General features: G+C 40.6%; 35 protein-coding genes. 25 read left to right on the top strand and 10 right to left on the bottom strand.

The features are described from left to right. Positions 1-247: 247 nt before the first annotated feature. From ACW6NC_RS15300 to ACW6NC_RS15320, 5 genes are all read right to left on the bottom strand, one after another. Positions 248-2,161, bottom strand: a complete 1,914-nt coding sequence (locus ACW6NC_RS15300; RefSeq protein ID WP_457867351.1) for a putative porin — start codon at positions 2,159-2,161, stop codon at positions 248-250. 214 nt (positions 2,162-2,375) lie between these two features. Next, complete coding sequence (locus ACW6NC_RS15305; RefSeq protein ID WP_457867353.1) at positions 2,376-3,740, bottom strand: RagB/SusD family nutrient uptake outer membrane protein; 1,365 nt, start codon at positions 3,738-3,740, stop codon at positions 2,376-2,378. 5 nt (positions 3,741-3,745) lie between these two features. After that, on the bottom strand, positions 3,746-6,817 hold the full coding sequence (locus ACW6NC_RS15310; protein WP_457867355.1) for a SusC/RagA family TonB-linked outer membrane protein: 3,072 nt from the start codon (positions 6,815-6,817) through the stop codon (positions 3,746-3,748). 213 nt (positions 6,818-7,030) lie between these two features. After that, on the bottom strand, positions 7,031-8,464 hold the full coding sequence (locus ACW6NC_RS15315; protein WP_457867357.1) for a hypothetical protein: 1,434 nt from the start codon (positions 8,462-8,464) through the stop codon (positions 7,031-7,033). Between the two features lie 11 nt (positions 8,465-8,475). Then, positions 8,476-11,604 (bottom strand): SusC/RagA family TonB-linked outer membrane protein, encoded by a 3,129-nt coding sequence (locus ACW6NC_RS15320; RefSeq protein WP_457867359.1) that lies wholly within the window; start codon positions 11,602-11,604, stop codon positions 8,476-8,478. 269 nt (positions 11,605-11,873) lie between these two features. Here ACW6NC_RS15320 and ACW6NC_RS15325 point away from each other — a divergent pair, with 269 nt between their 5' ends. Further along, complete coding sequence (locus tag ACW6NC_RS15325) at positions 11,874-12,479, top strand: ribonuclease HII (protein ID WP_457867361.1); 606 nt, start codon at positions 11,874-11,876, stop codon at positions 12,477-12,479. 124 nt (positions 12,480-12,603) lie between these two features. On the opposite strand, the gene ACW6NC_RS15330 is transcribed toward ACW6NC_RS15325, so the two are convergent. Next, positions 12,604-13,854, bottom strand: a complete 1,251-nt coding sequence (locus ACW6NC_RS15330) for an LVIVD repeat-containing protein (RefSeq protein WP_457867363.1) — start codon at positions 13,852-13,854, stop codon at positions 12,604-12,606. Between the two features lie 145 nt (positions 13,855-13,999). Between ACW6NC_RS15330 and miaB the strand changes: the two genes are divergently transcribed. From miaB to groL, 7 genes are all read left to right on the top strand, one after another. Continuing rightward, complete coding sequence (miaB, locus tag ACW6NC_RS15335) at positions 14,000-15,445, top strand: tRNA (N6-isopentenyl adenosine(37)-C2)-methylthiotransferase MiaB (protein WP_457867364.1); 1,446 nt, start codon at positions 14,000-14,002, stop codon at positions 15,443-15,445. Positions 15,446-15,533: 88 nt separating this feature from the next. Beyond that, complete coding sequence (locus ACW6NC_RS15340) at positions 15,534-16,805, top strand: sigma-54 interaction domain-containing protein (RefSeq protein WP_457867365.1); 1,272 nt, start codon at positions 15,534-15,536, stop codon at positions 16,803-16,805. Between the two features lie 14 nt (positions 16,806-16,819). Then, positions 16,820-17,323: an LptE family protein gene (locus tag ACW6NC_RS15345; protein ID WP_457867399.1), complete on the top strand. Its 504-nt coding sequence runs from the start codon at positions 16,820-16,822 to the stop codon at positions 17,321-17,323. Beyond that, positions 17,323-18,177: a hypothetical protein gene (locus ACW6NC_RS15350; protein WP_457867367.1), complete on the top strand. Its 855-nt coding sequence runs from the start codon at positions 17,323-17,325 to the stop codon at positions 18,175-18,177. The genes ACW6NC_RS15345 and ACW6NC_RS15350 overlap by 1 nt, the downstream gene beginning before the upstream one ends. Positions 18,178-18,179: 2 nt before the next feature. Then, positions 18,180-18,518, top strand: a complete 339-nt coding sequence (secG, locus tag ACW6NC_RS15355; protein WP_457867368.1) for a preprotein translocase subunit SecG — start codon at positions 18,180-18,182, stop codon at positions 18,516-18,518. Positions 18,519-18,673: 155 nt separating this feature from the next. Next, on the top strand, positions 18,674-18,949 hold the full coding sequence (locus tag ACW6NC_RS15360; RefSeq protein WP_457867370.1) for a co-chaperone GroES: 276 nt from the start codon (positions 18,674-18,676) through the stop codon (positions 18,947-18,949). Positions 18,950-19,040: 91 nt separating this feature from the next. Then, positions 19,041-20,681 carry a chaperonin GroEL gene (groL, locus tag ACW6NC_RS15365; RefSeq protein ID WP_457867372.1) on the top strand — a complete coding sequence of 547 codons (1,641 nt, stop codon included), beginning with the start codon at positions 19,041-19,043 and terminating at the stop codon, positions 20,679-20,681. Positions 20,682-20,822: 141 nt separating this feature from the next. Here the strand turns inward: groL and ACW6NC_RS15370 are convergent, their stop codons facing one another. Genes ACW6NC_RS15370 through ACW6NC_RS15380 form a run of 3 tightly spaced genes read right to left on the bottom strand, consistent with a single transcriptional unit; the run spans position 20,823 to position 25,147 of the window. Next, complete coding sequence (locus ACW6NC_RS15370; RefSeq protein ID WP_457867373.1) at positions 20,823-21,197, bottom strand: hypothetical protein; 375 nt, start codon at positions 21,195-21,197, stop codon at positions 20,823-20,825. A gap of 48 nt (positions 21,198-21,245) precedes the next feature. Next, on the bottom strand, positions 21,246-24,776 hold the full coding sequence (gene nifJ, locus ACW6NC_RS15375) for a pyruvate:ferredoxin (flavodoxin) oxidoreductase (RefSeq protein ID WP_457867375.1): 3,531 nt from the start codon (positions 24,774-24,776) through the stop codon (positions 21,246-21,248). A gap of 20 nt (positions 24,777-24,796) precedes the next feature. Beyond that, on the bottom strand, positions 24,797-25,147 hold the full coding sequence (locus tag ACW6NC_RS15380; protein ID WP_457867376.1) for a 4Fe-4S binding protein: 351 nt from the start codon (positions 25,145-25,147) through the stop codon (positions 24,797-24,799). A gap of 211 nt (positions 25,148-25,358) precedes the next feature. Between ACW6NC_RS15380 and ACW6NC_RS15385 the strand changes: the two genes are divergently transcribed. The 15 genes from ACW6NC_RS15385 to ACW6NC_RS15455 all read left to right on the top strand — a co-directional run bounded on the left by ACW6NC_RS15385 (position 25,359) and on the right by ACW6NC_RS15455 (position 39,459). Then, positions 25,359-27,218, top strand: a complete 1,860-nt coding sequence (locus ACW6NC_RS15385) for a 2-oxoacid:acceptor oxidoreductase subunit alpha (protein WP_457867377.1) — start codon at positions 25,359-25,361, stop codon at positions 27,216-27,218. Between the two features lie 2 nt (positions 27,219-27,220). Further along, a complete protein-coding gene (locus tag ACW6NC_RS15390; protein WP_457867379.1) occupies positions 27,221-28,231 on the top strand; it encodes a thiamine pyrophosphate-dependent enzyme in 1,011 nt (336 codons plus the stop codon). A 73-nt stretch (positions 28,232-28,304) separates the two neighbouring features. Next, positions 28,305-28,655 (top strand): NADH-quinone oxidoreductase subunit A, encoded by a 351-nt coding sequence (locus tag ACW6NC_RS15395; RefSeq protein WP_457867380.1) that lies wholly within the window; start codon positions 28,305-28,307, stop codon positions 28,653-28,655. Then, positions 28,646-29,203 (top strand): NADH-quinone oxidoreductase subunit B, encoded by a 558-nt coding sequence (locus ACW6NC_RS15400; RefSeq protein ID WP_457867382.1) that lies wholly within the window; start codon positions 28,646-28,648, stop codon positions 29,201-29,203. The genes ACW6NC_RS15395 and ACW6NC_RS15400 overlap by 10 nt, the downstream gene beginning before the upstream one ends. Before the next feature lie 11 nt (positions 29,204-29,214). Then, positions 29,215-29,691, top strand: coding sequence for an NADH-quinone oxidoreductase subunit C (locus tag ACW6NC_RS15405; RefSeq protein WP_457867384.1), 477 nt, complete (start codon positions 29,215-29,217; stop codon positions 29,689-29,691). A gap of 6 nt (positions 29,692-29,697) precedes the next feature. Beyond that, positions 29,698-30,819 (top strand): NADH-quinone oxidoreductase subunit D, encoded by a 1,122-nt coding sequence (locus ACW6NC_RS15410; protein WP_457867385.1) that lies wholly within the window; start codon positions 29,698-29,700, stop codon positions 30,817-30,819. Between the two features lie 10 nt (positions 30,820-30,829). Beyond that, positions 30,830-31,894, top strand: a complete 1,065-nt coding sequence (gene nuoH / locus ACW6NC_RS15415; protein WP_457867386.1) for an NADH-quinone oxidoreductase subunit NuoH — start codon at positions 30,830-30,832, stop codon at positions 31,892-31,894. Positions 31,895-31,899: 5 nt separating this feature from the next. Next, on the top strand, positions 31,900-32,376 hold the full coding sequence (locus ACW6NC_RS15420) for a 4Fe-4S dicluster domain-containing protein (protein WP_457867387.1): 477 nt from the start codon (positions 31,900-31,902) through the stop codon (positions 32,374-32,376). 4 nt (positions 32,377-32,380) lie between these two features. Next, positions 32,381-32,971, top strand: a complete 591-nt coding sequence (locus ACW6NC_RS15425; RefSeq protein ID WP_457867388.1) for an NADH-quinone oxidoreductase subunit J family protein — start codon at positions 32,381-32,383, stop codon at positions 32,969-32,971. Between the two features lie 21 nt (positions 32,972-32,992). Then, positions 32,993-33,310 (top strand): NADH-quinone oxidoreductase subunit NuoK, encoded by a 318-nt coding sequence (gene nuoK, locus ACW6NC_RS15430; protein WP_457867389.1) that lies wholly within the window; start codon positions 32,993-32,995, stop codon positions 33,308-33,310. A 12-nt stretch (positions 33,311-33,322) separates the two neighbouring features. Then, positions 33,323-35,242 carry an NADH-quinone oxidoreductase subunit L gene (nuoL, locus tag ACW6NC_RS15435; protein WP_457867390.1) on the top strand — a complete coding sequence of 640 codons (1,920 nt, stop codon included), beginning with the start codon at positions 33,323-33,325 and terminating at the stop codon, positions 35,240-35,242. A gap of 9 nt (positions 35,243-35,251) precedes the next feature. Next, positions 35,252-36,739: a complex I subunit 4 family protein gene (locus ACW6NC_RS15440; RefSeq protein ID WP_457867391.1), complete on the top strand. Its 1,488-nt coding sequence runs from the start codon at positions 35,252-35,254 to the stop codon at positions 36,737-36,739. Positions 36,740-36,756: 17 nt separating this feature from the next. Continuing rightward, positions 36,757-38,187 (top strand): NADH-quinone oxidoreductase subunit N, encoded by a 1,431-nt coding sequence (locus tag ACW6NC_RS15445; RefSeq protein WP_457867393.1) that lies wholly within the window; start codon positions 36,757-36,759, stop codon positions 38,185-38,187. A 3-nt stretch (positions 38,188-38,190) separates the two neighbouring features. After that, positions 38,191-38,508 carry a hypothetical protein gene (locus ACW6NC_RS15450; RefSeq protein WP_457867394.1) on the top strand — a complete coding sequence of 106 codons (318 nt, stop codon included), beginning with the start codon at positions 38,191-38,193 and terminating at the stop codon, positions 38,506-38,508. A 51-nt stretch (positions 38,509-38,559) separates the two neighbouring features. Beyond that, on the top strand, positions 38,560-39,459 hold the full coding sequence (locus tag ACW6NC_RS15455) for a hypothetical protein (protein WP_457867396.1): 900 nt from the start codon (positions 38,560-38,562) through the stop codon (positions 39,457-39,459). Between the two features lie 183 nt (positions 39,460-39,642). Here the strand turns inward: ACW6NC_RS15455 and ACW6NC_RS15460 are convergent, their stop codons facing one another. Beyond that, positions 39,643-40,035 carry a hypothetical protein gene (locus ACW6NC_RS15460; RefSeq protein ID WP_457867400.1) on the bottom strand — a complete coding sequence of 131 codons (393 nt, stop codon included), beginning with the start codon at positions 40,033-40,035 and terminating at the stop codon, positions 39,643-39,645. Between the two features lie 9 nt (positions 40,036-40,044). Between ACW6NC_RS15460 and ACW6NC_RS15465 the strand changes: the two genes are divergently transcribed. Together ACW6NC_RS15465 and ACW6NC_RS15470 are read left to right on the top strand one after the other, a co-directional pair. Then, a complete protein-coding gene (locus tag ACW6NC_RS15465) occupies positions 40,045-40,239 on the top strand; it encodes a transposase (protein ID WP_457867397.1) in 195 nt (64 codons plus the stop codon). Continuing rightward, positions 40,194-40,640, top strand: a complete 447-nt coding sequence (locus tag ACW6NC_RS15470; protein ID WP_457867402.1) for an ISL3 family transposase — start codon at positions 40,194-40,196, stop codon at positions 40,638-40,640. Before ACW6NC_RS15465 ends, ACW6NC_RS15470 begins: the two co-directional genes overlap by 46 nt. Positions 40,641-40,745 lie beyond the last annotated feature (105 nt).

Below are 40,745 nucleotides of genomic sequence, written 5' to 3' on the forward strand. Positions count from 1 at the left end.
CTTAATCCACGCTGTTAAAGAACTTCCGCCTACCTTTATAACTCCTGTTATCCCTGTAAGCGGCTGCAAATATACAGCTGTTTTTTCATTACACAAGGGTTTTTACAAATCCCTCTATTTTTTACGAGATTCTTAGCTTGCATTCAGCTTCAATATTAAAATCCACAACAAAAAGAAGTCTTTACAGACCAAATCGGCGAAAATTTTAGATAAATCCACTCTAAAAAAAAAGAAAACCAATTAATAATTACATGAAAAAGTTCCAGACAAGACCAAATCTTATAAGGAAATCGGTGTAGGGATAACCCGGGGCCACGAAATTATTATTGCCATTAAGCAGGGAATTCACATTCTCAAGCTTAAAAAAGATACGGGTCTGGTCTACTTTCCCGTTAAAAAAGAAATCCACAACAGGATAATTCCCGATTTCCATTTCATTTTGAACATAAAATTCTGCAAGAACCGGGTCGTATGAATTGGCTTCATATCGAGTAAAATATTTAAAAGTAAGGCCAGTTTGCAAAAAAAGCGCCCTTTGAAACCAATAATCCTGATAATAGGCCGTATTCCGGGTTACAAAAGACGGAACTTTTAAAACCGATGCCCCGTCAAGAACATTTTGATACATTACAGTATTATCAAAACCAAAAACACCTAGGTCGAAACCGCGGTAAGCCTTTAATTTAAAATAACGCAACTGGTCATCGAATTGAAAAGGTCTGACCATTCCCGCTTCATTCAAACCAAAAAAAGCAAAATTCTGGATTTGTGTGATTTCACCATCAATTTCCGCAAGTTTTTCCGAATCCAGCCTAAAGAAAATTTGTTGGGTATTCACATTATCGAAATTGGTTTGCCAGTTATAGTTAAGGTAATTACTTTGATAAAGCATAAAGTTATAATCGGGTAACCTACTGTTTTGGTTAAACCCAAATTCAATTCTGTTTTCCGGGTTAAAGGCATAGGCTGCCGAAGCAGTCAGATAATTTGCATTGAAATCACCGCCAAAACTCAGCATGGCATCGGCTTCAATGCTAAAACCGCCAAAGTTATTTTCATACTGACCACCAGCAGAATAATTGGTTCCTTTCAAGCGATTATCAATTCTTCCTTCGGAAGTATAATACACAGTATTGTATCCGTAATTGTAGTTTACAATAGAAGCTTTTGCCCTTAAATCCCCTAGGACATCATTAGTAAACCGGGCGTAGGCCTCGTTGGTAAGTTCTTCAAGACGAACCACATCATTAAGGTTAGCGCTATCGAAAGACTCCCCAAAGATATCGTTGATCGCTTGGGTCTGTTCAAACTGAAATTTCTTGTAATCAAAATGAAAAACATGCCCAAAAGAAAGCGCACTGGTATTATCGGACCGTGGCTCGGCCAGATGGTATAAATGGTCAAGATAAAATCGCTTCCCAAAAAGTGTGCTTTGGGCATTTTCAAAATTCATCTCCAAAAGTGAGCGATCTTCAAATTCTTCCTCCTCGTTGGTATATTGGTCCATCGCCTGGGGGCTTAGTCCACCGTTTTCCTGATTCAATAGCTTGTGGGAAACGAAATGAGACTTAAGCTGATATTTTCTATTCAGGGTCTGATAATTAAGTGTTGTTCGGAATATTCCTGTACTGGTTAACTGATGCTGGTATTTACCCAAAGCCCGAACTCCTTTATAGGCTATAGAAAAATTTAACCTATCAGAGGTATTGATTGTAAAGAAGGCATCAAGCTGCTGTCCTTGTTCAGGTACGGTTTTAAAATATAATTCAGTTAAAGGTGTAGGTACATGATAATAATCAATATCCTCAACGTCCATAAAGCCAAAGTGTCTTGCTCCGGCAACAAAACCTGGCATTAGCTTATCTGTTTCATATCGCAGGCTCAAGGAATTATAGGTTTGACCGGTATTGGGAAAGCTTAGCAGCTCAAAATTATCTTTTCGCAGGTAATTAAATTTATACTCTTTGTGAATATTAAGACTAGTATCCACATAGGTGGTATCACTGTCAATGGAAATTATTTTGTAATCTTCCACAGGGGCCTTCGGCAATGTATCGGACTGGGACTGCTCCTGCCCACCCCTTTGATCAGGTGCAGCAAGTCTGTTTTGTGAAATAACCCAAGAAGGCATTAATATCAGCAAAAGAAACAAGTTCTTCATTCAAGAGAATTTGCAACAAAGTTATATTATTTAAAAAAACAAAGGCTGTTTTGTATAAAGTTTTAGTTTATGGTATATCAACCCTTAATAACAGCCATTGAGGTTTGGTCGAAATGATTTTATCTATTCCCCGGCCAAAATAGAAGATGAATATCCATAAAAACGAACCGCCCGGAAAATTCCGGGCGGTTTTAAAATAGTAACTTAAAAAAGTTTAGTATCCAGGATTCTGCTCCATATTAGAGTTTGCATCCAGTTCAATTAATGGAATAGGATAAGCAAGTCTAAAATCACCATAAGGAATAGTCTCCGTAATGTTTTGCTGAGCATCGATCTTCTCGATATCCATGCCATTTCTCAATAAATCCCAGTAGTAAAGACCTTCAAAAATGAATTCTTTTCTTCTCTCCTCAAGAATATTAGCAAGATTAATTTCAGTATATGGAGTAGCATTTCTATGTGCCGGGATCTTGTTAAGCTGAACAAGTGCCTCGGCATCATCTGGTGTAGATGATCGATGTAAAGCTTCTGCATAGTTAAGAATCACTTCTTCATAACGGATCACTGGAATATTAGCTTCGCGATCCGGATATTTAGCCATATTTCTGATCATCTCTCCATCCATTCCAAGTACATCTTCACGCACATCTGAATCCTCATAAAGGTTCAGTACGTTCGGAGCAGCTTCTATATCTCCATAAGATTCACCACGGTAAATATATTCCATAGAATCACTTCCCTGGTTATCAGTTCCGCTAAGCGCGATTTCAAAAAGAGAATTAACTGCACCATCTACTGCAAAAGAAGATACAAAATTATCTGCTTCCACGATGTCATATTTCCCGGAGTTGATCACTTCTTCAGCAGCTGCAATTGCTTCAGGCCACATTTCGAAGTAAACAGCAGCCCTGGATTCAAGAGCTGGAGCAGTATATTTAGACATGAATTCCTTTGAAGGATCGAAAAAGTCTTCACTCATCAATTCAAATGCAGTCTGAAAATCACTCATTATCATACTGCGATTATCTTCAATAGTAGGTCTTGAAGGAATATTATCTTCTCCCTTGAACTCGGTCATATAAGGAACTCCAAGAGTACCTCCGGTATGTTCCTGGCCAAAAGTTTTCAAAAGATCAAAATGCGCAAGGGCTCGAATGGCATAGGCCTGACCCTGGATATGCTTGGCATATTCCTGATCACCTTCCAGAGTAGAAAGATCTGCACCGATAAGGATGTTTGCAATTGCAATAACACCGTAAGCTTCATCCCAGAAGAAGGTTCCGCTAGGTAAATAAGCAAACTGCGCCTGAGTTACAAACCGTCCTGAATTACCATTGGAAAAGGCATTCGGAGTTCTAACTTCGTTGGTAACAAAGTAATCTCTTCCATAATAAGCTGCACTGGACATTCTGTTATAAGCACCTTTAATAAGGCCCTCCATATCTCCAACAGTTGCCAGCGCCTCACTTCCCTCTTTAGATTGCTCTAAAGAAGGATTAAGATCATCTGTTGAACACGCACCTACTACCGTTAGAGCGGCAATTAAGACTGCGTATATAAATTTATTTGTCTTTTTCATAGTTCTTAAATATTTAAGTTAATTCCTAACACCACGGACTTAAGTGGGGGAGTAAATATACTGGTAAAACCTAATTGTTCAACCTCAGGATCGTGCTGAAGGTTGTCATCTTTAACCCAGGTGTAAAGGTTTGTACCTCTAACAAAAATTCGTCCTGAATTTAATCCGATAGCATCGTTTATAGCAGGGGAAAAGTCATATCCTACAGTTACATTTCTAAGTCTGAAGAAGTCTCCTTCATGCAAGAATTTAGAATTATACTGCCATGGCTGACCACCATAGATCATTTTTGTAACCCTGGTTTGATCACCCGGTTGCTGCCATCTGTCCATCAGGCTTGCATAACCATTGTAAATCCCCGCTGAATATAGGTTCGGCTGGTTAAGGTATAAGTGCCAAGATTCATAGGTGGAATGCCCACCAGCATAGTACCCGCTAGCATCAAGGAAAAAGCCTTTGTAATCCACATGAAAGTTAAGTCCCGCTGTTAAGGTAGGCAAAGCGCTACTCCCCTGAAATGCTCTTTCAGCAGCATTATAATTCGTAGTAGTTGCTCCATCAACACCATTCTCATACCAGGTATCCACTCCAGTTTGAGGATCAACTCCCGCCCAGGTTGGCATATACCATTCGTTAACCATAGAACCAGTTTCTGAACGCTGAGTACCACTTGGAGCATCAGGATTAATAACTGGAATTTCTATTCCGTTTGCATCTGTAGCAAGTTCAAGAATTTCGTTTTCAACAGTAGCCACATTTCCTCCTATACTTAGGTTAAAGTCATTAGATCTAACTATAGCAAGATCAAGTTCAGCTTCAAAACCGCTGTTCTCCATTCTTCCAATATTTCTTCTTTGAGTATCAAAGCCGGAAGTTAAAGAAAGAGGTACGTTAAGTAACATATCCTCGGTTTCCTTAGTATAATATGCAAGAGAACCGGTAATTCTATTTTCGATTAAACCAAACTCAAGACCTACATCAAGGGTGTAACTGGTTTCCCAGGTAAGATCTTCATTACCAAAGGTATCAGGATAAGAAGCACCTGTCCCTGCATAGTCGGCATCATAATTAAACAATACCTGATAGCTGTTAATATCTATATTAGCATTACCAGTCTTCCCATAAGACCCTCTAAGTTTAAGGGTATTAATCATGTCATTATTGGCAAGGAAAGCTTCTCTGTGCAGATTCCAGGCAGCACCAACGGCCCAGAAATCTCCCCAACGGTTATCTGAACTAAATCTTGAGTTCCCTTCCCTTCTGTATGTAAGATCTACAACATATCGATTGTTAAAGTTATAAGAAGCATTACCAAGGTAAGAAGCTACAGACCAATCTGTAAATTCTGAATAAGCTCCAATTGGGTTACCAGCAGAAGCAAGGTTTGTCAACCCATCAGCAACGAACTGATCTCCTTGAGCACTTAGATAACTTCTTCTGTACTTCTGATATTCCTGAAGCACTTTAAAATCAAAATTATGATCTCCTGTATTCCAAAAATAATCCAGTGAGTTTTGGAAAACGTAAGTAGCTGTATTTCTATTTACAGCCCATCCATATCCATTGGTAGCATCTCCATCACCTCTTACACGGTTACGGTATCTCTTGTAATTGTATACCTGGTAATCTACAGAGAATCTAGAAGTAGCTGAAAGATTCTCAATAGGAGTTTGCCAGTTCAAGGAATTGTTGGAAAGAATCCTGGTAAGCTTAGACTGGTCAATATCGTTTTCAGCAATATACAATGGGTTAGGAAGACCTGTACCAATGTTTATGGAACCATCTTCATTGTAAGGCTGATCGATAGGAGACATAAAATATTTAGCGGTATGCGGAGAAGAGAAATAAGCACTTCCCTCAAGAATACCATCCTGGAACGTATGCGAAGCATTATTTGCAGTGGTGAATTCAAGCTTGTCATTAAATTGCTTGCTAAAATTCAAGGCTCCTGAAATTCTGTCGAACTCCGCACCAATTACAGTAGCTTCCTGATCGTAATATCCTAGTGAAGCATAGAAATTATGATCTTCGGCGCCACCTGTTGCAGAGATCACGTGCTCCTGGATAGGGGCATCTTCATTTTTGATATTCTCTTCCCAGTTACCTTCAGGTCTTCCGGCCGCATTCCATGCCTGGTAAGAACGCCCGTAAGAGGACTCCAAAAGATTGGTATCAAATTCTCTCGCGTCTTCAATAGAGGTTAATCCATATTCTTCTCCAAAGGTATTGAGAACCCCTTCATAGAAAAGTTCTTCCCGCTGAGCTCCTGTAAGCATTTTCGGTCCATCAATAGCATTATTGGTAAAACCATAATAAGAACTTACATTAAAAGTAGTTTTTCCTTCTTTACCACTTTTAGTAGTAATAACAATTACCCCATTCGCGCCACGTGCACCATAAGCAGCTGTAGCAGAGGCATCTTTTAGTACCGTCATACTCTCGATATCATTAGAGTTGATACTGGCAAGAGGAGATAAAGAAGAACCAGAATCAGCACCACCAACATTATTATTTATGATTGGCACTCCATCAATTACGTACAAAGGTTCAGTTCCTGCGTTAAGTGAGCTTACCCCACGAATCCTGATGTTCTGAACGGCACCAGGAGTACCTGAAGAACTCTGAATAGTCAATCCTGCAACTTTTCCCTGAAGAGCCTGATCAACAGAAGCCATAGGGGTTTGCTGGAGTTCATCTGAACCTAATTGAACAGCAGAACCAGTCATATCATCTCTTCTTTTCGAGACATATCCCATTACAACAACTTCTTCAAGAGCAGCTGCATCTACCCCAAGAGTAGCATCAATTCTGGTTTTATCACCCACAGGAATTTCCTGGGTCGCAAAACCAACATAGGAAAATACTAGCACATCTGTACTCTCAGCACTGATGCTATAATTCCCATCAAAATCTGTCTGAGCACCATTCATGGTGCCTTTAACAATAATATTCACCCCCGGAAGAGGCAAACCGTCTTCGTCGATAACCGTACCGGTTATCGTCTTTTCTTGTGCAAAAGTAAATTGCACTACGAACGCTAACATTAGCGTTAGAAAACCATGTAATTTGTTTTTCATTATTAAGTTAATTTGAATTAGCCTGGGCCAAAAATCCTAATTATTTCTTAATAAAACAAGTAAAAAGTATATAACGGAAGTTAAATATAGTTCTGGGTCAAAAATGGCATTTAATGCAACCGATGGATTAACTTATAGGAACTCGAAAGGAATAAGTACAAAAAAAAAGGCCACCTTTCCAGGTGACCTTAAAACAATTACTAGGTAAGTTTCTTATCTCCAGCCTCCGGTAGAATAATCTTCTCCGGGAGTTCCGGTAGTCCCTCCGAAAGTATAATAAGGAATTCCGGCAGCATCAAGTGCAGCCCCTGGAATAGGGAAATGCAATAAAGTTCCCGGCTCCAATAGATCTTTCCCACGCATTTCATAGAAACCAAGTCCCATGCCCGTATTCATAAGTTCCACCATTCTTTCATAGTGAATAGCATCGGCAATAGCTTCCTCTTCGGCCGGCACATCCGGTAAACCACCTCGATCCATAGCATTCAAAACAGCCGCAGCTGCAGCAGGATCATCCAACCACAGGTGAGCTTCTGCCTCGTAAGTTTCATTTTCTGCCTGGAGCATTTCATAGAGGTCTGTAGTGAATCCAGAAGCCAACCAGTCATCCCATCTTTTTTGTCTGTAAGTACTCCAGTGGTAAGTTCCCCTGTCTTCAGGAAAGTCCTGGTAATCTAAATACTCAAAGTACTCCTCAAATCTAGCATCCGGGCTGGTAGCCGGAGGCAGGCTAGTAACTCCGGCTGGCCAGTAACTGGGATAGTCATCCGCCATCATTCCAATGATTCTCATATCAACCCTACCCCATCCCGGGTATATTGAATATCCAATAAAGTCAGGCCACCACTGGTTCCAACCATCCTGTCCCACAGCGAAATCATAGCTCAAACCATTTTCCGCGTAAGCAAGGATTCTCCCCCAGTCTAAAGCCGCTTTTTGAGTGGCATTTCTGGCACTATTGACATAGATCCTTGCAGCAAGCGTATTTAAAAACTCGCTCCACTGATCGCTGGTTAGTGATTGCCCGTAGACCTGACCCTCCGAAAGCGAAAAATCACCACGATCGGCAGCAGCAATAGCCAGATCCAGTTTGTCCAGAGCCAATAGAATTGCTTCATCAAAATTAAGAGGCTCCCCATTGTTAAGGGTTCCGGTCTCATCAAAGGCATAAACCCGATCAAAAAGTAGCGCTAGACTACCAATAGCTGCTCCCTGACCAAAACGGGCCAAAGACTCAACTTTATCATTATCCGAAAACTCCCTTCCATTCTCAACCTGAATTGCAAGCGCATTAGCATCAGATAAGATAGCGTTCATAGAGTTAAAATAACTTTCCGTTGCCTGACGACTTCCATAAGAAGAGGAATTATTCCATTCAATTCTGGGTTCGCTAGACATGTCCCGCATCCCCATGTTCCCCCAGGACATTGTAATCTGATCGGCCATAACGTTGGTGACCAAACCGGGTCCATAGTAGTTATTCTTAGTGTTATACCAGCTTTGGAAGAGCTGATCAGCAGTTGCCTCATTAGCTAACTCCTCACTGGTTGGCTCCTCTTCATTAAGCACCTCAAGATCAGTCTCCATATCACAGGAGTAAAACATCAGGGCGAAAGCAGCCAGGAATGTTAGTTTTATATTTTTCATATTTCTTTTTTTTAAAATTTAATTTGAACCGAGAAATTATAAGATCGTGATACTGGATAAACTCCATAGTCGATAGCGTAATAATTCTGGGTAAGAGAATCATATCTTTGTACTTCGGGATCCCATCCACTGTAGTCAGTAAAAGTTAATAAATTTCTTCCAGTTACACCCACTCTAAGGGAGTTAAAGAAACCATCGGCAATTCCGGATAGCTGGTCTCTTCCAAAAGTATAGAATAAAGAAGCCTCTCTTAGCTTAACAAAGGAACCATCTTCCACCCAGAATTCAAGATCGTTATTAGCATTATAAAGACTCTGGTAGTAGTCCTGAGTTTTTTTCTCGCCTTCAGCCACCCCGGCCTGATCCATCATCGCATTACGATTATCTCTGGTTAGCCATTGACCTTGTCGATTGTATATGTCTCCGCCTTCTTTCCAATCCCAAAGCATATAAAAGTTAAGGCCTTTATATTTGAAATTAGATGTTAGTCCTAAATTGAAATCAGCATTTTGGGAACCAATTTTACCAAACCAGGTATTTCCATCAGCATCAAGTCGGGTTATCGCCTTTTCATTAGGTGTACCAATAGCATCGGCCAGTACAACCACTCCATCACGATTAACGACATAATCATTGATGTTTGCACCTTCAGGTAACTGTTGTGACATTTGCTCTAAAGAGGTAACAAATGCACCTCCATACATAGCTCCGAACTCCTCACCTTCCTCGATTCGGAAGATTCTTCCAGGAGTATTGGTTCCTGCAGGACCAACGATAATAGGATCCACATTGAGTTGTTTTACTTCGTTTCTTGTCCTGCTGTAACGAAGCCCAAGATCCCAGCCCCAATCTTCTTGCTTGATAACCTCCGCATTAAGCATTAGTTCAAGGGTGCTAAACTCCACAGTACCTACATTTTGCCATTGCTTGTTTCTACCTTCATTCACAGGTGCAAAGATATCTACAAACATAAATTGGTTTTCAGTTTCTGCGTTAGCATATACTCCTTCAAAGGTAAACCGGTCAAGGAAACTAACATTTAAACCAATTTCCTTTTCTGTTGTTAAGGAAGGCTTTAAAGAAGGGTTAGCCAGCACACGATCGGTATCCACTACCCCTGAATTAAGGCCGGTATAATCATACTGCCAGTTAAATCCGGGCCGTTGCCCTGCAGTACCTATCGCAGCATGAATCTTCATTTCCTGAATTCCTGGAATTTGCAGGTCTTCGGAGATTCTATATGCCCCTGAAAATCTGTAGTAATTGTTCCATCGGTTATCTTCACCAAACAAAGAGGAACCATCAATACGGTACATTGCATCAAGAATATAACGATCCTTAAAATCAAGACCTACTATAGCGAAATAATTCTGAGCCCGTTCATCCTGTAAAGTAGAACCTATATTGGTTCTATCAGTAGCAAAGTTATCAAGCGAAATCACCCCTTGATAGGTAAAGTCATATCCTGAGGCGTCGAAATACTCATAATGATTATCTTCCATGAGGTAACTCAGTTTACCTGCAATATTCAAATCACCAAAAGAATCTACATAATTAAGTGTAGCTTGAGCCTTTTGAGACAAAGTATAAGAGTTTTGTTTAGTTAAACCACCTTCAGAATAACTGAATCCAACATCTTCCCCTCCAAGGGATCCGCCGGTTTGAAAAGCCGTATAAGGAGTAAGACTCTGGTTATTCCAGGTGGTACTCTCCACAGCATATTCCATATCTAAATTTAAAGGGTCAGCGAATTTTACATTCAAGTTGTAAGAACCAAGGAATCTGTTTCTAACCGCTTTTTCCCTGATCGTAGCCAGGTTATACAAAGGATTAATGGTGGTAGCCGCCCATGGATTCGGGATATAATAATACGGCTGACCATCAGGGTTAAGCGCACTAAGATCAACATCAGGATCAGAAAGCGCAAGATCAAATATAACCCCGTCAAGAGATCCACCTGGAGTCTCGTTATTAGAGCGTATATAATTATTATTGGTAGTAAGTTTTAACCAATCGGTTATCTTAAAATCTCCATTTAAACGTGCAGCATATCTTTCATAACCACCAGTCTCTGCAAAAATACCTTCATTCTGTGTTCTCTCGGCAGAGAAGAAAAGGTTAGAAAACTCAGAAGCATTAGACACAGAAGCATAAGTAGTCAAATCAACTCCTGTTTCAAAAAAGATATCCTGGTTATCGTAGTATGCCCCAAAAGGATTGTCGGCATAGCGATCCTCAGAAGGAATTCTTGCGCCGGTGACTCCTAGTCTTCCCACTCCTGTATAACCATCAGCATATCCCACGCCAGCATACCTTGTATATCGGTTTTCACTTTGATAATCGTCAGCAAGCTCATAGATATGAGATCGGTTAATGTCAATTTTGTTAGCTAGTTCAGAAATTCCTATGTCATTTCTCAAAGTAACCTGAGGTCCATCCTGGTTGAACTTTCCTCTCTTAGTCGTGATCACAATAACTCCATTCCCCGCACGAGATCCGTAAAGCGCAGATGCTGAAGCACCCTTTACGATCTCAAAGGAAGCAATATCATCAGTATTAATATCCTGAATACCACCTTCTACCTGGATCCCATCCACGAGGATCAAAGGCTCCTGTCCACCAAAAAGGTTGGTAGCACCACGAAGTTGGATAGTAGACCCTGAACCAGGCTGGCCAAAATTAGTTACCGTGACCCCAGCAACTTTTCCCTGAAGGGCGCTTGCGGCAGAAGTAGCCGGAATGACTTCAAGATCATCAGCATCAACTTTGTTTACTGTTACTGACAGTTTTTTACGACTGGTAGCTCCAGCCAGACCGGTAACCACAACCTCTTCCAATTGTGCCGCATCACCTTCCATGGTGATATTAATTACATCCTGGTCACTAACCACTCTTTCCTGGGTGGCAAGACCAATAAATGAGAATGATAATACATCCCCCAGAGAGGCATTTATCGAATAATTCCCATCAAAATCGGTCTGAGTCCCTGTAGTGGAACCCTTAATCAGCACGTTTACCCCTGGTAGAGGTAAACCCTGTTCATCCATAACCGTACCGGTTATGGTCCTTTCCTGTGCAAAGGTAAGCTGCACAACTAACGCCAATAACAGCGTTAGCATCACGTGTAGTCGTTTTTTCATATTTGTTAGTTTGAATTAGCTTGCGGCTAAAATCACAAAATTATCTTAATTAAACAAACCTAAATTTTTGTTTTTTTCACAAAATTTAAGAATTATTCAATATTTTGATACATTATTTAGTTGTTTATAAATTTCATAAAATTAAAATAAAATCAATAAAACTAAGGGTTTGCAAACATATGCATGAAAAAAACTTCCTTTCATTAAACTATTGTTAATAAAATTATTTGATTCTATTTTTTTACATTTGAACCCAAAGCTATTTCAACATGCTCCTCCCTTATTACAGCGATACTAATTTAATGGAATGCGGCACCGATGAAGCTGGGAGGGGGTGTCTCGCAGGGCCTGTTACTGCGGCCGCCGTTATCCTACCCAAGGATTTTAGAAATGAGGTATTAAACGATTCTAAACAGATCAAACAGCAGACCCGGAATCATCTAAGAGGAATTATCGAAAAGGATTGTACCTCTTTTGGTGTCTCTCATGTATTCATGAATGAAATCGACCAATACAACATTCTTAATGCCTCTATAATGGGCATGCACAGGGCAATAGATCAGTTAAAATGCCAGCCTGATTATATTTTGGTAGATGGCAATAAATTCAAACCTTATGCTGGTATTTCCCATTGCTGTTTTATTAAAGGCGACGGAAAATATCTTAGTATCGCAGCGGCTTCTATCCTGGCAAAAACTTATCGCGATGCATTCATGGAAAGCATCCATGAAGAATATCCCATGTATAACTGGAAACAGAATAAAGGCTATCCAACTGCAGAGCATAGGACGGCAATCTTGAAATACGGGACCACTAAATACCACCGTCAAAGTTTTAGACTTGTTCCTGAAGAGCAATTGAAAATGAGATTATAAGGTTTCAAAGTTTTTTACCAATGTAAAGGAGCAAATGCTTGGCTTGTGAAACTACAGCATCTAAAATTAAGGGGCCGCGAAGAAAACTCCGCGGCTCCACCTTTAAAAAACCAAACAAAAAGGATTATTCCAGACTGAAAGAACTTAACAGCCTGATCTTATTATCTGCATAGGTATACTGATGCAGCATATTATCCCCAACCATTAACAGCACCTCCTCCAGAGGGATTACATCATAGGTGTTAATGTCCTGAAAGTGGTCTGTTAAGGTTAAACCGGGGGATTGGGTTTTATCATAAATTTTAAGGCCTGAGTCACCATCGCAGACGAATAACAAATCGTCTTTAACACCGAGACCATAAGGGCTATCCATCTCATAAGTAGCCAGCAATTCCGGATTTCGCTTATCCGCTACATCAATCACCTGCAATTGGCTCCAGGATTGTCCACACTCATTGCCACCACGAATGGTAACATAAGCCTCATCCCCATCAACAACCACAGGATCACACCCTAAAACATGTTGAAGCATGGATACAAATTCCGGCCTTGAAGGGTCCTCAATGCTGTAAATATACATTCCTGAAGAACTTCCGAGGTAGAGATAATCGTCCTGATTGAAGATAGTTTCTATTTGCCAACCAACATACTCAGTGCCAACATGTTCAGGCAATGAAAGATCGGAAATATTGAAAACCGAAAGAGCCTGGTTTCCTACTACATAAAGGAATTTATCTTTAATATTGAAACGCGCCATAGAGCCTCCCGTACCGGTAGATGCATCACCAGAAGCTCTGGAATTAAAGGATTCAGCGGCCAGCATTCGCCGGTCATTTCGAACCATTTCAATTTTTCTCCGCTCTAACACAAAGCCAATTATCACCTCCTTCTCGAAGTCTAAATTTTCGGTATCCACGAAAGCAGCCCCCTGGGGGGTCGAAGGTTGATAGTTCTCAAATACGTCCTCCACTCTATCCAGTTGTTTTATATTATTGATATCACTAATGTCAAAAACGACCAGATCCATCCCGCTGTTGGCAAAAAGCTTATCTTCCTTAATTGCGACATCAGTATTTTGAGGGATTTTTAAGTATTTTATTTTTTGAGGACTTTCATGGCTGGAATTATCTATAATATGCACCCCGCGATTAACATCATTGACAAAAACAAAATCTTTATACGCATAGATCTTTCCGGCCTGTTCGATTTCTTTTGGCTCCTGGATATAAACTGAAGATCTAAAATCAGCTACAGACATAGTCACTGGCACGGCCACCATTTCCACATTCCCAGCCTCTTCCTCTTTCTCACAGGAAGTAAATAAGGTCATTAAAGCCATAAGAAGCAAAGTGATCAATGAATATAAAATTCTCATAATTGTAGAGGTTAGTTTCCTACTAGATGCATAAACGCAGGAAAGGTTGCGTAGGAACAATAAAAAAAATTCTGTCACTTTGTCAGAAACAGCTTTAGTCCTATCTTTGCAAATCTTAAAGTCCTAAAAAGGGAAGAAAAGTATTATGGAGAAGATAATTGATGAAAAACAACAAGGCAATAGTCTTGTGATGGAGCCAAAAAAGGAAAATACCCGCAAGCTTTTTATAGAAAGTTATGGATGCCAGATGAATTTCAGTGATTCAGAGATCGTGGCATCTATTCTTTCCAAGGAAGGTTTTAATACTACCCAGAACCTGGAGGAAGCGGATCTAGTTCTGGTAAATACCTGTTCCATAAGAGAAAAAGCAGAACAAACTGTTAGAAAACGACTTGAAAAATATAATGCCGTAAAACGCATAAATCCGGAAATGAAAGTTGGTGTGCTTGGCTGCATGGCCGAGCGGCTAAAAGATAAATTCCTTGAAGAAGAAAAAATAGTGGACTTGGTAGTCGGACCAGATGCGTATAAGGACCTTCCTAACCTAATCAATGAAGTTGAAGCCGGAAGAAATGCGGTAAACGTAATTCTTTCAAAAGAGGAAACCTATGCTGATGTTTCCCCGGTTCGGCTTCAGAGCAATGGCGTTTCCGCATTTGTTTCTATTACAAGAGGCTGTGATAATATGTGCACTTTTTGTGTCGTCCCTTTCACCCGGGGTAGAGAACGCAGCCGGGATCCCCAAAGCATCGTAGAAGAAGTAAATGACCTGGCTGCAAAAGGCTACAAAGAGATCACTCTTTTAGGACAAAATGTAGATAGTTATTTATGGTATGGCGGAGGACTGAAGAAAGATTTTAAAAATGCCTCCGAAATTCAAAAAGCCACTGCCACCAATTTTGCCGGGCTTCTTAAGCTTGTCGCCAAGGCTCAGCCAAAGATGCGGATCAGGTTCTCAACCTCCAACCCACAAGATATGACCCTGGATGTCATTGAAGCCATGGCTAAATACCCAAACATTTGCAAGTATATTCATCTACCGGTTCAAAGCGGTAGTGATAAGATCCTTCAAAAAATGAATCGCCTGCATACCAGGGATGAATATTTCAACCTGATTGACAATATTAAAAAGTTAATGCCCGATTGCGGTATCTCCCACGATATCATTACGGGGTTCCCCACCGAAACCGAAGACGACCATCAGGATACACTAAGCCTGATGAATTATGTAAAATACGATTTCGGATTCATGTTTGCCTATTCAGAAAGACCAGGAACAATGGCTGCAAGAAAATTTGAAGATGACGTGCCTGAGGAAATAAAAAAACGTAGACTCACTGAGATTGTGAATCTTCAGCAGGAACACAGTTTATACCGAACTAAGCAGTTTATAGGAAAAACCGTTGAAGTTCTCATAGAGAAAGAATCAAAAAAATCCAGTGAACACTGGAGTGGACGTAATACCCAAAATACGGTTGTTGTATTCCCGAAAGAAACCTATAAGGTCGGAGATTTCGTTAATGTAAAGATAAAAGATTGTACCAGTGCCACCTTAATAGGAGAGCCGGTAGGGTTAAGTGAGAACAACTAGAATATTGCTTCCTAACTAAATAATGAAATTCAATTGGAACTAAAGGCTATATATTTCCGCCAGTGTGGAAAGAGCAGAGAATAATTTTATGGAATCAATACAGGCAACAAAACAACGGTTTGGTATTATTGGCGACGATCCCAAATTGAACCGGGCCATCGAAAAAGCTATCCAGGTTGCCCCTACCGATATTTCGGTTCTGGTAACAGGAGAAAGCGGAGTGGGGAAAGAAAGTATTCCCAAGATTATTCATTCCCTTTCCCATAGAAAACATGGTAAATACATCGCGGTTAATTGTGGTGCCATTCCGGAGGGAACCATTGATAGTGAACTCTTTGGGCACGAAAAGGGTGCCTTTACAGGAGCCACGCAGACCCGAAGCGGATATTTTGAGGTAGCTGATGGGGGTACCATCTTTTTAGATGAGGTTGGAGAACTTCCCCTTCCTACCCAGGTGCGTTTATTGAGGGTGCTGGAGAACGGGGAATTCATGAAGGTAGGTTCTTCCAAACTTCAGAAAACCAATGTTCGCATTGTAGCTGCTACCAATATAGATATGCAGGAATCCATCAAGAAAGAGAAATTCAGAGAAGACCTGTATTACCGATTAAGTACAGTGGATATTCACTTGCCACCTCTGAGGGCTCGCAAAGGCGACATCCATCTTTTATTCAGAAAATTTGCCTCTGATTTTGCCCTAAAATATAAGATGCCAACCATCAAACTGGACGATGAAGCCGTGAAGTTGCTTGAAAATTACAGATGGGGTGGAAATATTAGGCAATTAAGAAATATTGCTGAACAAATTTCCGTTCTCGAACAAGAGAGAGTAATTACCGCCGAAAATCTCAAGGAATACCTTCCCGATATCGGTAGTAACCTCCCTGCGGTAATTGCTGAAAAGAAAAAAGAAGGCGATTTCAGCAATGAACGCGAGATTCTTTACAAGGTATTATTCGATATGAAAAACGATTTAAACGACCTTAAAAGCCTCACGCTTAAACTGATGGAACATGGAAATACCGAAAAGGTGCGTGATGAGAACGAAAGTCTTATCAATAAAATTTACGGCAGTGAAGATGAAGAGGAAGATGCTGATTCAGAAGAACTAACAGCGGAAAAATTAGAAGTTTTACAAATTCCACAGCAAAGCCCAAAATCAACTCAGAGACCTGAAAACGACAAATATTATTTTGCTGAAGAAATAGAAGAGGAAGAAACACTTTCTTTACAGGACAAGGAACTGGAACTCATCAAAAAATCATTAGAGCGACATAACGGTAAACGCAAGGCAGCAGCAGAAGAACTTGGAATTAGCGAGCGTACTTTATATCGCAAAATCAAACAATATAATCTCTAACCAGAAGTTTTATGATGAAAAAGAGCCTATTGCTGTTTTGCTTTTTAATGATTTTTGTCGTGCAATCCTGTGGAATGTATTCTTTTACCGGTGCTGATACCGGGGATGCTCAGACATTTCAGGTTAATTTCTTTCAGAATACAGCCGATCTTGTAGAGCCTGGGATAGACCGAACATTTACCCTTCAACTCCAGGACCTGATCCAGAACCAAACAAGTCTGAACCTCGCTAATAATAATGCCGACCTAATTTTTGAAGGTGAAATCATTGACTACTACATAGCACCTATGACAGCAACGGCCGATAATACTGCTGCAGAAAACAGGCTTACCATTGCCGTACAGGTAAGGTATTACAACACGCTGGAACCTGAAAAAGATTTTGAACGCAGATTCTCTTTCTATTATGATTACCCTGCCAACCAACAGCTTATTGGCGCCAATCTAGATGCAGCCATAGAGGAGATTTATTCAAGAATAACTCAGGATATCTTTAACGCAGCTCTAACCGATTGGTAATGAAAAAAAAGGAGTTCATAAAAATACTTGAACAGCCTGCTTCGATCACCGAAGCCCAAACAAAAGCGCTGGAGCGCGTATTGTCCGACGCTTCTTATTTTCAAACTGCCCGAGCTTTAAGACTAAAAGGGTTGAAAGATCACAACGCGTTAAGCTATAATCCCGCTCTGAGAAGAACAGCAGCCTATACTACAGACCGAAGTGTCCTTTTCGATTTTATTACTTCAGTAGAGTTCAAACAAAATAGGATTGCCAAACAAATAAAAGAACAGGAAGAAAATTTAAAAAACATCGTGGTTTATGAGGCCCAGGAAGTTTTTGGCCGAAAAAGCATTGCAATAGATGAAGCCATTAAAATGAAAAAATCGGAATCGGAACGTGTAATGGATCCCGAGCTTTTTCAAGAAAGTGCCTCAAAGGAAGGGGAAGAGAAGAAAAAAGATACCTCCGTCAATAAACAACTCGGTATAGGCGAACCATTAGAGTTCAATTCCTCAGAGTCCCATTCTTTTTCGGAATGGTTGAAACTCACTTCTGCCAAACCAGTAAGGGAAACCCCGAAGACTTCAGAAGATATTTCGAGAAAATTTGAACTTATTGATGAATTCATTTCCAAAAGTCCAAAAATAAAACCGGCTAAAACCACTAAAAAGAGCAATCTTGCAGAACGCAGTAATACCTCTCCAGAGGCACTGATGACAGAGACTTTAGCGAAGGTATACCTAGAGCAAAAAAACTACAATAAAGCTATCCAGGCTTATAAAATTTTAATTTTGAAAAATCCCGAAAAAAGTGGTTTCTTTGCAGACCAAATTCGGGCAATAGAGAAATTACAAGAAAATAATAACACTTAAGAATGAGCACATTCACTATTTTTTTAGCACTAATTATTATTGTAGCCTTTTTACTGGTAGTAGTAATTATGGTACAAAATCCTAAAGGAGGCGGTTTATCATCTTCTTTTGGAGGAGGAGGCCAACAGGTAGGTGGCGTTCAAAAAACTGGTGACTTTTTAGACAAGAGCACCTGGACACTGGCTACTTTATTATTGGTTCTGATCTTGCTTTCCAATATCACAATTATGGATGGAAGTGGAATTAGTGAGTCACGTGTCTTTGAAGGAGAGGAAGAAATCGAAACAAATATTCCTGCACCTATTCAGGCTCCAGTTGATCCGGAAGCTGACAACAACTAGGAATCCAGCAATACAACACAAAATAAATTAATGCCAGCTTATGACAAGCTGGCATTTTTTGTTTCTATATGTCAGGAAATATCCGATGGCACAATTTTAGAAACCCCGGTATTCACTAAAAAGTTAATTAACCTTAAAAATAAATTAATAAAAAAATGGGACTAAACATTAAACCGCTTTCAGACCGGGTACTTATCGAGCCGGCAGCAGCCGAAACAAAAACCGCTTCGGGAATTTACATCCCTGAAACCGCCAAGGAAAAACCTCAGCGAGGAAAAGTAGTAGCAGTAGGGAAAGGCAATAAGGATCATGACATGAGCGTAAAAGAAGGAGACATGGTTCTCTATGGCAAATATGCCGGGACTGAACTTAAGCTGGAAGGTAAGGATTACCTTATTATGCGGGAAGATGACATACTTGCAATAGTATAAGACTTCAGTTTTCCCTATAAGGGAAGTTTTCAATAAAATATTAATATTAATAGCATTCCGCCATCGCGGAATTAACTAAATTAAATTAACTATGGCCAAAGATATAAAATTTGACATCGAAGCCCGAAACGGGATTAAACGCGGTGTAGATGCATTGGCAAATGCCGTAAAAGTAACCCTTGGACCAAAGGGACGTAATGTGATTATTAGCAAATCTTTCGGAGCACCTACCGTAACCAAAGATGGGGTTACCGTAGCGAAAGAAATAGAGCTGGAAGATGCTCTGGAAAATATGGGGGCTCAAATGGTTAAGGAAGTAGCCTCAAAAACCAACGATTTGGCCGGTGACGGGACCACTACAGCTACCGTTCTCGCACAGGCGATCGTTAAAGAAGGTCTTAAAAACGTTGCTGCCGGAGCTAATCCAATGGATCTTAAACGCGGGATCGATAAAGCAGTCGCAGCACTCACCAAAGATCTTGAAAAACAAACAAAGGAAGTTGGTGACTCTTCTGAAAAAATTAAGCAGGTTGCATCTATTTCTGCCAACAATGACGAGCATATCGGGGAACTTATCGCCGAGGCCTTTGGAAAAGTAGGAAAAGAAGGTGTGATCACCGTTGAAGAAGCAAAAGGAACCGAAACTCACGTCGATGTGGTTGAAGGAATGCAGTTTGACCGGGGTTACCTTTCTCCATACTTTGTTACCAATAGTGAAAAAATGACTTCTGATCTTGAGAATCCTTATATTCTTCTCTTTGACAAGAAGATATCCGCGATGAAAGATCTTTTACCGATCCTGGAGCCCGTAGCTCAGTCTGGTAAGCCTCTTTTAATTATTGCTGAAGATGTTGATGGAGAAGCTCTTGCCACTCTAGTAGTAAATAAATTACGTGGTTCACTTAAAATTGCTGCTGTTAAAGCTCCAGGTTTTGGAGACCGAAGAAAAGCAATGCTTGAGGATATCGCCATCCTCACAGGTGGGACAGTAATTTCTGAAGAAAGAGGGTTTACCCTTGAAAATACTACCATCGATATGCTTGGTACTGCCGAAAAAGTAGCTATCGATAAAGATAATACGACTATTGTAAATGGTGCCGGAGACAATGAGACTATTGAAAACCGTGTAAACCAGATTAAGTCTCAGATAGAATCTACTACTTCAGATTACGATAAGGAAAAACTTCAGGAACGTTTGGCTAAACTTGCCGGAGGTGTTGCCGTCCTATATGTAGGTGCTGCATCAGAAGTGGAAATGAAGGAGAAAAAAGACCGAGTTGACGATGCCCTTCATGCCACAAGAGCGGCCGTTGAAGAGGGAATCGTAGCAGGTGGTGGAGTTGCCCTTGTTCGCGCGCAGGCTGTATTAGTCAATTTAAAAGCGGAGAATGACGATGAAGCTACTGGTATACAAATCGTGGTACGCGCTGTGGAATCCCCTCTTAGAACTATCGTTGAAAACGCAGGAGGCGAAGGATCAGTAGTCATCAATAAAGTACTTGAAGGAGACAAAAATTTTGGATATGATGCCAAAACTGACACCTTTGTGGACATGATGAAAGCAGGTATTATAGATCCTAAAAAAGTAACCAGAGTGGCTCTTGAAAATGCTGCTTCCGTTGCAGGAATGATTCTGACTACAGAATGTGCTCTTACAGACATCCCTGAGGAGGACAAAGGAGGCGGAGGTATGCCCGGAGGAATGGGCGGAGGCATGCCCGGAATGATGTAACAGAGCAAATCTGTTGGAAATAGTAATCCCACTTCTTTTTGAGGTGGGATTTTTTTATGAAAAAAAGGAGTTTTTCAACCTGGGAAGGGTTAAAAACTCCTTTTAAATTAAAACTTAAGGTCAAATAAAGTTTAAAAAAAATCAGGTAATAATCTGCTCTTGTTTAAGAAGAGCTTCCAGATTATTAGCTGCATTTAAACATCTGCTTACTTTAGGCACCTCACTGCAATCTCTGGTATTTATAGCATTGGACCGGCACTGAAGGGCACTTAAATCAAGCTTTGCAAAGCTACTGTTGATGTCTAGACATTTCTCATACAGGCAATCCAGGGTTTTGCAATCAGCAAGCTCAACATTGTGCTGCAGAAGGTAACCCTTTAGAAAGTTCTCAATAGAAAATTGTGCATTCTTACATACTGAATAGGTCACAAGATCCTCTTCTGGCCTGAAAAATTCGTCATTAGCCTGACTTAATTTTTCCAGCGCCTCATCAAAAAATTTGTTATTGGCTTTCATCCTTATAATTTTTAAATATTGATTCCTTCTAAAGGGCACCTCAACATTTTACATATCCCTAAAAAGTTGAAGTTTTTCCCATTTGGTTTCCACTTCTTCTTGGGCACGTTTTAAAAGTTCTTCACCCAATTCGGCATTCTCCTTTACTACCCGGGTAAAGCGGGTTTCTTTGTACATAAAGTCACTTAATGGAGCTGCTGGAGCTTTTGAATCCAATTTAAACCTCTTCCCTTTGGGTTGTGAAGGGTTAAACCTGAACAAAGGCCAATAGCCTGTTTCCACAGCTTTTTCCTGTTGACTCACCCCGTGTTTAAGGTCATAACCATGTTCCCCACAATGTGAGTAAGCTATAATTATCGAAGGCCCCGGATAAGCTGCAGCTTCCTCGATGGCTTTGAGTGTCTGAAGATCTTTTGCGCCAATAGCTACCTGAGCTACATATACATTCTGATAAGAAACCGCCTGTAATGCTAGGCTCTTTTTAGAAGATTTCTTACCTGAAACTGCAAACTTTGCACTTGCTCCCAGAGGCGTCGCTTTTGACATTTGACCTCCGGTATTTGAATAAACTTCAGTATCCATTACCAGGATATTGATATCTTCTCCTGAGGCTAAGACGTGATCTACACCACCATAACCAATATCATAGGCCCATCCATCACCGCCTAAGATCCACACTGCTTTTTTACGCAAATATTGGGTAAGCTGGTTCAACTTGCGAGCTTCATCGGAATCAATAGTTTCTAGAATGGCTTTAAGTTCAGCAATATGAGCGTGCTTCTGTTTTTTCTGAGTTTCATCTTTCTCAGAATTCTTAAGAATGGAAGCGATAAGCTCTTTTCCGATTACCGGTTCCATTTCCTTTAGCAATTCAACAGCGATTTCCTGTTTTTTGGACAGGGCCAACTTCATCCCCAAACCAAATTCCGCATTATCTTCAAAAAGGGAATTAGCCCAGGCTGGTCCCCTTCCAAATTCATTTGTCTTATAAGGGGTAGTTGGAAGATTGCCTCCATAAATTGAAGAACAGCCGGTAGCATTAGCAATTAAAATACTATCCCCATACAATTGGGTAAGCATTTTTATATAAGGGGTTTCCCCACATCCAGAACAGGCTCCTGAGAATTCAAATAATGGTTCCAGAAATTGCGAACCTTTCAAATTTGTGATCTGGAGTTCTGAACGCTCATAGTAGGGTAAATCTGCAAAATAATCCCAGTTTTGGCCCTGTTCGGTAGCAACCTCCAGTTTACTATGCATATTGATGGCTTTAAAGTTCTCGATCTCCTTGCTTTCGGCAGGGCAAACCGCCACACAAAGGTCACAGCCTGTACAGTCCTCAGGGGAAATTTGAAGCACATAGGATTCTGTTTTACTATCAAAAGGCCGTCCTTTGGCAGGAACTGTTTTGAAGGTGCCCGGAGCATCATCAAGTTGCTCATTAAGAACAACTTTAGACCTTATCGCAGCATGTGGACATATAGCCACACATTTGTTACACTGAGTACATAAATCTTCATCATCCCACACAGGGACAAAATCAGCAATACCTCGTTTTTCGAATTGAGTGGTACCCGTTGGGAACGTCCCGTCAACTGGAAACGCACTCACCGGTAATCCATCGCCTTCTCCTGCCAGGATCTTTCCTAGAACCTCTTTTACAAAAGGATCGGAATCACCTGTCATCATTGGCTTAAGACCGCGGGTACTAGTTACCTGCTTCGGATATTCTACTTTCTGAAGATTTGCCAGTGAACTGTCTACCGCATTAAAATTCATCTTCACGATTTTGTCTCCTTTATGCGAGTAGGATTTGACAATGGCATCCTTAATTTTCTGAATCGCTTCCTCTTTCGGCAATACTCCGGAAATAGCAAAAAAACAGGTTTGAAGCACCGTATTGGTCCTTTTACCCAATTTTGCATCCTGGGCTACTTTCGTTGCATCTACCACATAGAATTCAAGTTCATTCTCCACGATCTCCTCCTGCATTTTCTGCGGAAGTTTATCCCAGATCTCTTCATTTGAGAAAGGAGCATTAAGAAGGAAAGTCCCTCCCTTTTTAACCTTTTTCAGAATATCATATTTTTCAATGAAATTAAACTGATGACATGCAATGAAATCAGCGGTATTAATAAGGTAGCTCGAAGAAATTGGTTCGGGGCCAAAGCGAAGGTGGGAAACAGTTTGCGCTCCCGCTTTTTTAGAATCGTAAACAAAGTAACCCTGAACGTAATTATCAGTTGTCTCACCTATGATTTTAATGGAGTTCTTGTTCGCACCTACAGTACCGTCAGATCCTAAACCATAGAACATACAATTAAAAGTTGCCTTTTTGGTTTTGAACACGGGGTTATAAAGTAAACTCTTAAAACTAAGGTCATCATTTATCCCTATGGTGAAGTGATTCTTTGGATTGGTTTTGAACATTTCATCAAAAACGCCTTTTACCATTGCAGGGTTGAATTCCTTAGAAGACAATCCATAGCGCCCACCTATAATCTGAGGCATAGCACGATTACTTTCAGCAAAGGCTGTGACTACATCAAGATATAAAGGCTCACCTGTGCTTCCTGGTTCTTTAGTCCTGTCTAAAACTGCGATCTTTTTTACACTTGATGGGATCTTATTCAAAAAGTCTTTTATTGAAAAAGGCCTGTAAAGGCGAATGAACAAAGCACCAACTTTCTCTTCTTTATTTTGAAGGGTATCCACAGTTTCTTTAACAGCTCCTTCTCCAGAGCCCATAATAATTATGATTCTTTCTGCCTCTGGATGGCCGACATAGTCAAAAAGATTATATCGACGACCCGTTTGGGCGTAGAATTCATCCATTACCTCCTGAACAATACCAGGTACTTCCTGATAATGCAAATTAGAAGCTTCCCTAGCCTGAAAGAAAACATCAGGGTTTTGGGACGTTCCTCTTATCACAGGGCTATCAGGATCAAGAGATCTATTTTTATGATCCATAATTTTATCCTCAGGCATCATTCCTTTAATGATCTCATCGGGAATCGCATCGATCTTGGATATTTCATGAGAGGTTCGGAAACCATCAAAAATATTCATAAAGGGAACACGGCTGCGCAAGGTGGCCACCTGAGAGATAAGAGCAAAATCCATCGCTTCCTGCACAGAGCCACCAAATAGCATAGAAAAGCCCGTTTGCCGGGCTGCCATAACATCTGAATGATCACCAAAAATCGATAGGGCGTGGGTTGCTACTGTTCTCGCGGCAACGTGAATTACCGTAGGAAGTAATTCCCCAGCAATTTTATACATATTAGGAATCATAAGTAACAGTCCTTGCGAGGCAGTAAAGGTGGTAGTGAGCGCTCCTGCCTGCAAAGAACCATGTACTGCGCCTGCTGCCCCACCTTCACTTTGCATCTCTACAATACGAGGGACGTTTTTCCAAATATTTTTATGGCCTTTGGAACTGAATATATCAACGTGCTCTCCCATAGGCGAAGCAGGAGTAATGGGATAAATAGCACAGACTTCATTTGTTTTATGCGCCACTCTTGCAACCGCCTCATTGGCATCACAAATGAGTTTGGGAAATTTTTCGATCATTTTACATCTCTTTTATAAATTTATGCTCCGTGTAACCATTCTTTCTTTTCCAATAATTGTGCTTCGCTTTCTTCATGTTCAGGATCAGGAAGACAAGCATCTACAGGACAAACCGAAGCACATTGGGGCTCATCATGGAAACCCTTACACTCGGTACATTTATCCGAAACGATAAAATAAAATTCGTCAGAAATCGGTTCCTTTTCTTCATCGGCGTCAACCTCTGTTCCTCCAGGGGTAGTTATGGTTCCGGTTAAGGTAGTCTCATCGGAATAAGACCATTCCTGATCCGGTTCATAAATTGCGTTATTTGGACATTCTGAAATGCAAGCATCACAGTTGATGCAATCCTCTGTTATAAAAAGTGCCATAGATATTTATATTTTGTTAAACTATCCTATAAAGTTATAGCGCCTCATTCTTCCAAATTATGACAATCATCATATTTTCAAACAATTGAAAATCAGAAATAAATACCGTTTTTATGATGTCAATCATATTTATACGGCAAGGGTAAATTTAAATTTGATACAGATCATTTACTATCAGTAAGCAAACTGTTGGTTCAAAAATATTAGGTTTATGATTACACTTGAGAAGAATCCCAATGCCCAAACCCTGGATGCAGTTGTTATTCGTTTTGTAGGCGATTCAGGTGACGGAATGCAGCTAACCGGTACTCAGTTTTCTGATACTTCAGCCATGTTTGGTAATGATGTTGCTACCTTTCCGAATTATCCTTCTGAAATAAGAGCTCCACAAGGGAGTTTATATGGAGTTTCAGGATTCCAGGTACATATTGGTAGTGTCGAGGTTAGCACCCCTGGTGATAACTTGGATCTGCTGGTAGCGATGAACCCCGCAGGTTTAAAAACTAATTTGTATGCGGTTAAACCGGGTAATACTATCATCATAGATAGTGATAGCTTTACTAAAAAGAACCTGGAAAAAGCACAGTATCAGAGTAATCCCCTGGAGGATGGCAGTCTTGAAAATTACAGAGTGGTACAGGTCCCAATGACCTCTCTAACCAAAGAAGCTTTAAAGAATATTGAAGGGCTCGATAACAAAAGTATTACCAGAAGTAAGAATATGTTCGCTCTGGGAATGGTTTATTGGTTATATGATCGGAATCCTGAACATACTATTGATTTTTTTCAGAAAAAATTTAAAAATAAACCTCACCTGATTGAAGCCAACACAAAGGTACTGAACGCTGGCTTTTTTTATGCAGAAACCATAGAGCTTATTCCAAATTCCTATAGTATTTCTCCTGCAAGAATGCAGGGAGGGACTTATCGAATTATCATGGGGAATACTGCCACGGCCTGGGGTTTCCTGGCAGCGGCAGAAAAGTCGGGAAGAGAGTTATTCCTAGGTTCCTATCCTATAACTCCAGCCACTGATATCTTACACGAACTGGTTAAACATAAACATTTCGGTGTAAAAGCCTTTCAGGCAGAAGACGAGATTGCAGGAATAAGCTCCGCAATTGGCGCTTCCTTTGCCGGTGACTTAGCTATTACGACAACTTCAGGGCCAGGCCTTGCCCTAAAAGGTGAAGCTCTGGGACTAGCTGTAATGATAGAATTACCTCTGGTAGTGGTGAATGTACAGCGTGGTGGGCCGTCAACAGGCTTACCCACAAAAACAGAACAATCTGATCTTATGCAGGCAATGTACGGACGGAACGGGGAAAGTCCGGTAATCGTGATTGCTGCCAGTACCCCAGCCAACTGTTTTAACTTTGCTTACGAGGCCTCCAGGTTAGCCTTAGAACACATGACCCCTGTGGTTCTGCTCACCGATGGTTATATCGCAAATGGTTCAGCACCCTGGAAAATAAAAAGCATTGACGAGATGCCGGAGATCAAAAACAACCTGGTTAAGGAGGCCAAAGAAAACTGGCATCCTTATGACAGGAATGAAGATACCCTGGCCAGAAATTGGGCCATACCCGGAACTCCAGGTCTGGAGCACCGCGTAGGTGGACTGGAGAAGGACCGTATCACCGGCGACGTTTCTCACGTTCCTGAAAACCATGAGATCATGACCCATACCAGGGCCGAAAAAGTGAAGCGAGTTCAGAATTACATACCGGAGATTATACCGGAGTTTGCCCAGGAAGGTGACCTACTGGTAGTAGGATGGGGAGGAACTTATGGTTCATTACATTCAGCCGTGAAAGAATTAGTTGAGGTAGAAGGCTACACAAACGTAGGTTTTGCTCATTTCAACTATATAAATCCTCTTCCTAAAAATACCGGGGAAATTTTAAGCAGCTTCAAAAAGATACTTGTTTGTGAGCTTAACAACGGGCAGTTTGTAAATGTGCTCAGGATGCACTTTGAAGAACAAAAGTTCCTTCAGTTCAATAAGATCCAGGGCTTGCCTTTCGCCAATAGCGAACTCATAGAGAAATTCAAACAAATAGCAGAGTAATCATGGAAACAACTGTAAAAAAATACACCTATAAAGATTTTGCAAACGACCAGGAAGTTAGATGGTGCCCGGGCTGTGATGACTATGTTATTTTACGTTCGGTACAAAAGGCATTGCCTGAAACAGGAGTAAAGAAAGAAGATGTGGTCTTTATCTCCGGAATTGGCTGTTCTTCCCGATTCCCTTATTATATGGGAACCTACGGAATGCACGGAATTCATGGTCGCGCTCCCGCTATAGCTTCCGGAGTGAAACTGGCAAATCCCGATCTTAGCGTTTGGGTAATTACCGGCGATGGAGACAGTATGGCAATTGGCGGAAACCACTTCATACATGTTTTAAGGCGTAATATTGACCTTAATATTATCCTCTTTAATAACGAGATCTACGGATTGACCAAAGGCCAGTTTTCTCCTACCTCACTGGTAGGTCAGAAAACCAAATCTTCGCCATATGGTAACACTCAACCCCCATTCCAACCGGGAGAACTGGCCATAGGAGCTCAAGCCCGATTTTTCGCGCGAATTGGAGGTAATGCACCCAAGGAAATGACCGATATTTTTATTGAAGCTCAGAAATTCAAAGGTACCTCATTAGTTGAAGTACTTCAGAACTGTGTGATTTTCAATGACGGTTGCTATGTGAAATATACCGACAAAAATGTTCGTGAAGACCAGCAGCTTTTTGTTGAACATGGGAAACCGATGATCTTCGGAAAGAACAAAGACAAAGGTTTGATCTTAAAAGGACTGAAACTGGAAACCGTAACTATTGGAGAAAACGGCATAACCCAGGAAGACATATTAATTCATGACGCCAAAAATGAGGATCCAACCATGCATCAAATGCTGGTAAGACTGGAATATCCTTTAGTGACAGGAATTATAAGAAGTTTTCAGGACGTTACCCTGGAAGAAAGAGAAGACGCGTTAACTGCTCAGATAAAAGCCAAATCTGAATTCAGAAAAACCGATGACCTTTTCTTCTCCGGAGAAACTTATCAGGTAAATTAAAGCATACCTGATTTGCATCAGTTTTTAAGCCCTTGAAAACTGTTAATTTTATTAACATATTAAGAACTATAATATGGGTTCAGAAGCACTGATAGTATTTTTTCTCGCCGGCGTAATTCTGGTAGCCGGCGCGAATTTTCTCTCAAATTTAATATCACACAAATCAGATAATCCGCAGAAAAAAGAACCCTATGAAAGCGGGATGCCTACTATAGGCCCAACCTGGGTTCAGTTTAAAGTCGGTTTTTATCTCTTCGCAATCTTATTCTTAATCTTCGATGTAGAAATAGCTTTTCTGGTTCCCTGGGCCGTAGTGTATCAGGAGGTTGGAACTGTGGCTTTGGTAGAGATCATCATCTTCCTGGCTATTCTGGGATTAGGGTTAGCATATGCGTGGAAAAAAGGAGCATTAAAATGGAAGTAGAAACACAAAAAGTACCCAAGGATTTTCCTGGCCAGGTATTACCTGCCGGAAATGGTGCAAATATCATAGTAACCTCATTAGATAAGGTAATAAACTGGGGGAGATCCAATTCTTTATGGTCATTGTATTTCGGAACAAGCTGCTGCGCCATCGAAATGATGCAAACCGGGGCAGCCCGCCATGATTATTCAAGATTTGGCTTTGAGGTGGCAAGACCTTCCCCTAGACAGGCTGACCTTATTATTATTGCCGGAACTATCGTGAATAAGATGGCGCCGGTGCTACGACGGCTTTACGACCAGATGGCCGAACCTAAATATGTGATCGCCATGGGGGCCTGCGCCATTTCCGGTGGGCCTTTCTTTTACAATTCCTATTCGGTAGTAAAAGGCGCGGATCACGTGATACCCGTAGACATTTATGTGCCCGGATGCCCTCCAAGGCCAGAAGCGCTGCTGGACGGGATGCTGAAACTTCAGGAGAAGATACGCACTGAAAGTATTAAGAACAGGAAGAATCCTATTGAAGGATTTGATGAAGGACTTTAAAGAAACGAGTTATGACAAATGATGAATTAAAGGAATTGATCACCACCTGGTTCTCCGGCCCCGAAAGCGCCCACCTCGAATTTTCAGAGGAAGGCTCTCAGTTTTTAAATCTCAGTATACACCCCGATTATCTTCATGAATTGATGTCATGGCTAAAGAAAAACAACAAAACGAGCTATGATTATTTATTCTGCCTTACAGGAGTTGACTGGGGAAAAGAACTGGGTGTAGTTTATCACCTGGAATCTACCACCCATCGCCATATTCTGGTGGTGAAAGTACAAACTTCAGACAGGGAAAATCCCTGGTTCGATTCAGTTCAGGATATATGGCCAACCGCCAACTTTCACGAAAGAGAAGCATTTGATCTTTTGGGGATTAAATTTAAAGGACATCCCAATTTAAAGCGCCTGTTCATGCCTGAAGACTGGGAAGGTTTTCCGCTTCGAAAAGATTACGTAGATGAAGTGAACATGGTAGTTAAATAAAAGAATATGGAAACTGCTACTATAAATAACAACTTTAAATCTGAGGAATACTTCATCAACATGGGACCTCAGCACCCTGCAACCCATGGAGTATTACGGCTCTTACTCACCATAGATGGGGAGATCATTAAAAAGGTTGAACCAGACCTAGGATATATTCATCGTTCCATAGAAAAAATGTGCGAACGTGACAGTTACCAACAAATCGTGCATCTTACTGACAGGATGGACTATCTATCCTCCCACATTAATAATGAAGCGGTATGTCTCGCTGTTGAGAACGCACTGGAACTCGAAGTGCCCGAGCGGGTTAAGGTTATTAGGACTATTATTGGTGAGCTTACCCGAATTTCTTCTCATACGTTATGGTGGGGAGTGATGGGCATGGACGTAGGTGCACTTACCTCCTACTTCTACGGCTTCCGGGACAGGGAAATGATCAACGATATATTTGAAGAGACCTGTGGTGCAAGGCTTACCATGAACTATAATATTCCGGGAGGTTTGATGCAGGACATTCATCCTAATTTTATTCAAAGGGTAAAAGATTTTATCGCTCACTTCAAGACCAAATTGCCTGAATACGATAAGTTGCTAACGGGTAATATCATTTTTCAGAAGAGAACTAAGGGTGTTGGTGTATTGAGCAAAGAAGACGCTATCGCTTTTGGCGCTTCCGGACCTGTTGCCAGAGGCTCAGGCTATTCCTGTGATGTAAGAAAATATCACCCTTACAGCGCCCTGGATAAAGTCACTTTCAATGAAGCCCTCCATACCGAAGGCGATTCCTATGCCCGGTATCTGGTAAGGATCCAGGAAATGTGGGAGTCAATTTCCATTATTGAACAGCTAATTGACAATATTCCTGAAGGGTCATACAAGGTAGATACAAAGGCGGTGATCAAGCTCCCCAAGGGTGAATTCTATCAAAAAGTCGAAACCGCAAGGGGTGAACTGGGAGTTTATATAATTAGTGCCGGAAACAAAAATCCACATAGGGTTAAATTCCGTTCTCCGGGACTTTCAAACCTTTCCCTGTTAAACCATATAACTGTAGGTGGTAAACTTGGAGATCTGGTTGCCACCATGGCTACCATAGATATTGTTGTACCAGATATTGATCGTTAAAACTCAAACAATGAATAGTTCCCTTATCATAACAAACAATATTCACAGTTGGCTAACAGGTCTGTTTACCGGGGCAATAACTGGGATCACTGAAATGATAATGATCGCCCTGGCCTACCTTACGCTTTTTGCACTTTTAGGTTTATTCCTGGTTCTAATGGAAAGAAAAGTAGCGGCCTGGTTCCAGTTAAGGATTGGTCCCAATAGGGTTGGTTTCTTCGGGATGTTCCAGACCATTGCTGATGCGCTTAAACTCCTTTCCAAAGAGCTTACAGGCACCGATAAAGCCGATAAGTTCCTCTATAATTTAGCGCCGTATTTCCTCATTATTTCTTCCCTGATGGCCCTCGCTGTATTTCCTTTTACCGAAAATCTGCAGGCTTTCGATATCAACATAGGGATTTTCTTTTTGATCGCCATCTCCTCTATTGGAGTAATAGGTGTTCTATTGGGAGGATGGAGCAGTAACAACAAATTTGCATTGATCGGAGCTATGCGTAGCGGGGTTCAGACCATTAGCTACGAGCTTTCGGTAGGACTTTCATTGCTTACAATGGTACTGCTTACCGGCAGTCTGCAACTTTCAGAAATAATTGAGGTTCAAAAAAGCGGCTGGCTAATCGTACAGGGGCATATCCCTGCAGTTATAGCTTTTATGATCTATATGATCTCGGGAACTGCAGAGACCAACAGGGCACCCTTTGATATGGTAGAAGCTGAATCTGAATTAGGGGCCGGTTTTCACACCGAGTATTCGGGGATGAAATTTGCCTATTTCTTCTTAGCCGAATTCATCAATATGTTCATCATTGCTGCTATTGGTACCACGGTATTCTTCGGGGGTTGGTTATCGCCATTTGGAATAACAGATTCTATACCCTGGATGGGAGTTATCTGGTTTCTCCTTAAAACATTTGTACTTGTATTCTTAATGATGTGGTTCAGATGGACCTTCCCAAGGCTGAGAGTTGACCAATTGCTTACCCTTGAATGGAAATACCTGCTGCCTATTAACCTGTTTAATATCGTGTTAATGGCAATAATAGTGTGGCTTAATTTCACAATTCAATTTTAGAAATTATGAGTTATTTTTCAGATATATACCACGGCATACAAACCCTCCTAACAGGAATGGGCGTTACAGGAAAGTATTTCCTGAATTCGAGAAAAGGCGCCATCACTCAACAATATCCTGAAAATCGTGAAACCCTTCAAATGTTTGAACGTTTTCGGGGAGAAGTAGTTATGCCACACGATGAAAACAATGAACACAGCTGTACCGGCTGCCAGAAGTGTGAGATCGCCTGTCCTAACGGAAGTATAGAAATAATCTGGGACCGCCAGGTAGATCCGGAAACCGGGAAAAAGAAAAAGATGATAGACAAGCATATCTATCACCTGGGGATGTGTACACAATGCGGATTATGTGTTGATGCCTGTCCATCAGAGGCTATAAAATGGGCGCCAAATTTCGAAAATGCAGTTGCAGACAGGAGCCAGCTCACCAAAGTTTTAAACAGACCCGGTTCAAAAGTAAGAGCCGGTGTAGAAGAATAAAGATATGGAAAAGTATATTTTTTATGTTTTAGCCCTAATCATGATAATCTCAGCCATAGCATCCGTTAGCAGTCGGAAGATGCTACGCTCGGTGGTCTATTTGCTGTTTGTTTTAATAGGTATAGCAGGCATTTATTTCATGGCAGATTACAACTTTCTCGCAGCAATACAACTCACCGTTTATGCGGGAGGAATAATAGTATTGATCATCTTTTCGGTACTACTGGTACATCATATCGACATGGAACTGGAAGTTGCTAAAAAATCAAAGCGAATCATTACGGCATTAATCTGTTTAATAGGTTTAGGTGTTTTTCTAAGCACCATTTATTCGCATCCGTTTGTGGAAACGACCACCGCCGTTACCACCACAACCGCCGATATAGGCTTCGCTCTTTTAAGCACTGAAGCCGGTGGATTTATCCTGCCCTTTGAAGTGATAAGCATACTCTTGCTGGCAGTAATGATCGGAGCGATCATAATTGCCAAGGGAGAAGACGTGTCTGAGGAAGAACCAAAGGAGACTCCTATCCTAAAACAAGAAAAACCGGTTGAAAAGAAGAAAGAACTTCTGGAAAACGAGGTTGCTGTTTAATTAGAATTAAAAATAAGGACTATGATACCCGGCATAAGTATAACAGAAATTCTCACTCTCACCTCAATTCTATTCTTCATTGGGATTTACGGTTTTATGACCCGAACTAATCTTATCTCAATGTTGGTTTCGGTAGAAATCATCCTGAATTCTACGGTGATAAATTTTGTGATCATCAACAAATACCTCTATCCCGAGCTTTTGCAGGGGGTGGTATATTCAATATTTATAATTGCCGTAGCTGCAGCAGAAACCGCTCTGGCAGTAGCTATAATCATCAACCTCTACAAGCAAATAAGCTCTGTAGCTGTGAAGGAAACTGAAACCCTGAAGTATTAAAAGACGGAAGCTATGAACATAAGTTATCTCTTTTTAATCCCATTAATCCCCCTGGCTGTCTTTCTGATACTGGGAATCTTCAACAAAAAAATCAAACCCGAAATTTCGGGTTGGATTGGTGTTGCCGGTCTGGCCACCTCTACCATACTTTCTTTTTATGCAGCTTTTCAGTATTTCTTTGTTACAGGAAAATTAGACGGAGCTTACCAGACTTTCACTGAAAAAATGGTCTGGATGAATTTTACCGATACCCTTCATATAGATCTGGGAATTCTTATTGATCCCATTTCTATTATGATGCTTATTGTAGTTTCAACTATCTCGCTGATGGTTCATATCTACAGTCGTGGGTATATGAAAGGAGACCCGGGATACACCAAATTTTTTGCTTTTCTTTCGCTTTTCACCTTTTCTATGTATGGTTTGGTGTTGGCTACCAATCTTTTCCAGATCTACATTTTCTGGGAATTGGTAGGGGTATCCTCTTTTCTTTTGATCGGTTATTATTATACGAAGAACTCGGCTGTAGCGGCGGCGAAAAAAGCCTTTATCGTCACCAGGTTTGCTGATTTTGGTTTCCTTATCGGGATCCTGATCATAGGTTTTTACACGGGAACCTGGGATTTTGAAACCTTGAATAATCCTGAAGGTGCTGCAATAGCCAACTGGGCCTCTACCTCATTTATGGGCTTATCGGTATTAACCTGGGCACTGATCCTCATCTTTATGGGAGGCGCCGGTAAATCGGCTATGTTCCCTTTACACATCTGGCTTCCCGATGCTATGGAAGGACCAACGCCGGTTTCAGCTTTAATTCACGCGGCCACCATGGTGGTAGCAGGAGTTTACCTAGTAGCCAGACTCTTTCCGATGTATTATTTCGTGGAAGAAGGTTTCGTCTTAAATATCGTAGCCTATGTGGGTGCTTTTTCCTCCCTTTTTGCTGCGATCATAGCAATCACACAATCCGATATCAAAAGGGTCCTGGCATTCTCAACAATGTCACAAATTGGTTATATGATGATGTCTCTTGGGGTTTCAGGCTTTGATGGTCACGAGGGAGTTGGTTATATGGCTTCTATGTTCCACCTGTTCACCCACGCGATGTTCAAGGCACTTTTATTCCTTGGTGCAGGATCGGTGATTCACGCAGTACACAGCAATTATTTAAAAGACATGGGTGGTTTACGAAAACATATGCCCATTACCAATATCACTTTCCTTATCGCTGCACTGGCAATCGCAGGGGTTCCTCCGCTGGCAGGTTTCTGGAGTAAGGATGAAATACTTGTAGCAGCTTTTCAAAACAGTCAGTTTCTTTATTCCATAGGGCTTCTGGTAGCAGGATTAACCGCATTCTATATGTTCAGGCTTTACTTCGGAATTTTCTGGGGGAAGGATACCAATTATGCTCATAAGCCAAAGGAGTCTCCACGTTCCATGACCATTCCGTTGATCATTCTGGCGATTTTTAGTGTTGTAGTAGGGTTTATTCCTTTTAGTGAATATGTTAGCGCCGACAAACTGGGATTTATAGCACACCTTAATTATCCGCTAGCGGCTACTGCTGTACTTATTGGGTTAATAGGAATATTTTTCGCATGGATCTTTTACAAAAAAGAAAACGACCTGGCTGAAAGATTTGCTAGAGCCTTCGGATTCTTCTACAAATGGACCAGCAATAAATTCTATTTCGACGAACTATATCTTTTCATTACCCGCAAACTGATATTCAAAAGGATCTCGGCGCCTATCGCCTATTTCGATAAGAAATTTGTAGACGGGACCATGGAAGGCATCGGGAACAAAACCTTAGTTGTTGCCAATAAAATTAAAGGAATACAGTCTGGAAAAGTCCAGGATTATGCTTTCGGCTTTATTAGCGGAGTGGTAGTACTGGCAATAGTTTTCATTTACCTATGGACTAATTAATTGATCATTATGGACATTTTATCACTCTTTGTTGTTCTTCCGGTAGTTGTAATCATCGCTTTGGTTTTTACCAAAGGTTTAAAGCAAGCCCGGCAAATAGCTATGGCTGGAAGTATTATTCAGCTGGGAATGGCGATAAACCTGCTTTTTGCCTACCTGAAAGAACAAAGTATAAATGACAGCATATTCGTATTCACAAGGGATATTGTTTGGTTTGAAGAATTCAACATTCATTATAATATAGGAGTAGACGGGATCTCAGTAGCCCTCATTCTTTTAACTTCGATAATCGTGCTGGCCGGGGTATTTATTTCATGGAAAACTTATGATCTACCTAAAGAATTTTTTATTTCATTATTGGTATTGGCAACTGGGGTTTACGGTTTCTTTATTTCAACAGATCTATTCACCATGTTTCTTTTTTATGAGATCGCGGTAATTCCGATGTATCTCCTTATAGGTATCTGGGGCTCGGGCCCAAAAGAATATTCTGCAATGAAGTTGACCCTGATGTTAATGGGTGCATCTGCCCTTTTGCTGGTGGGAATCCTTGGCATTTATTTCAATTCTAATGCAGAGGGCGGTCCTTTAACTTTCAGTATCCTGGAAATTGCTCAGGTGAATATCCCGTTTGAGGCCCAAAAATTATTCTTCCCCTTAACCTTCATCGGTTTTGCGGTGTTGGGAGCCTTATTCCCATTTCATACCTGGTCTCCTGATGGTCACGCTTCAGCTCCTACCGCAGTTTCTATGTTGCATGCAGGGGTCCTGATGAAATTGGGAGGATATGGCGTATTCAGAGTAGCCATGTTCCTTCTTCCCGAAGGAGCTCTGGAATGGTCATGGTTCTTCATCATTTTATCAGCAATAGGAGTGATCTATGGCGCATTTGCTGCAATAAGACAGACTGACTTAAAGTATATAAACGCCTACTCGTCGGTAAGTCACCTTGGACTAGTGTTATTTGCCCTATTAATGCTGAATAAAACTGCCTGGAACGGGGCCATATTACAATCTTTATCACATGGTTTTATGACCGCGCTTTTCTTTGCCTTAATCGGAATGATTTATACCAGAACTCATACCCGGGATATTACCAAGCTGGGTGGACTGCTAAAAGTAATCCCTTTTATTTCAGTAATATATGTTATTGCGGGATTGGCTTCTCTTGGGTTACCAGGATTTAGCGGTTTCGTTGCTGAAATGAACATTTTTGTAGGAGCATTTCAAAATGAAGATCTATTCCACAGGGTAGTTACCATAATCTCAGTTTCAGCCATCGTGGTCACGGCCGTATACATCTTAAGGGTAGTAGGCATAATGCTAATGGGACCAGTGAAGAATGAAACCTATATGAACCTCCCTCAAGCTACCTGGTATGAAACAACTGGAGTCTTGTTATTGCTTCTACCAATCGTAGGAATTGGGGTAGCTCCATTATGGCTAAGTGATATGATATTAAAGAGTTTGCAACCCTTTCTGCAAGGAGTAATGTAATTTAAACAAGAACGAAAATGGAAGTAAGTAGTATTTTTCTGATGCGGCATGAGCTAGTTCTCCTGGTAATAGCCCTGATTCTTATAATTTTCGAAATCCTTATTCCGATTCAAAAAAAATCCAGTGCCGTACACCTTGCTATATTTCTCTTCGGAATACATACTGCGCTGGGCTTTTTTCCCTTGGAAGAAAACAGTTTGTTTGGCGGAATGTTCCGTACAAACAGCCTGATTCATTTTTTTAAAAATGTACTAAACATTGGAGTTTTCATTCTTCTGTTACAATCAGCTGACTGGATACAGGAAAAGATCGTTAAACTTAATCGGGGTATTGAATTCTTTATCCTACTCTTCTTTTCTCTTTTAGGAATGTATTTTATGATCTCTGCGGGCGACTTCCTGATGTTCTATGTTGGACTTGAACTTTCCACCATCCCGGTTGCTGCACTGGCAGCTTTCGAACTGATGAAGAGGAGTTCCAGTGAAGCAGGTATAAAACTAATACTTTCGGCAGCCTTAGCTTCGGGTGTTTCATTATTTGGGATCTCTATGCTATATGCGACCTCTGGTTCCATCTATTTTGATGATATCCTGGTGGCAATAAGCCCTAACAACTTATCGATTCTTGGGTTCATTCTCTTTTTTGCCGGAATGGCTTTTAAAATATCGCTGGTGCCATTTCACTTTTGGACTGCTGATGTTTATGAAGGAGCCCCTATAAGTGTGGCTTCTTATCTTTCTGTTATTTCAAAAGGAGCAGCGGTTTTCATCTTAATGATCCTGATGTTTACCGTTCTTAAACCTTTAATGGAGGTTTGGGAAAATATGATCTACGTAGTTGCTTTAGCGACCATGTTTGTGGGTAACCTTTTTGCCCTTCGACAACAGAATATGAAGCGATTTCTGGCATTCTCTTCTATCGCGCAGGCAGGATTCATTTTACTTGGCCTAATAACGGGCACTCAGCTCGGTACAGCTTCAGTTGTATATTTTGTAATGATCTATATCTTTTCCAACCTTGCCGCCTTTGGGGTGGTTCAGGCAATTTCCTTAAAAACAGGTAAAGAAAACATAGACGATTATAATGGTTTGTACCGAACCAATCCTAAGTTGAGTCTTATTATGCTCCTGGCTTTATTTTCTCTCGCGGGAATTCCACCGGTGGCGGGGTTCTTTGGAAAATTTTTCCTCTACACTGCAGCCGCCAGCGAAGGTTACTATCTGCTGGTATTCCTGGCCGTTGTAAACGTCACTATATCCTTATATTATTATCTTTTAGTGGTCAGAGCAATGTTTTTGCGGACAAACGAAAATCCGATTCCATTTTTCAACAACAAGTTATATATGCGCTTAGGGCTTGGAATCACCGTAATTGGTATCCTTGTTTTGGGTATTTACAGCCCTTTATACGATTATATTTATGAACTAAGCGCTGCTTTTAATCAATAAGTTATGGCACTAGAAGGAAAACATACATTTGGCAGTATTGGGGATACCCGGGTTAGCTTCGTAGAGAAAAAAATAAATGAAGAAAGAAAAGATTTCCTTAAAAAGCTACTTGAACACAACGGCTTTGAAGTGGTCGTGGAAGAAGAAAAACGCAAATCGGAAGAAGAACCCCAACTCTATACCGTAGCCGTAACAGATATGGTGTTTAATCCCACTACTTATGTCTTTGAGCGCCGTTTAAAAACCTTCGACGGTCATAAGGTTACCCAGGATTACTGGAATCAGAAATCGGAAGACACCAATCCGCATTACTATAAATAAGTCTATGGAACTCTTGCTTCAAATAATTGCGAACCCTAACCTAAAAAGAATATGAAAATAATAAATCTCCTTTTATTCCTGGCACTCTCATTAAATTGGGCAAATGCACAAAACTTAAAACCTTATGTGCTGGCCTTGGAAACAACGGATAACATGTCAGAAATAAAAGACAGAATATCCATAAACCTTCAACAAAATGGAATTGAGGTTGTAGGCCAATATCAACCTGCAAATGATGCTAATCGATGGATTTTTATTTTCACCTCACCCGAACTTAAATCAGCAGTAAAGGAAGTTGGAGAGTTAACGGGGTTTGCTGCAAGTCTGCGGGTAGCAATTACCCGTGAAGGTGGAAAAACCCAGGTCTCTTACACCAACCCTGTTTATTGGGGGAACGCTTATTTCAGAAAAGATTTCCCAAAGGTTTCTGCCCATTATACAAAGCTTTCCAGCAAACTGGAAAGTGCGATGGAGGCTACAGGCTCCTTTAAAAACTCACCTTTTGGTTCTGAGGATGGTTTATCAGAAAAAGAGTTAAGAAAATATCATTATATGTTTGCCATGCCTTACTTTGACGATACCGTTGAATTGGCAAGTTTTAATAATTACAAAACAGCAACAAATACAATTGAGACAGCTGCGAAAGAAAAGAATTCCAATTTAGAAATGCTTTATAAAATTGAAATTCCAGAAAAAAACCTGGCTTTGTATGGCTTTGGAATTAAAGGTGAAAAAGGAGAGGGTAAATTCCTTCCAATAATCGATATAGATAGTCCTAAGCATACAGCATTCCTTCCTTACGAGGTATTAGTTATGGGAAATGAAGTGCATATGCTGCACGGGAGATATAGAATTGCCATTGCTTTTCCCGATTTAACGATGGGTACCTTCAGCAAAATAATGTCGACTCCGGGTGATATTGAAGATTCATTAGAGCAATTGGTGAAATAAAATAGGAGTTATTTTGATTCATATTTCTAAGGTTTTCTGAATCAATCTGATTAACGAGATTATTACCGAGTGTTATGCTATAGTAACCAAACTTTTTAAATTCATAGCTGAATTTCTTAGCAAACTATTAGTATTAAGATAAACAATGCCATGGCTCCCTAAAATGAAGCTCAGGACTTTAAATTAACTCAAGACATCCATTATTCGTAGAGTTTTTAAACCTTCTTCAGCTGAACAAGGATTGGGACCTTCCTTTAGAAAAAATCTGACCGTTGCCTCTATCATAGGTTGTTGTACATGCGGAATCTGGTCAAATGAAATGGTTTCGGTGGATTGTCCCCTCTGGATAAATAATGAACTTCCATTAAATGAAAACTTAATGGAACCATTACTGCCATAAATAATGCATTGATCCTTTTGATCAGATTCCGAAATATTGAAACTCCATATTCCTCTTAACTGTACGCCATTTACGAAGGTAGCTGTGCCGTTAACGATGTCCGCAGCATTATAAATGCCCGACTGATTTTCAGAAAACACATGAACTTGATCAAAATCACCAAAAAAGAGGAGCATTAAATCCAAATGATGTGGTTTTTTCCCAAAGCTATCCAGGTAACTGACAGGTTCCACGTCCAGAAACTTGCTATAGAAGCATTGCAGGAGCTTCGGATAAAATATCGGTGGGAAGCCATTGATCAGGAGAATGAGCAAATAAAGCAAGCAAAGGCTTCATACCACAACTACTTCCCAATGGAGATAGCAGAAAGCAGCTCTTAGCCAGAAGCAGATATCTACTTTACAAATCAACAGAAAAGTGGACCAATAATCAAAAAGAAAGAGCTGCCATTTTATTTACCCAATATCCTGAAATAGAAAAAGCCTATAAGCTAGTGAATAACCTAAGGAATATCTTCAATCAGACAAAAGATAAAGGTGTAGCCTTTACGAAACTAGCTCACTGGTACAAAGAAGTAGAAGAGTCTGGTTTTAAAAGCTTCAATACGGTAGCCAACAGCATATACCTTAATTACCACTCCATATTAAACTACTTTACAAACCGCAGCACCAATGCCTCAGCAGAATCCTTCAATGCTAAAATTAAAGCTTTCAGAGCACAATTAAGAAGAGTTAGAAAGACCGAGTTTTTCTTATATAGGCTTGAAAAATTATTTGGTTAAAAACTCAAAAACCCAGAAAATGTTCTTGGGATCAAACTCAAAAGTTGTGTGTGAATTAAAATAATAGTTTGATTTTTGCTTTCTAAACAAGAAGCATTGGATCCA

This window comes from Salegentibacter profundi, assembly GCF_054121475.1.

What these genes read in the sequence shown, in the direction of transcription:
- nuoK (WP_457867389.1), top strand. Translation starts at nt 32,993, where the DNA reads ATGATACCCGGCATAAGTATAACAGAAATTCTCACTCTCACCTCAATT.
- ACW6NC_RS15410 (WP_457867385.1), top strand. Translation starts at nt 29,698, where the DNA reads ATGGAAACTGCTACTATAAATAACAACTTTAAATCTGAGGAATACTTC.
- ACW6NC_RS15425 (WP_457867388.1), top strand. Translation starts at nt 32,381, where the DNA reads ATGGAAAAGTATATTTTTTATGTTTTAGCCCTAATCATGATAATCTCA.
- ACW6NC_RS15350 (WP_457867367.1), top strand. Translation starts at nt 17,323, where the DNA reads ATGAAAAAAAAGGAGTTCATAAAAATACTTGAACAGCCTGCTTCGATC.
- nuoL (WP_457867390.1), top strand. Translation starts at nt 33,323, where the DNA reads ATGAACATAAGTTATCTCTTTTTAATCCCATTAATCCCCCTGGCTGTC.
- ACW6NC_RS15420 (WP_457867387.1), top strand. Translation starts at nt 31,900, where the DNA reads ATGAGTTATTTTTCAGATATATACCACGGCATACAAACCCTCCTAACA.
- ACW6NC_RS15310 (WP_457867355.1), bottom strand. Translation starts at nt 6,817, where the DNA reads ATGAAAAACAAATTACATGGTTTTCTAACGCTAATGTTAGCGTTCGTA.
- ACW6NC_RS15325 (WP_457867361.1), top strand. Translation starts at nt 11,874, where the DNA reads ATGCTCCTCCCTTATTACAGCGATACTAATTTAATGGAATGCGGCACC.
- ACW6NC_RS15460 (WP_457867400.1), bottom strand. Translation starts at nt 40,035, where the DNA reads ATGCTCCTCTTTTTTGGTGATTTTGATCAAGTTCATGTGTTTTCTGAA.
- nifJ (WP_457867375.1), bottom strand. Translation starts at nt 24,776, where the DNA reads ATGATCGAAAAATTTCCCAAACTCATTTGTGATGCCAATGAGGCGGTT.
- ACW6NC_RS15385 (WP_457867377.1), top strand. Translation starts at nt 25,359, where the DNA reads ATGATTACACTTGAGAAGAATCCCAATGCCCAAACCCTGGATGCAGTT.
- nuoH (WP_457867386.1), top strand. Translation starts at nt 30,830, where the DNA reads ATGAATAGTTCCCTTATCATAACAAACAATATTCACAGTTGGCTAACA.
- ACW6NC_RS15400 (WP_457867382.1), top strand. Translation starts at nt 28,646, where the DNA reads ATGGAAGTAGAAACACAAAAAGTACCCAAGGATTTTCCTGGCCAGGTA.
- ACW6NC_RS15340 (WP_457867365.1), top strand. Translation starts at nt 15,534, where the DNA reads ATGGAATCAATACAGGCAACAAAACAACGGTTTGGTATTATTGGCGAC.
- ACW6NC_RS15395 (WP_457867380.1), top strand. Translation starts at nt 28,305, where the DNA reads ATGGGTTCAGAAGCACTGATAGTATTTTTTCTCGCCGGCGTAATTCTG.
- ACW6NC_RS15380 (WP_457867376.1), bottom strand. Translation starts at nt 25,147, where the DNA reads ATGGCACTTTTTATAACAGAGGATTGCATCAACTGTGATGCTTGCATT.
- miaB (WP_457867364.1), top strand. Translation starts at nt 14,000, where the DNA reads ATGGAGAAGATAATTGATGAAAAACAACAAGGCAATAGTCTTGTGATG.
- ACW6NC_RS15300 (WP_457867351.1), bottom strand. Translation starts at nt 2,161, where the DNA reads ATGAAGAACTTGTTTCTTTTGCTGATATTAATGCCTTCTTGGGTTATT.
- ACW6NC_RS15450 (WP_457867394.1), top strand. Translation starts at nt 38,191, where the DNA reads ATGGCACTAGAAGGAAAACATACATTTGGCAGTATTGGGGATACCCGG.
- ACW6NC_RS15405 (WP_457867384.1), top strand. Translation starts at nt 29,215, where the DNA reads ATGACAAATGATGAATTAAAGGAATTGATCACCACCTGGTTCTCCGGC.
- ACW6NC_RS15315 (WP_457867357.1), bottom strand. Translation starts at nt 8,464, where the DNA reads ATGAAAAATATAAAACTAACATTCCTGGCTGCTTTCGCCCTGATGTTT.
- ACW6NC_RS15455 (WP_457867396.1), top strand. Translation starts at nt 38,560, where the DNA reads ATGAAAATAATAAATCTCCTTTTATTCCTGGCACTCTCATTAAATTGG.
- ACW6NC_RS15360 (WP_457867370.1), top strand. Translation starts at nt 18,674, where the DNA reads ATGGGACTAAACATTAAACCGCTTTCAGACCGGGTACTTATCGAGCCG.
- ACW6NC_RS15305 (WP_457867353.1), bottom strand. Translation starts at nt 3,740, where the DNA reads ATGAAAAAGACAAATAAATTTATATACGCAGTCTTAATTGCCGCTCTA.
- ACW6NC_RS15345 (WP_457867399.1), top strand. Translation starts at nt 16,820, where the DNA reads ATGAAAAAGAGCCTATTGCTGTTTTGCTTTTTAATGATTTTTGTCGTG.
- ACW6NC_RS15465 (WP_457867397.1), top strand. Translation starts at nt 40,045, where the DNA reads ATGATGTGGTTTTTTCCCAAAGCTATCCAGGTAACTGACAGGTTCCAC.
- ACW6NC_RS15320 (WP_457867359.1), bottom strand. Translation starts at nt 11,604, where the DNA reads ATGAAAAAACGACTACACGTGATGCTAACGCTGTTATTGGCGTTAGTT.
- ACW6NC_RS15440 (WP_457867391.1), top strand. Translation starts at nt 35,252, where the DNA reads ATGGACATTTTATCACTCTTTGTTGTTCTTCCGGTAGTTGTAATCATC.
- ACW6NC_RS15330 (WP_457867363.1), bottom strand. Translation starts at nt 13,854, where the DNA reads ATGAGAATTTTATATTCATTGATCACTTTGCTTCTTATGGCTTTAATG.
- secG (WP_457867368.1), top strand. Translation starts at nt 18,180, where the DNA reads ATGAGCACATTCACTATTTTTTTAGCACTAATTATTATTGTAGCCTTT.
- ACW6NC_RS15445 (WP_457867393.1), top strand. Translation starts at nt 36,757, where the DNA reads ATGGAAGTAAGTAGTATTTTTCTGATGCGGCATGAGCTAGTTCTCCTG.
- ACW6NC_RS15390 (WP_457867379.1), top strand. Translation starts at nt 27,221, where the DNA reads ATGGAAACAACTGTAAAAAAATACACCTATAAAGATTTTGCAAACGAC.
- ACW6NC_RS15370 (WP_457867373.1), bottom strand. Translation starts at nt 21,197, where the DNA reads ATGAAAGCCAATAACAAATTTTTTGATGAGGCGCTGGAAAAATTAAGT.
- groL (WP_457867372.1), top strand. Translation starts at nt 19,041, where the DNA reads ATGGCCAAAGATATAAAATTTGACATCGAAGCCCGAAACGGGATTAAA.